Raw genomic sequence first — 57671 nt, forward strand, 5'->3', positions numbered from 1 at the left:
CAATTAAATCAAGCGCTTGGCGGGCCTGACGGCCCCGGGGCTCAGGCCTTATTAACCCGTATTGAAGAACGGTTAGCCGCGTTATCTTTGTATCGTGCTGATACTAAGCCGGTTGCACAGCTCACAAACAGCGACATTGAAAGGTTACCGCCGCCAAAGCTGACACTGATCGCTGATTTGCATTTACACAGCCGTTTCTCAGACGGTTCGCGCGATATAGATTGGCTGGCACAGCAAGGTCGGCAGTTTGGTTGTGATGTGATCGCCCTTACCGACCATACCGATTTAAGTAACAAGCGATTTAATGAGCAGGCATATCTGGATGCCATTCGCAGTGCGCGGCAAAAATACGCCCCGCTTAGGGTATTAAGTGGCCTGGAATGGAATATTCCGCCGTTGGGGGGACGGGAACACGTATCGGTATTGTTGCCACAGCTGACGGAAAACGCTGAATTGCTGAAGATCTTCCGCCAGCGCTTTGATAATGAGCGTAATCTCAGTGGTGAAGATGCATTGCAGGCTATGGCTTGGTTAGAACAGAATTTCCCCGGTGTGTTGTTGTTCTATAATCATCCGAGCCGTAAGGACTTCTCAGCCAAAGAAAATCTATGGGATGTCAAACTCTGGCGGCAACAGCAACAACTGTTGGTCGGTTTTGAGGGTGGGCCAGGGCACCAAAGAGCCGGCGCCTCCTATAACTGGTTGTATCGCACGGTACACGGCTGGGATCCCGCAGTTGCAGTTGTCGGAGGACAATGGGATCGTCTGCTGCAACAGGGCGAACGGTTTTGGGGCGCCAGTTCGAATTCAGATTACCACACCGAGAAGCTCGACTACCGGCCATGTCAGTTCTCTCGCACCCACTTACTTGTTAGCGATAATTCAGAGCAAAGCATTTTTCAAGCACTGCGGCATGGTCGCTTCTATGGCTCTCAGGGTAATTTTGTCCGTGAACTGGATTTCAGACTGCAACTCCCTGATGCGCAGATGCTATATAGCGGCGATGAGGCCAGCGTCGCAGCACGGCAAGCTTATCAGGTGAGCATTGACCTGAATTTGCACGAACGCGATTTTTCCGGTCACCCGGCCTGGTTGGATAAGTTAGAGCTGATTCTGATCACGCCGGATGCGATCAAAGCCGTACCGCTCTATCCAGAGCGCAGTGGTCAGCGGTATCAGGTAAGCTGGCAGGGGCAGTTGGACGGTGACTTCGTTGTTGTGCGCGTCCGCGGAGCCATGCAAACTGCCGAAGGTCAGTGGCATTATTTTTATACTAATCCGATCAGGCTGCTGCGCAGCCGTTAGCCGGATGACTTTGGGATCTCAGAACATGGATATTATGATCGTTGCACACCGGGTACCTTATCCGGCAGATAAGGGGGAAAAAATCCGAACCTTTCATCAGCTTAAGTATCTGGTGGAGCAAGGCTTTCAGCTAACTGTTTTTGCCCCTGTCGAGCGGCCGCAAGAGTTGGAATACGCCAGCCAACTGGCGAAAGTGCTGTCCATTAAGGTTATCACCGCCCCGTTACCCGCTGCCTGGTGGCGCAAGCTGAAGGCGCTGTGTTGCAACAGAGCGATGTCAGAAATGCATTTTTATAGTCAGGCGTTGCAACAGCAACTCAGCACCGCCGTACAGGCGTCGGCACCACGGGCGATCCTGGCTACCAGCTCGGCAATGGCACCTTATATCAGCAAAGCAGTCAGCCAGTTGGGATCAGCCAAGCGTCCACTGTTGTTGATGGATTTTATGGACCTGGATTCTGATAAATGGCGACAATACAGTGTGACGGCAGGTTGGCCGATGCGTTGGGTATACCGGCGCGAAGCTAAATTGGTGGCACAGCTGGAGCAACAGGTTTACCGCAGTTTTGATCACAGCTTCTTCATCTCAGCCAATGAGGTTGAACTTTTTGGCCAGCAACTGAGCGATACTACTAAGGTCAGTGTGCTGGCAAATGGCCTGGATACGCAGGCATTTTATCCGGCAGAGCCAAAAGCCGCTGATCAGGTCGCAGCAGCGCCGGTGTTTCTGTTTACCGGCGTGATGGACTATCTGCCGAATGAAGATGCCGTGCTTTGGTTTGTAGAGGCTATGTGGCCTTTGATTCGGCAGCGTTATCCGCAGGCAAAGTTTTATATTGCCGGTATGCAGCCAAGTAAGCGCATTCAGCAACTGGAAAAGCAGCCCGGGGTTATTGTTACCGGCTATGTCGATGACATCCTGCCGTATTATCAACAAGCTGATATTTTTGTCGGGCCTTTTCGGCTGGCGCGCGGGGTACAGAACAAGATCCTGCAGGCGATGGCGTGTGGTCTGCCTATCGTGACGACACCACTGGGTGCTGAGGGCATTGCTTGCGAGGATGGTCAGCAGTTATTAGTGGCATCGGATCCGGCACAGTTTGTTGCTGCTATTATGCATTTATTGGCTGCACCTGCTTTAAGGCAACAATTGTCTGATGCAGCTTTACAACTTATTCAGCAACACTACAGCTGGCAGGGAGTGTTAGCTCCACTATCCGCCAGTTTAACTGCGCAGCAAGGTCAGCCATGAAAGCCTTAATCAAATCTCTGTTACTTGGGTTCATGACGTTATTGGCTTTACCGGTACTCATCGGGTTTCTATTGTTACGACCGCTCAGTCAGAAAGACAGTTTATTTGCTGGTTGCGCGCAGTTGTTGTCTTTGGTGCCGGGCAAACTCGGTAGTTATTTGCGGGTAGCGGTATACCGGTTGCTGATGCAGCATTGTGGTCCGAATTGTTATATTGGCTTTGGTGCATTGTTCTCGCAACAAAGTACGGAGCTGGCAGATGGTATTTATATTGGGCCACAGTGCAACATTGGTTTGTGTAGCATTGGTGCGAATACTTTGCTGGGTAGTGGTGTACATATTCTGAGTGGAAAAAACCAACACTATATTACTGATCCTACCAAGCCCTATAAAGATCAGGGCGGACGTTTTGAAAAAATCAGCATTGGCCAAAATTGCTGGCTCGGCAATGGTGCCATTGTGATGGCTTCGATTGGCGATGGCAGTATAGTTGGGGCTGGTGCAGTAGTTACCGAGGATGTACCGCCGGGTGTGGTAGTAGTAGGTAATCCTGCAAGAATTGTAAAGAAAGTTATTGAGTTACAGAAATAAATTAAAAATAGAGTGAAGTTTTTATTTGTGTAATACGGTATTTAATAATTGTGGTCGTCTTTTCTTGTATGTTGAAATCAACCATCAATACTGAAAATGGATGTGTTCTGTGAAAAAAAAATTATTATTTATTACTCAGCAGGTTCCCTATCCACTAAATGATGGCGGAAATATTAGAACATATAACATGCTTAAAGGATTGTCATTAAATTATAGTGTGACTCTAGTCGCAAGTGTCCCAAAGTTATTAGCTAAAGATTCGTTTTTTTATGAGGCAAAAGTTTTTCTTAGTGATTTTTGTGATGAGATTTTTTTTGTCGATGATGTTAAATCTACTGATTTGTTTTTTTTGTTGAAAACAACTTTTAGATCTATTTTAAAATTTTGCCCTATTTCAATTTCATATAATTATAATAAAAACATAATGCGTGAAGTTGAAAGGTTGTTGGGTGAAATTGATTTTGATGTCATACACCTAAATCACTTAGACACCTGGCAATACTTAAAGGATGTTAATCCTGATGTTTATGTGGCTATTGACACTCACAATATAATGTTTGAGTTGTATGATAAATACTCAAAATTTCAAAATTCATTAATCAGGAGATTATTGAATCGTTTTGAATCCTTTATGTTCTCAATTTATGAAAAAAGGGCATTTAATAAAGTTGATGCGGTTATTTTTTGTTCTGGAAGAGAGGCGAATATTATTAGTACCTGGGGTTTGAATAGTAAAATTCATGTTGTCCCTAATGGTGTAGATACAGATTACTTTAAGTCTGATTTTGATAGCTATGGTGATAATCCAAACATAGTGGTTTTTACTGGAGCTATGAATTACTCTCCAAATGATGATGCAGCGATATTTTTCATTAAAGAAGTGTTGCCGATTCTTAGAGAGAGAGTTGATAAAATTATTTTTTTGGTCGTAGGTAAAGAGCCGAGTAAGAAGTTGCTTGAATACGCAATGCTATGTAAAGATGTACAGGTGACAGGGCGAGTTGATGATGTGCGAGAGTATATTAAAAACTCAAAGGTTTATGTCGTTCCCATTAGAAGTGGAGCAGGTACTAGACTAAAAGTTTTAGAAGCATTTTCTATGGGTATACCAACTGTTTCAACAAGTATTGGGGCCGAGGGGATAGACTATGTAGATGGTCATAACATTTTAATAGGTGATAACCCTGTTGATATTTCCAATAATATTTTAGATATTATAAATAATAAAGAACTTTCCTTAAATCTTTCTAAGAATAGTCGTGATTTTGTTGAGAATAATTATGATTGGGAAATTATTATGAAAGTTCTTCTTGATTTTTATGGTCGTAAAATCTAAAAAATTTTATTAATTTAATCACAATGTAGGGAAATATCATGTCAGTCAAGGTGTTGCATTTAATCTGTCCAACAGGCTATTACGGTGCAGAGCGGTGGATAAGTGCGCTACTGTCGGTGCCACCCAGTGCCAATATCGAACAACACTTAGCCATTACAGAGGAACCCGGTGTTTGTGATGAAGTATTGCAGCGTTGTGCTTTACCTGTAGAACGGCAACACCGTATTGCCATGTCTTCTAAATTTGATTTACGTGCTATCAAAGGTTTGGTTGAGCTTATTCGCCAGCAACACGTTGATATTATTCATACTCATGGTTATAAATCAGACATTCTGGGCGCGATTGCTGCCAGATGGGCTGGTATAGCCTCAGTATGTACGCCACATGGTTTCGAAAACTCAACCGATAAAAGACTGCGTGCATATATGTGGCTGGGGGGCAAAGCTTTTCATTGGTTTGATTGGGTTTGCCCGTTATCGCCGGATATTCTACAAACATTGTTAACTCAATACCGGGTTAATCCTGCTAAAGTTCGCTTGATTAGTAACGGAGTGGATCTAGCCGAGGTTGAACGTGGCAGGCAGCAGCCTGCCGCCAAAAGTAGCCATGATTTTACCATTGGTTATATTGGTCAGCTGATTAGCCGTAAAAATATTAGCGCAACGCTGGAAGCTTTTGCCTTATTACAAAAGCAGGTGCCGCAAAGTCGCTTACTACTGATTGGTGATGGTGAGGAGCGACAGCGATTAACTGAGCTGGCACACCAGCTTGGGGTGGCGCAAAAAGTAGAGTTTCTTGGTTTTCGTGATGACCGCTTGCAGCTGCTGCCAACCTTTGACTGTTTTGTGATGACATCCAGCTTGGAAGGGATCCCTCGTTGTTTAATGGAAGCGATGGCAGCCAGGGTCTGCGTGACAGCCTTTAATATTCCTGGCGTTGATCAGTTGATTACGCACGGTGAAACCGGCTTGCTGGCAGAGTATGGCGATACGGCAGCCTTGTGTCAGCATTGGTTGGATCTGCTGGCCGCACCTGAGCGCAAGCTACAGCTGGCGCAAGCTGGCCAACACTACGTGTATCAACACTTCTCAGCGCAGGCAATGGAGCAGGCTTATAGCAAGCTTTATCAGGAGTTAGTGTGCCAGCCTCTGTCTTAACCAACGGAACCCCTGCTGTAGCGGCTGGGCTAACTGCTGGCATTCCAGAATACGATGCCGCAGTGCCAGCGTAAGCAAGATCAGAGTAATAGCATAAGCACTAAAATAGCAGCTGATGCGCAGCGCTAGCTCCAGCAACGGCTGCGTCGGTCTCTCTGCTATCAATAGCTCGGTAAGCTGCCAACAACCCAGCGCCAGTAAGAGATAGGGTAGGGTGAGCAATGCCAGACGTAACAAGCCAAACTGACAGTGGCGCTGTAACAGCAGCAGCAGTGCCAGCGTGGTCAGGATGGCGATCAGGGCTCTGAGCCGGGCCATTTCAAGCAGTGCCGCAGTTGGGATCAGCACTAACAGTGCGACCACCAGCAGCGTTGACCAGAGATCAAACCAGAACAGTAATTTGCTGCGTCCGGTAGCTAGCGTTGCATTACTGAGCAAATCGAACAGACAAAATGTCAGAAAAAAGCAAGCAAAGGGCACCAGCAAGCCGCTATAGCTTAGCCACTGCGATCCCAGCAAAGTGCTGACTATTAAGGCCGGATAGGCCATGGCGAAGAGGGTGATCGGCAGCAGTAATAACAACAGCAGTAGCAAACTGAGTCGCAAACGGTAGCCTTCCGCGGTTTTATCACGTGCTATTGCCGCCTGTAACGGTTGGCTACAGGGAATGATCAGCGCAATTGCCGGCAGGATACTCAGTTCACGCAACAGATTGTAACCGCCGAGGGCTGCTGTATCGAAACGGCGGGAAACCAGGATATTGTCGGCCTGGAAGCGACAAAAACCGATAAAACCCCGTAACATGATCCATTTTGAAAAATGCCATTGTGCACTCAGCTGCTGTAGCTGCCAGCGCGGCTTAAAGTGACATACCAGATAACTGCCGCCGGAATAAACCAAGGCCGAAACCAGCGCCCCGATGATCACCGGCCAGGCGCTGGGATATAACCAGGCCAGGGTAACGGTAACCAAAAACGCCAGTAGCTTTTGGAGCAGACTAAGCAGCAATACCGGCCGGTAGTTTAACTCCCGCGCGAATTGCAGCAGTTGTGGGTTTTGCAGGGCTTTTATCGGGAGTACCAGGCTGGCGACCTGCAACGTTTGCTGCAGTTCTGGCATGCGAAAATAGTCAGCCAGTAGTGGTGATAACAATATCAATAGCAGACAAGCGCCGCTCTTTAGCAGCAAATCGAAGCTCCAGGCAGTATGCAAATCCTCTGCGGTAAGCTCACGTTTTTGCAGGGTGTAATGTTCGTTACCAGCGTCGGCGATATTTTCAAACAACATGAGGCAAATCATCACCATGGCAACCACGCCAAAGTGCTCTGGCAATAGCAGCCGCGCCAGGATCAAGGTGGAAACAAAGCCTAAGCTCTTTTGAAACAGCTGGATCAACGCCAGGATGGCGGAACTTTGTAAGACACCACGGCTAACGCTCATTGGCGATGGTCTGCTGCAAAGTATGGCGCGCCTGTTCGAGTTGCTGCTGCCGGCTTAGCGGTTCCGGTTGCATGCTGGAAACCGCAAAGACTTCAGCTGCCTCATGCCGTTGCAACCATAAGAATTTCAGTTGTAACAGTTTGAACATGACTCTGCTATTAGTTTGATAGCTACCCAACTGATACCAGAACTGGACTTCCCTAACCTGGCCTTGCGGATTAACCAACTCCAGTACACCGTAACTTTGCAGTAAGGTGCCTTCCCGGCGGGCATGCCGGATGGACCAGTGCTCCAGATTGAATAGGGTATTGTGCCAGGTGATCAGGTCGCCTTGCTGCTGACGATTGGCATAGGTCGCGTAGAAAAACTCTATACCCTCAGCGCTCTGCCAATGATCCCGGCTTAAACCATCGTAGAATTGGATGCCCCAGGGTGCTCTGGTCTCTGGCGGGGGCACGCTGCTAAACAAGCGTGCTGCCGTCTCCGGTGTGGCTACCGCAGGCAGGGTTTTACTGAGCAGTCCTGCCAGGCTAAGTGGCAGTACTAGCGCGATAGCCGCAAGCTTAAAAGAGTGGCTGGTTGCTACTGGTACCTCAGCAACCTGCGCTGGATTATCGTCACTGAATTTAGCGCCTAACCAGAACGAGCAGAACATAACAATAAAGAATACCAGCCAGCCATAGTAGTAATGATCAGCGCCAAAGCCATAGGCCATTTGAGATTTCTCGCCAATCACCACCAATAAGAAAGCACGGATACCGTTCGCCAGAATTGAAAGTAGCAGTACCAGCGCAATAAAAAGCACTGCCTTATACAGCCGGTGATAATGCAGATAGGCGAATAAACAGGACAGCACTAAACTGCTGAGTAGAAAGTTCAGGCCAGAGCAGGCCACTGCGACTTCAAATACGGCAGAAGCAGTGTGTAAGTACAGACCGTCGCGATAGACTGGCATATTGATCAGCTGCAACATGGCGACCACCAGGTCAGCAGTGATTTGTTGCAGAACAGGATTGGCCGCTTCGCCAAACGGGACCAGAAAGATGAGAAAGCCGATCGGAAACCAGCAATAGCGCATAAAGCGATGTCCGAGCAGGCTCCAGATCAGCAGTTGCAGGTAGAACACCGCGGCAAACTGGCTGACAAAATTAATGTTGATACTGTAGGCGAGTAACCAGATCAGCAATAAGGGTAGTGCCAGGATTGCAGGTAATACAGTCGGTTCAGGTTGTAGCCTGCTTAATTGCTGACGCTGACGATACAACAACCATAAACTGATTGGTGCTATCAGATAGCCATGCATATAGGTTTCGGAATGACGCCAGATCAACTCCATACTTTGCAGGGTAGGCCAGAACACCAGTAAATATAGCGCGGTAAGGCTTGTTAACAGCAACGTAAATGGCAGGATTGGCCTTTGCTGGGTCAGGGGCGTGCTTAGCGGCATTCCATGCTGGGTCATCGCGCAATCCGAACGTTATTAAGGTTGTTGGTGATAGCGGTCAAAAACCTGCTTTACCGTATTCCATTGATAATCCTGCAACAGGGCGGTCAGCTTGGCTTCCATTTTCCCCAGATTGACATAGTGGCGGAATTTGGACTTTGCGCTGGCATCCCGGATCCGGGGTTGTCCCGGATCAATTTCCCAAGGGTGGAAATAAAACATGTAAGGCGAGCTGCTGCTGTTAAGATAGCGATTAATCAAACGTTTACTCAGCCAATAGGGCAGCAACCTGAAATACCCACCACCGGCGACCGGTAACTGTTTGCCTGCCAGATTCAGGATTGGCATCGGACATTCCCAAATCCCTTCTGGCCGCATATAGGGTTGTTGCGGCCAATCCGGAGTTCCATATAAATCATGTTTTACCGGGTAAGTACTGGAGCTGTAGAGGTAACCTGCAGCTTTGAGTTCTGCAAAAGCCCACTCATTGGTCTTATCGATAGAAAAACTAGGCGCCCGGTAACCGAACACAGCGGCACCGGTGATATCTTCCAGTAACTTTTTTGTGTCGGTAACATCAGCTGCGAATTCACTGCGGCTTTGCTGCGTTGCTTTGGTATGGTTGTAACCGTGACTGGCCACTTCATGGCCCGCCTCGTGGATAGCTCTGACCAACTGTGGGTAGCGCTCGGCTACCCAACCCAGCAAAAAGAATGTCGCCTGCGCTTGCTGCTCAGCAAACATTTCCAATAGGCGATAAGTATTTTGTTCAACCCGTACTGGCATCTTAGGCCAGTCACTACTTTTAATATTGTTCTCAAAGGCGGCAACGTGGAAATAGTCCTCAACGTCTACCGTAAGAGCACTCATAGTCTGTGACAACGATTTAGTCACGATTAGCGCCCTTTTCCAAAAATTACGATTTCGACAGTTCGGATTAAAATAGTCAGATCGAGCAACAAACTGCGGTGCTTGATGTAATACAAATCAAACTTTAGCTTCTCCAGTGCATCCTCGGCAGTAGAGCCATAGGGATACTTAAGCTGTGCCCAGCCGGTTAAACCCGGACGGACATTATGGCGCTGTGCATAGTAGGGGATATCTTTAGCCAGTTGGCTGACAAATTCCGGACGTTCCGGCCTCGGGCCAACAAATCCCATTTCGCCTTTAAGCACATTAAACAGCTGTGGTAACTCGTCAATGCGGTACTTGCGGATCACCCGTCCTACCCTCGTTACCCGGTCATCATTAGTACTGGCCCATTGGGCGCCATTTTTCTCGGCATCAACCCGCATACTGCGGAATTTAATAATTTGAAACGGCTGGCCGTCAAAGCCAACCCGGGTTTGCCGGTATAGGATCGGTGCACCGGTTCGCCGACCGTCTTCCAGGTAGATGAGCAGGGCGGTAATCAGCATGATAGGCCAAGCCAGTACCAGTGTGATTAATGCCAGTAGTGCATTAAGCCGGTAATCCAGATTCGTTTTGAAGCGCTGGCTTCGGGCCAAGCCATTTGAATAAATGACCCAGCTGGGATAGATAAGATTTACTGCGATTTGACCCGTTTCACTCTCGATGAAATCCAGGATGTCAGTGACGTCAATGCCGCGAGTTTTACATTTGAATAACAGATCAACCGGCAACATATTGCGTCGCTCATCACAAGCAATCACCAGTTGATGAATGTCATTGCGCTCTGCGTAATCAAATAAATTTTGTAAGTAGTCAATTTCCAGTAGTTTATCTTCTGGTATAAAGCCGGGTTTATCGCCTTCAATTTTGACAAAACCAACCAGGTTAAAATAACGACGATCAACAGTGCGGCGCATCCGGCGCTCGATAATGGCAGCTCGTTCACCTGCGCCCAACACTAACACATTGCGGCGGCTTAATTGCGATAAATCATGATATTGAAACAGAGCTCTGAATGCAGCAACAAATACCACAGCTAACAGACAGCTGAATAATAAAGTGAACACGCCGGGGCTGAGCGAACTGAATAGGTTAAAGACTATGACTTCAAGTAACAAAAAGTTAAAACACTGCGTCAGCAGTACCCGCTTTAACACTCCTGAATGTGACTCGCGTAGTTTTTGGTCGTACAATCCAAGCGACAATGAGCACAGCATGGTGCCACAGATGAAAATAACGGTAAATACCAGTTGCCATTCAAGCGTGAGTGGGTCTACCAACGCTGATAGCTCGGCAAGGTTGTAACCTAGGTGGCAGGCGAGAATAATGAGACTAAGCTCACCGAAGATCAAAATCTTATCTGAGACTTTGGAACGGTGACTCCTTGCGTTGAGCATAAAACTTCCTTGAACCTTAACAACCTACAGCCTGTTATATTACATCCGGCCAGCTTTTTCTGATCTAAACATACTTGACAGTTAGCTTAAGCTGCCTGATGCTTAATTTAGCTGAATTACAGCTTAATTTCTAGTCGGGAATTTAAATAAAATATATAAAAAGTGCAGCCAAACGACTATCTTTTGGTTATATTGTCTGCGCATCAGACAAAAGGATTCGTTAATGACCAATTTCACTCCGCTAAAAACCACTTTATGCCTGGCGGTAGGCGTAGCGCTTACCCTTTCCGGATGTGCTAACAATAACACGCTGCCGCGGGCAACGGTACAGAGTTCACTCACTACAACCGTTGACAATTACCAGTATTTGATTGGCCCGGCAGATACCCTAAGTATCTTTGTCTGGCGTAACCCGGAACTGTCTGGCACCTTTATTGTGCGCCCGGATGGCATGATTTCTACATCGCTGGTTGAAGATGTACCAGTCAGTGGTAAGACACCGACTCAACTGGCGCGGGATATGGAACAAATACTGGCGAAGTATATCCGAGACCCGGTGGTAACGGTTTCTGTTAACAACTTTGTCGGCCCATACAGCGAACAAGTGCGGGTGATTGGCCAAGCCACTAATCCACAGGCGGTGAATTACCGGCAATACATGACCCTGTTGGATCTGATGATTGCAGTAGGAGGCTTAACAGAATTTGCCGCTGGTAACAAAGCGAAGCTGGTTCGCACTACCAATGGTTCGCAGCGCACTTACGATATCAGACTGGATGAGTTAATCCGCGACGGTAATATTTCCGCTAATGTCGATATCTTACCTGGCGATATCATCATTATTCCTGAAGCCTGGTTCTAACGCGATCTTGTATTACGCAATTTTCGGATCTTTCAGGGAGGAGTAATGAGAGAGATTCAACAGGCGCTGGAGTTGGTCAGTACCTATTTACAGGGTATATGGCTACGGCGCCGTTATTTTATTATTACAGCCTGGTTGGTATGCCCAGCAGGCTGGCTATATGTTTACAAAATGCCACCCACCTATCAAGCAAACGCGCGCTTGTATGTTGAAAGCAGTACTTTCCTTGAACCGATACTGCGGGGCCTGACAATTAATACCAGTCAGCGCGACGAAATTAATCTGATGGCACGAACTTTACTCAGCCGCACAAATTTGCAAAAAATTGCCCGTCAGGCCGATTTGGATCTGCAGACCCGAACCGATAAAGAATTTGAGCTAATCATTGATAAGTTACAAAAAGAGATAAAGGTGTCGGGTACCAGTCGTGAGAATATTTACTCGATTACCTACAGCAACCCTCAGCCGCAAGTGGCATTAAAGGTAGTGCAGGAAACGCTGAATACCTTTATGGAAAACCGTATTGGTTCCAGTCGCGCAGATTCACAAGCGGCGCAGGAGTTTTTGGATCGCGAAATTGCTGATTATGAGCGACGTTTAGCTGAAGCTGAACATAAGCTTTCGGAATTCAAAAAGCAGCGGATGAATATCCTGCCTGGTTCAGAATCAAATTATTACAGTCAGTTAGCGGCAGAGCAGCAACGCCTGGAAAGTGCCCGGCTTGAGTTGGCAGAATTGGAAACCCGTCTGGCGGCTGCCAGAGGCCAGTTGTCTGGTATTAACCCTGCTGAGGGCGGTTCTACCAGTATCACCACTCAGTTTGATGAAAGGATTAGACAACTCCAATCTCAGCTGGATACCGCATTAATCCGCTTTACTGATAATCATCCTGATGTACTAGAGATCCGTCGTCTGTTGGATAGTCTGGTTAAACAAAGGGAAGATGAATTAGCAGCCTTGGCAAATGCAGCATCTGGTAGCAACAACTCAGGCTTTGTGGCTACTCAGAACTCCCTTTACCATGAGTTGCAACTTAATGTCGCAAGGCTTGAAACTGAAGTGGCTTCTAACCGGGTTCGTGTGCAAGCTTTTGCTAATCGTGTGCGGGAGCTGCAAGGCCGGATGAATCTGATTCCGGAAATCGAAGCCGAGTTTAGTGGTTTGAACCGTGATTACAATGTAACGCGTTCTAAATATGAAGCTTTACTATCACGTCGTGAAGCATCCGAATTAGCCCGTCGTGCGGACGCCTCAGAGCAAGATGTGCAGTTTAGAATTATCGAACCGCCGCGCGTTCCTTTTGAGCCGTCCGGGCCAAACCGGCGTTTGCTATATTCAATGGTACTGTTGATTGGCTTGGGCGCGGGTGTGGCTATCGCTTTCTTGCGTAGTCTGATATCGCCTGTGTTGAGTAGGGCGTCACAGCTTACGGCTATCAGCGATTATCCAGTGTTTGGTGTGATTTCTCATACCAACAAGGCAAAGATTTTACGCCAAGTCAGGCTGCATTTTGTATATTTCACTGCGCTAACGGCGTCCCTGCTAATGTTCTATCTGATACTGATGAGTAACGATTTAATTTTCGGCCGCTCAGCCGAGCTGTTGATGAGGATGGTGCGGTGAGTATTATCGAGAAAGCGCTGGCACGCCGTGCCGACCAGCAAGGCAATCAACCTAGATCAAAAACTGATCCTATTGTTGATGAGATAAACCATGCCGATGATCCTTTGTTGACAACGGTCAGTGGCCGGCATCAGGTTGAGTTAGATCTGAAACAGCTTGAACAACAAGGTTTTGTTTCGCTTAGTACTCAGCGTCGCTTAATCAACGAGGAGTATCGGGTAATTAAGCGTAAGTTGATTAATAATGCCTTTGGTCCGCTGGCTGAAACCTTGCATCACCCTAATTTGATCCTGGTATCTAGTTCACGGCCAGGGGAAGGTAAGACGTTTTCGTCGATTAACCTGGCGCTAAGCATTGCCTTAGAACAGGATAAAACGGTCTTGTTAGTCGATGCTGACGTGCTGCGACCGAAGATCGCTAAAACTCTCAATGTACAGCATGAAGTGGGCTTAACAGACTATTTGCTTTCGAGTGAGATTAGCGTATCGGACATTTTACTGAATACCAATGTGCCCCGATTGAAATTAGTCACCGCTGGCACACCGCATCATCTTTCTACCGAGTTACTGGCAAGTGATCGCATGCTAAAGCTGGCTGCTGAGTTCGCCAACCGCTATGCCGATCGTATCGTGATTTTTGATGCGCCGCCTTTGCTAGGGGTTAACGAAACTTCTGTTATGGCTAGTATGTGCGGCCAGGGGGTGTTAGTGGTGGAAGAAAATAGGACCCGATTAAATGAGATTGAGCAATCAGTCGCGTTGCTACCTAGTGAGATGGCAGTAGGTTTTCTGATCAATAAAGCGCATCGTAATCAGGGAAAAGGATACGGCTATGGATATTACTATGGCGCCGAATAACGGCCGCAAATTGCGCACCAAGCTTGCTTACTGCGCCAGTTTGGTTACCCTGGCTTGTACTGCTGCAACCCTACCAGCGAGCGCTGCCCAATCAAAATTGAGCCCTGAGATCCGCACTGCTTTTTATGGCTATCAGCTGAATTTACCAGAACAAGCGGATAAAGATAAAGGCGCCGCCTGGGAGTTAGAACCCTCTATTAGCTGGACTCGGCAGTCAGCGGGTATGCAAACCCGGTTTAGCTGGCAGCACAATACCGTGCTTTATAAAGACGAGCAACGTGACGATCGTCACTTTAATGACCTCTCACTTGCCAATCGCATGACGTTCCTGCGTGACCGTATTAGTTGGGATCTCAATGCCAGTCAAAGTTATCAGCTGCGCAATAGCCGGCTCGGTATTTTCTCTGACAAAATTACTGGCGGCGAAAATTTAAGTCGGGTACAGCGTTATGGTAGTGGTCTAAGTTATCGCAGTTTAACCAGTTCACCTTATCGGATTGAAGCAGCGTTAAATTATGGTACTACTGATAGCCAGAGCCCATTAATTGATGATGGTTTATTTGAATATAAAACGGATGCTTACAGCGGTAGCTGGTTATTAGGTACCAGTCAGCGCGCGTTAAATTTCTTTTGGCAATATAATGGCCAATTGCAGGAAATCGAGCGCAGCAGCGGGCCTGATGTGTCGATACGTAATCATGGGTTGGTTGTTGGTGTACCTTTTGCGCCCAATTTTTCTGTGATTGGTCGTGCAGGAGCTGAACGTGTAGATAACGGCAGTGCCGTTGACAATAAATTTGATTACTTTGGGGCGGGTGTTGAATATCGCTTTGGTGCGCGCTCACGTGTCAACGTCACGATGAACCGCAGTGATTCCAGCGTTTTTGGCGTGGAAAAAGATACCGATACCTATATTGCATCGGAGTTTGTAATAGCGCCAACCCGCCGCACCAGTTTAGAAGGTAATTTTGACCGGCGCTATTTCGGGCGTACTACAAGTTTACAAGGGCGCTATGATTTAAGGTTCTTATCCATGCGTTTACGGATGAGTGATAATATCCGTACTCAAAACCAGTTTGACCGCGAACAGGAAGAGTTGGGAATTTTTGTCTGTCCTGATACTGCGGCAAATTTTAATGATTGTTACCGGCCACCCACCAATCAGTATGTGCCGGTATTTGGTGAGTCATTACAAGAGTTGTCAATCATTAATGCGGAATTGCGCGAAGAGTTGGTACAAACCCGTAATATTGGTTTCAGTCTCGGTTACAGCAAAAATCGCCTGAACCTGAATTTGACACTCAGTTCCCGTAAAACTGACTATCTGGAAACAAACGAATTTAACCGCAGCAATAATATCAGTTTGGACAGCAGTTGGCGTTTAGATCAACTCAACCGGCTGACCGCAGCCATAAATTATTACGATATCGATTATCGTAACGAAGTCCGGCAAGATAAAAACCTCTCATTGTCGATTGGTTATATCCGTACGCTCGGTGAGCGCTCTGACTTGCGCTTAACAGCGCGGCGTCTGAACCGAAATTCCACGTTGGAACAGTTCGATAACAGCGAAAACCGTGTTTGGTTAGAATATAAATACCGTTTCTAGTAAGAGTCTAGACGGTTTTGAAGCAGAGAACGCCGGAGGCATTAAAACCTCCGGCGTTTTTCTATTCAGATTTAGTACTTTGCTGGCGTTGTAGGATCAACTCGTCCAGTTCTTTTAACAGCCTGATCTTTTGTTCCAGCGTTTCGGTTAAAAGTTGTTGTACCGGTTGAGACTGAGCCACGGTTTGCTCAGAGATCGTGGGTTGGGGGGGGGCTGCTACCGGTGCTACAGGTGTTGGTGCTGTCGCTACCTGATGTGCGACCTCGCCACTGATTTCTTCAATGACTTTCGCTGCGTGCTCTGCGGTCAGTTCGGTTAGCTGCTCCAAAAAACCCAGCAGCAGCATACGGTCCATCAATAGGTTGATTTTGCGCGGAACGCCCCTGCTAAAGCGCTGCACCAGTGGATAGACATCGGGTGATACCAAGGTGCGTTGCATACCCGCAGCTTGAAGCCTGAACTCGATATATTCGCGGGTTTCCTCTTCTAACAAAGGTGTCAGATTAGATGAGGCAATGATCCTTTGTCTGAACTGTTCCATGTTCGGCGCCTGAATTATCGCATTCAGTTCATTTTGACCCAGTAAAAAGCTTTGTAGTAGCGGAGCCCCGTTTACCTGAAAATTAGACAGCATTCTCAGCTCTTCAATGGACTCCAGTGGCAGGTTTTGCGCTTCGTCTACTAACAGCAAGGCGCGTCTTTGTTGGGTGTGTAAACGCTTTAAATACAGGTAAATCGCATCCAGGTAACTGGCTTTACTATGTTCAGTCACCACCAGATTAAAGGTGCTGGCGATCATTCGGATCAGATCATCCGGTGCCAGTTTCGAAGTCACGATCTGCCGGGCGACTATTTCATCAGGACTTAACTGAGCTAACAGTTGATTGGCGATGGTGGTCTTGCCGGTACCGACATCGCCGGTAATCACAATAAAACCTTCGCCCTGGGATAAACCATATTGCAAATAGGCGAGGGCTTTTTTATGTAACTTGCCGGCATAAAAGCAACTGGCACTGGGGGTTAGCTGGAAAGGGCGCTCAGAGAACCCATAATACGACTCGTACATATCACTCCTTTAGTCAACACCAAAGCGTCCTGTTTCGGGATCAAATGAATACCTAATGCTACGCCAAGCCGCGCTATTTAACCACTTTTTTGCTGCAGAGTCTAAATTTTACCCGAACAATCCAGCCCTTATAAAAAATTGTTGACAGGGATCTGCGGTCAACCTAGAATGCGCCCCGTGTTCAGCGATAACGCTTGCGTGTCGATGAGTGCAGAAAAGTGTGGGGCTATAGCTCAGCTGGGAGAGCGCTTGCATGGCATGCAAGAGGTCAGCGGTTCGATCCCGCTTAGCTCCACCAAGATTTTATTGCGTCCCCTTCGTCTAGAGGCCTAGGACACCGCCCTTTCACGGCGGTAACAGGGGTTCGAATCCCCTAGGGGACGCCACTAAATCTACACACTTTTCATGACTGTTACAGCGTCCCCTTCGTCTAGAGGCCTAGGACACCGCCCTTTCACGGCGGTAACAGGGGTTCGAATCCCCTAGGGGACGCCACTTCAGTCACACCAGCACACTGTTATGTCCCCTTCGTCTAGAGGCCTAGGACACCGCCCTTTCACGGCGGTAACAGGGGTTCGAATCCCCTAGGGGACGCCACTTCTTCACAAGTGGTATTTTCCTGGACTAACAGTTCCAACCCAATTTGGGGCTATAGCTCAGCTGGGAGAGCGCTTGCATGGCATGCAAGAGGTCAGCGGTTCGATCCCGCTTAGCTCCACCAATTTCCAGTGCGTCCCCTTCGTCTAGAGGCCTAGGACACCGCCCTTTCACGGCGGTAACAGGGGTTCGAATCCCCTAGGGGACGCCATCTATCATCTTTTCTATTATCTTTCAAGTTTATGGTATCGCCGTGAGGGCGGTGTGACACCGCGCCATCATTTTGCACGGCGGTAACAGGGGTTCGAATCCCCTAGAGCACCATATAGTTTAAAAACTAAGCAGCCATGGCCATGCTAATATGTAAATTGGTGATGGCTGCTGTGCGGTTGAGATCATATTCGTTTAATCTTAATCCAATGTATCTTGCCCTGTGTTTTTTCCGGTTACAAATAGATGCAAGTGCATGTTCTACTTTGGTTCTTTCCCTTGCTTGAGCACGACCTTCTGGTGTCTCAACGAACCTTCTTAGACCTTGTAACATCTCTTCATTGACATGTAATGTTAGTGTTTTGCCTGTTTTTGAATCTGTGCATTGTGGTTTCAACGCACATTTATCACAGCGCTCTTTACCAAATCGAATCTGAGTCGGCGTTGCACGACTAAATCCGGCACTATGCCCTGCGGGACAGACCGCACGGCGGTTAAGTAAATCTATTTCAAACTCCTTTTTACTGAACTTCCCTTTATTGGTCGACGTCCAGGGTTTAGCTATTACCTTATGACCAAGATGAAACAATTCCACTGTCCACGACGCGGCTAGATAACCACGGTCAATGCTGAGCTCCTTAACTTCTCCCACCTTTAGTACCTTAGGTTTGAGCCATTCTGCCGCTTTATGTTCCGGTTCATTAGCTGGCCGCACACAAGTGGCAAGTATCAGCTTCGTGTCTATATCAACGGCTATATGCTGTTTAAAACCATTGATTGTTCGGGAGCTGGACTTTTTACCATGTCGCATTGCTCCATCATGAAGCGATATAAGTCTGTCTTCTGCAACACCTTGCTTTATCCTGCTTCCACCATCAGGATCGGGCTCAATATTTTGAGATAGCACCGTGTCCAGCAAGGTCAAACAGGCTTGGAGCTCCTTATGCTCGGACACCAAGGGAGCCTGTGTACTAAGCCACTGCTGAAGCTGTAACACATCCTTGAGTAAGGTATTGATAGCGTTCTGTTTCTCCGCTGCAACTGACCAGTCAATGTCCAGCGCCGCTTTTATACTACTTTTCCCGACCAATTGTGTGCCGGCTTCAAGCTGGATTTGCTCTTCTGTCGTCATGCGGATCTTTGCTGCGCAACTGACCAAGAGTTCTAATGCGTGGCCCACCAGATTGAAGGTATCTTCAACACGCCCTGCGCCTTGTAATGGCGCGGAATCAAGGGCAATCCGAAGTTGTGTGTGACCAAAGCCCCCAAATTCTCTGGCGATATTCACCGTATGCTCTAATAGCACTTCATCCATATTGTGCCTGACCAGACGATGCCGGAAATCACACAATGTTCCTTGAGAAAAAGGGGCGATTTCATCATCAAGTGAGAGACAATTAAGAACCATGCGCCATCGCACATCAAACATGGCTTCAAGCGTGGCTGCCGCATCGGATTTTTGTTCATAACACTGCAGCAATGAGGCCATCGCAAGTAATGCCGCAGGCACAGGAGGTTTACCGATCGGATGGTCAGCATACAAGGTTAGCAATTGTTGCTCCATTTGAGCGTCAAAAATTCGATGGCGCTGCTCACGAAGAAACACAAATAATTTGCCGGAGTTCTTAAGTTTAGAGCAGATAAACTTCTCTTTTTTTGACAGTTCTACCGGGCAATCCCACTGACGTGATGAGGACATAATCAAATACTCTGAATGAAACAATTTGCGCATTTGATCATAGAGACGTTACAAAGTCGATCCCTGTATAATTTTTAAACTGATCGGTGTTCTAGGGGGCGCCATATTAATTTCTCGCATTAGGACACCGCGCTGTCCAATTTCCACGGCATTAACAGATGTTGGAATCCCCTAGGGGACGCCATTTTACTTTTCGCTATTTTATTTTTGCCTTCTTATCTTCTTACCATCTTGCATCACGACACCGCGCCTGCGCTGTTAAAGTGCGCCTGGATATCGGCGCACTGTTCAATTTACTCTGCTAACTGCTGCACTAAGGGCAACATCAGGTCCCGGATCAAAGGCTGTGCCTGAGCGTTCGGGTGGATGCCATCCGGCATCATCAATTCCGGTCGGATCGCGATTTCATCCATAAAAAATGGCCACAGCGGTATCTGATGTGCTGCGGCAAGTTGTGGATAAATATCGGTAAAGCGCGCAACATAGCGTGGTCCGTAGTTTGGTGGGATCCGTATTTGCATTAACAGGGGCTGGGCATTATGCTGTTTTACCAGTTCAATCATTTGTTGCAGATTATTTGCGATTAATTGTGGGTCAAATCCACGCAGGCCATCATTGCCGCCAAGCTCAATTAATACCCAGCGAGGCTGATGTTGTTGCAGTAATGCCGGTAAGCGGGCCAGACCACCACCGGTGGTTTCGCCACTGATGCTGGCGTTAACCAGTTGTACCGGACTTTTGGCGGCCAGCAGGGCAGGCCAGCCTTCATGCTCTTGCAAGCCATAGGCAGCACTTAGGCTATCTCCCATAATCAGCAGTTTATCGGCGGCAGCAGACCAACTTATTAAACAAAACAAGATAACGAAGATAATGCGCATGACGACAACACCTGAAATTCATATTAAAGCCAGTCACCTGGCTAAACGGGTCAACCTGAATGAAGGATCACTGACTATCCTGCATGATATCAGCCTGACAATCAATCGTGGGGAGTCGGTGGCCATAGTAGGGGCGTCCGGCTCCGGTAAATCGACGTTATTAAGCTTACTCGCCGGTTTAGATCTACCCACTAGCGGTGAAGTTCAATTGGCGGGGCATCCACTGCATCAACTATCAGAAGATCAACGCGCCGGGGTACGCGCCAGTCAGGTCGGTTTTGTATTTCAGTCGTTTTTACTGTTACCGGCACTAACGGCGTTGGAGAACGTCACCTTGCCTGCGGAATTAGCCGGCGATCGCCGTGCCCGCTCCCGCGGTCTGGAGTTGTTACAGTTAGTCGGGCTGAGTGAGCGGGCTGATTTTTATCCATCACAACTCTCGGGTGGCGAACAACAGCGGGTGGCTATTGCCCGGGCTTTTATTACCCGCCCGGCAATTTTATTTGCTGATGAACCGTCCGCCAATCTGGATGCAGTGACCGGCCAAAGGATCGAAGACTTGTTGTTCGAGTTAAATGAGCAGCAGGGTACCACCCTGGTATTGGTCACACATAGCGAAGCGCTGGCAAAACGCTGTCAGCGACAACTAAAAATGCAGGCCGGCCGCTTTGTCCAAGAGGAGCAATAAGATGGCGACTGCTATTGCCTGGCGTCTGTTCTGGCGCGAACTGAAACGCGGCGAACTCTGGGTTATCGCCTTTGCACTCTTTCTGGCGGTCTTCTCCGTGGTGAGTTTAAGCGGCATTACGCAAAGCGTTAAATCAGCGCTGGAGCAGCGCAGTGCCCACTTTATCGCCGCCGATCGGGTGTTAGCTTCCAGCCAGCCTTTTGACCCACGCATTATCGCTCTGGCAAAAGATACGGGCTTGGGCGTGGCGCAACAAATGCAATTTGATTCCATGCTGTTTAGTAGCAGTCAGATGCAGCTGGCAACTATCAAGGCGGTAAGTGGTGACTATCCACTGCGCGGGGAGTTGATCCTGCATCGCTCGCAAAGTGTTACGACCGGCCCTGTGGCTGAGCTAAACCCGGGCGAGCTCTATCTGGAAGCCCGCTTATTTGATTTATTGCAGGTAGCGCTGGGCGAGCAGCTGGAGCTTGGGAATAGCCGTTTAACGGTGGCGGGTGTCATTGTTAATGAGCCGGATGCGCCGCTCAGTGTGTTCGGTGGTAATCCGCGGGTGCTGATGCATTTGGCTGATGTGGCAGCCACTGAGATAGTGCAGCCCGGCAGCCGTATTGGCTATCGCTATCTGTTTGCAGGTACGAATAGTCAGCTCGAGCGGTTTCAGCAAGAGGTTAGCCCATTGCTGACGGTGCATCAACGCTGGCGGGATCGCGATGAGCAATCGGCGCTTGGCAGCGCCCTGGATCGGGCCGAGCGTTTTTTATTACTTGCCGGTTTACTGGGCATAGTGCTGGCGGCCTGTGCGGCGGCGGTTGCCGCCGGTCGTTATAGCCAGCGCCATGCTCAGGCGGTGGCCATTATTAAGGCGCTGGGAGCGACAACAGCCCAGGTACGACTGATTTACTTTAGTCATCTAATCCTGGTGGTGCTCTTTAGCCTGCTGTTAGGTTTGGGCGCTGGTCAACTGGTTTTACTGGCTGTTGAGCAGGGGATCCGTTTTTATATCGGTGATTTTAGACCAGAATTCAGTTTCCGGCCGCTATGGCTGGGGGCTCTGACCTGTATCGCTTGTGCGCTACTGTTTGCGGCCCGGCCACTGTGGCGCTTAACGGTGACACCGGCGATCCAGGTGCTAAAACAACCGCTGGCGCCGCTGACTATCGATAAGTTACAGCTGGTTACCGGTGCTGTCGCGGTTTATGGCCTGATGTGGCTGTTCGCTGCCGACTGGTTTATCAGTCTGGGCTTGTTTCTGATCTGCGCGGTCTTTGTGGCGGTACTGCTCGGTATTGCTGTGTTGATGGTGAAAGCGGCCAAACCAGTCGCCGCTGGCCAAAGTAGCGCCGGTAAGTTGGCGCTGGCCAATTTGCGGCGCCGACTGTGGGCCAATAGCTTCCAACTGATTACCTTTACGCTGGCATTATTCTTAGCTTTGTTATTGTATTTTGTACGCGCAGAGTTAATTGGCCAGTGGCAACAGCAGATCCCGCCCGGTGCACCAAACCATTTTCTGGTTAATCTGAGCGAGACGCAGCGTACTGAGCTGTCTGAATTCGCGGCCGAGCATCAGTTGCAAACTGAAACCTTTTACCCCGTAGTGCGGGGCCGGCTGGTGCAGCTGAATGAACAAGTGTTTCGCGAGGAAGCCACCAAGGATGATCGCAGCCAGCAGCGCACCGGTATCGGCCGCGAACTGAATCTGACCTGGCTGGAGCAGTTACCTCCGGCCAATAAAGTGATCGCCGGCCAGTGGTTTAGCCAGCAGGCTAAGGCAGAGGTGTCGGTAGAGTCGGAGCTGTCGGAGCGCTTGGGACTGAAACTGGGTGATACCCTGCATTTTTCCATTGGCGGCCAGCCAATCCGTGCTGAAGTGACCAGTATCCGTCAGGTCGACTGGAATAGCTTACAACCGAATTTCTATATGATTCTAAGCCCTGATCTGCTGGCCGGTTTTCCAGCTAGCTATATCACGGCGTTCTATCTGGAGCCGGAGCGCTATACCGTAATCAATCAGTTATCACGGCTGATGCCAACGGTTACCGTGATCAGTGTTGAAGCCATTATCCGTCAAGTGCAGGATATTATTGCCCAGGTCACCCTGGCGTTAAGCTTTATCCTGATTATTATTGGTTTATCGGCAATATTGGTATTGGTCGCTCAGGTGCAGGCTACGCTGGAACAACGCGAGCAGGAGCTGGCTATTTTGCGCACGCTGGGTGCCCGTTATACCTTTTTGCGCAATGCGTTGCTGCTGGAGTTCACCTTTCTCGGCGCCTTGGCGGGTATCCTGGCGACGGTGCTGGCAGAAATCTTATTATTGACCTTACAACAGCGATTGTTTGATCTGCCGTTTAGTCCGCACTATGCGCTGTGGTGGCTGGGGCCGGTGAGCGGCGCTATTCTGGTGTCATTACTGGGTTGGTGGCAATTGCGTAAATTGTTAAATATTCCCGGCGCCGTCTTGATCCGACGGGTGATTCAAAGTTGATAACAGCACGCCCGGCACAGAGCCGGGCGCTGCATATCGTTTTGGCTGTAAAGCGGTATTAACTCAAAGCGCCAGGGCGTTAAGTGCCTGCGACAACTGTGGATAGCGAAACTGAAAGCCGGCCTCGAGCAAGCGTTTTGGCACGACCCGTTGGCCGTACAGCAAGATATCCGACATTTCCCCAAACAACAGTTTTAGCACAGCTGCTGGCATCGGCAGCAGCGCCGGGCGGTGCAGACGTTTTGCCAGCTCGGCACTAAATACCGCATTGGTCACTGGCTTGGGAGCAACGGCGTTAACTGGGCCGCTCAGATTGTCGTTATGCAGAATAAAATCAATTAACGCCACCATATCATCCAGATGGATCCACGACATATATTGCTCACCAGGGCCAATTTTGCCACCTAACCCCAGCTTAAAGGGCGGTAACATTTTCTGCAGCGCGCCACCTTTTGCCGCTAATACTACACCTGTTCTGAGCAGGCATACCCGGGTCTGCGGGCTACTGGCTTGCATCGCCAAATTTTCCCAGCGGGCACAGATGTCATGGCTAAACTCCGGGAAAAACGCCTGATAGTCTTCGTCGATTTCCTGCTCACCCTGACGGCCGTAAAAGCCAACAGCGGAGCCGCTGATCAATAATTTCGGGGCATGGCTTACCGAGTTGAGCGCCTGCACCAGTTGTTCAGTCAGTTGCCAGCGGCTATCACAGATCCGGCTTTTCTGCGCGGCAGACCATCTTTTATCGGCAATGGGTTCGCCGGCCAGATTAACAATGGCATCAATCTGGTTCAGATCAATATCGGAGAGCTGTTGGCGATAGCGTACCTGCTCGGTGTCAGTGCGCGCGGTACGGCTTAGTATTGTCAGCTGATGCTGAGCTTGCCAGTGCTTAACTAAGGCACTGCCGATCAGACCGGTGCCGCCGGTAATTAGGATCCGCATCGTCAAGCCTCCTGTCGGTTCAAGTGGTGCAGCATCTGAATAGTGTAGCCGCTGTGGGCTGGATATGACAGCTGCCGGCCACACGCCGTCAAACGAGGCGTTGTGACGCGGCGCTCCTAGCTTATGCCTTGTTGACGGAAAGCGTCAGCGATACCGAGTCAGCAAAACGTAGCGCATGAGGTTTATCAACCTCGACTTCGGCAAAGATCACGCTGCTATGGGCACTGGCCAGCGCCAGCACTTCGGCAGTGAGTTTTTCCAGCAGATAAAAGCGGTTGGATTCAACCAGATTGATAATTTGTTTGGTAATAGTCCGATAATTCAGAGCATTATCCATTTGATCGCTACTGGCTGCGGCATCAGCATGATACTGGATCCGCACATTGACGACGACGTCCTGTTTATTCTTAATCTCATCATCGTTAATGCCAATATAGGTGCGTAGCCGCAGATTTTTAATACGAATGGTGGCTGGATTAAGCGCCATAACAACTTCCTTTAGTTAATTTACAGAGCTTTACGTACGGCTCGCGCTTTTCGATCAGCTAGCTGTCTGCTGGAAAGCTCAGGGTAAAGGCGGCCCCACCAAGCGGACTTTCGCCGACATTAATCATGCCGGAATAGGAATTTACCAGCTCGGCAACAATCGACAGCCCTACACCATGCCCCTCTTTATAAGTATCCAGCCGGATCCCGCGCTGAAACAGCTCTTTTCGACGCTCTGGCGCAATACCCGGGCCATCGTCTTCAATGGTCAGGCTAAAAGGCTGTTGCTGCACCGTCAGTTTAACCTGGCGCCGACAAGCTTTACAGGCGTTATCAAGCAGGTTGCCCAACATTTCCATTAAATCTGTTTCATCACCCCGAAAAAAAGAGCTTGGCTCACATTGGATATCGATCTGACAGTCTTTGTCACGATAGATTTTACGCAGTGCATTACTGACTTTATCTGCCAGCGGTAACACCGGTGTTTGTTTTTTCCAGATATCCTGTCCCGAGCTGCTGGCTTTTTTTAGTTGGTGCTCGATCATGGCGGTGATGCGATCGATTTGCTCTTTTAATTCCGGCTGTTGCGCCAACGGCGAGGTGCGCAGCACAGCAACCGGCGTTTTTAGCGCATGCGCCAGATCACTTAAATGGTTACGGTAACGCTGTTTTTGCCGGTTCTGGTTGGCTAGCAGCAGGTTAAGATCTTCCTTTATACCGCGAAGTTCTGAGGGGTAGTTGCCGGTTAGATGATCCTGACACCCTTTTTCCAGTTGCCGGATCTCGAAATCCAGCCGGGTTAGCGGTCGTGTCGTCCAATAGTAGGCCAGAATACTGAGCAGCGATAAACCTGCGCCAATACCGATAAACCATTTTAGCAAGGTGTTACGAAAACTGATGTGAGGTGCCAGCAGCAGCTGTTCATCCTGCACAATATGAATAGCCAGCGGCTTGGCGCTGTCTCCGGTGTCAAACAAAAAGGCAATGCTCAGGATCTGATATTTCTGTTGCTGTTGCTCTGAGGTATAAAAAATATGCTGGCCCGGAACCAGTTCGATGACCGGTAATTCAAAATCCTGATTCAGCGAAGAATCTGACTGCCATAATAGCATCTGCTCTTCGCTGACATAAGCGGTCAAGCCCGAGTCTGGCCGGTAAAAATCCGGTGCCAGGGTGTTGTTATTGAGCTCAATTTTACCGTTAATCAGGTTAAGTTCTGACAAAATGGAGTACATATGCACTTCCATTTTTTGCTCAGCGTTGGTCAACAGTTGCCGATAGAAGGCTTGCTCAATGGCCAGAAAAGAACTCGGCAGTAACAACAGCAACAAGACAGCACTGACCAGGCCCTGGCGTAACTTTAGCGGTAATACCAGCATGTTATTCAACAGCGAGATTAAAGCGATAACCACGCCCACGCAGCGTCTCAATGGGTTTCAGCTCGCCCTCAGGATCGAGTTTCTTCCGCAGCCTGAGGACGAAAACCTCAATTACGTTACTGTCGAGATCGAAATCCTGATCGTAGATATGTTCCGTCAGTTCTGTTTTAGAAATGACTTTGGCTGGGTTCAGCATAAAATATTCCAGCACTTTATATTCATATGCGGTCAGACTGACTTCCTGGTCTACCAGCCAAACTTGCTGGGTACGGCTATTCAGGGAGATAGGACCTGAACGCAGCAGTGGGTCTGGCTGTCCTGCTGCACGACGGATCAAGGCGTTACAGCGCGCCAGTAGTTCTTCATTATGAAAAGGTTTGGTCAGATAGTCATCGGCACCGGCATCCAGGCCTTCTACCTTTTCCTGCCAGCTGCCGCGGGCGGTTAAAATGATAATAGGAGTCTTTATTTCCTGCTTACGCGCTTTACGGATTAACGATAAGCCGTCCAGTTTTGGCAAACCGAGATCGATGATGGCGAGATCATAGGGATACTCTGACAACTTGAACCAGCCATCGGCACCATCTCCAGCCAGGTCAACGCTAAACTGTTGTTGTAACAACTGACTTTTAATCTGATCGGCCAGGAGGCTTTCGTCTTCTACTACTAATACCCGCATGCTTATTCTTCCCTTTGCACCCGGCCATTCTGACCGTCTACCAACACATTAACCACCCGACCATCCGATTGCATTACCCTGACCCGGTAATGACGGTTGTCAGCCTGTACTTTTAACACCCGGCCGGGATAGCGCTGTTGCGCCAGTCGCGTAGCCTGCTCTTTCGATACTTCACGGCTTGCCGGTTGCGCCGGCTGCCGGTGCTGCTCTTTTCGGAGTTCAGCCTGCCGGATCTGTTCTCTACGTGGCTCAGTCTGCCGGTTTTGTTCGTTTCTCGGTTCCGTCTGGCCATAACAGGACAAACTGAACAGACCAAGCAAGAATAGGGTTATATAAAATTTCATTTCACTCTCCAACAACAAGCCGACACTAGGCGCTTAGCAACAACATTAATAGCGATAGGCCGGCCTGGCACTGACTACCAGAGGAATGGTTCTGCCGGGGTGTTGCTCGGTAAAGGTTTGATAATACCGCCCCCGATATTTATAGGTGACCTGATAGCCATCCAGTACCTGTCTGTAATGTACTGAATTATGACGCGTACGGCAATCTTCGTAATAGTGATCACGTTTTGACATATCATGGCCGACACTACCACCAAGCGCGGCACCGGCAACCAGACCAATTCTTTTATTGGTTTTGTTATTGCCAACAGCATGACCGAGCGCACCGCCGACAATGGCGCCAACAATTGCCGGCGTTGTCGAATCGCGTTGCTCGCGATAGACCGGGGTGCAATGCGAACTGGCTTGTCGTACCGGGACCTGACTATATACCGGCACCACATCGGTGACCCGTCCATACTCGTGCCTGCCGTGTGCTTGCGTAGCTGCAGACCACAACAAGGTGCTGGTCAGTGCAAAATAACAGAGTTTATTCATCGGTCACCTCCGATTTCAGCTTTACCGATAGCTTAGTGGGGGGTGTCTTAATTGTTGCTGAATGTTTCAAAACTTATTTTGTTTATTTTTTATTAAAAATTTGCCAATTTTATTTTGCGTGCTAGTTTTATTTTTGGTTGGTATCTTTGTGTCAGGTAAGCAGGTGTGTCGCCCGGGTGACAGTGCGGTGTCTGCCAACCCCGCAGGTTTACTCAATAGTTGTAGCGAGCAAGTCAGCCGCATGCCTGACTGTTTCGGGAGGAAACATCAGATGAAAAAGCTTGTGCTCTCTGCCATGCTGGCAGCATTAGTACTGGGTGCCAATTATACGCTGGCCAATACAACGGGTCAGACGTTGACCAGAGCGACGGCTGAAGCTTCAACTAAGTTAAAGCTGAATCAGGCCAGTGTTGAACAACTCACTGCTATCCCCGGTTTGGGTAAAGTCAAGGCTCAGGCCATTTTGGACCATATCAGTGAGCATGGCGAGATTAAAAGCCAAGCCGAGCTGACCAAAGTTAAAGGGATTGGCGACAAACTGGCGGCTAAAGTGGCTGAATACGTCAGTTTTGAGTAAGCAGACCAGGGCGTGTTTAACTCACGCCCTAACTTTAGGCGATTTCGCCTAAAGCTTTCATCTGTTCATTCGCCCATTGCACAGCCTGATGGTAGACGTCCGGGATCTTATCCGTCGGCAGTTTGAGCTTTTCGATTAGTGCGGTGGCTTGTGGCCAACTGGCATTTTCATAACATTCAATCAGCTGGATAAAGCCGGCCAGTTCACCGGTTTTTTCAATCAGTGCCGCTTTGATCTCATTAGCCAGTGGCAGCTTTTCCATTACACTGCTGATCGGTTCATCGAGTATCGCATCCATCAGTGACATCATGCCGGTTAAATAGGCTTTGTCCTGTGATACCCGTCCGGACAGACCGGCTAATCCTTCGGCAAAATTTGCTCTTGTCATAGAGAGTCGCATTAACTCGGCGGGTTTATCGCTACTAATTTGAGCGGTAAATAACAGTGACAGGAATTTCTTTAACTCGGCTTGGCCAAGCACAATAAGCGCTTGTTTGATGGTTTCGACTTCTGCCCGGCGCCGGAAAATCGCCGAGTTGCTATAGCGCAGTAGTTTGTAGGACAGGGTCACATCCCGTTTGAAAATTTCGGTGATCCTGGCTAGGTCCATATCGGCCTGAGAGGTTTCGTACAACAGTTCTGCCAACGCCAGTTGTGACGGGGAAAGTGCCCGGGTTTGTAGCATTTCAGGCTTAGAAAAAAAGTAGCCCTGAAAATAGCTAAAGCCCAGCGCCAACGTCTGCTGAAATTCGGCGTTGGTTTCGACTTTTTCTGCCAGTAGCTTAATATGCGGGAAATCCGCAATCGCTTGCTTAATCTCTTCGATTTGCTCGGCATTGGTACTGCGAATATCGATTTTAATAATATCAATGTAAGGGTAAAAATGCCGCCAGACGTTTTTGTGCTCGTAATCATCCAGCGCCAGGGTATAGCCTTGTTCTTTCAGATGCTGGCACTCGGCCAGTAAGCGTTTACCGGGTTGAATGGTTTCCAACACTTCGATGACTACCTGCTCTTTGGGTAGCATGCTGGGGTATTTTTTTAGCAGAGTGTCCAGGGTGAAGTTGATAAAGCCGGGTTTGTCGCCAAGAAAGTCGTCCAAACCAAAACTGAGTTGGCTACCTTCTACCATCTTGGAGGTGGCTTCGTCGCCGTCAATATTCGGAAACGCATTTTCTACACCATCCCGGAATAACAGTTCGTATCCAAACAGTACTTTATTGCGATCTAAGATAGGTTGGCGCGCGGCGTAAAAATACATAGGCAACACTTCTCCGGCTAACATCAGCAAGGGCCTGACATATTTCAGGCCCATCAAGTCTATTACCGGTATTCTAGCAGCTGTTAATATACCCTGTTAGCGCTTTTTGACTTCCTGCTGCATTTTGGCAAAGAGTTGCAGAATTGACGGTGCCGGAGTCTTTGTCAGCAAACTTACCAGCACAATCGCCAGGGTACTGAAGATCACGCCAGGTACAATTTCATACAGCCATTGACTCAGTGGCAAACCATTGATGGTGAGTGGTGCATAGATCCAAAACAATACCGTCAGGGCGCCAACCACGATACCGCTAAGAGCACCTGCGAATGTCATCCGTTGCCAGTACAGGCTAAGGATAATCAGCGGTCCAAAGGCGGCACCAAACCCTGCCCAGGCATTACTGACCAGTTGCAGTACTGAGCTGTTACGGTCAAATGCCAGCATGATGGCGACGATAGCGACCGCCAGCACAGATAACCGGCCAATCACCACCAGTTCCGCCTGTGAAGCATCACGTTTGACAAAGGTTTTATAGAAATCTTCGGTCAGTGAGCTGGAGGTAACCAGCAGTTGGGAAGAGATGGTACTCATAATCGCCGCCAGGATCGCCGCTAGTAAGAAGCCGCTGATTAGCGGATGGAACAAAAACTGCGAAAAGATAATAAAGATTGTTTCCGGGTCCTGTAGTGTCATCTCGGTTTTTGCCACATAGGCAATACCAACAAAACCGGTCATCACAGCACCAACGATGGTTACCAGCATCCAGCTCATACCGATGCGCCGTGCTGCTTTAATATCTTTTACTGAGCGAATGGCCATAAAACGGACAATAATATGTGGCTGGCCGAAATAACCCAGACCCCAGGACAGCGCCGAGATAATCGCCAGTGCTGAGCTGGCACCAACCCAACTTAACAGATCCGGATTGATGGTTCTAACAATCTGATTGACTTCGCCAAGACCTCCCAGATGATCAATCGCCACCACCGGTACTAACACCAGCGCGATAAACATCAGACAGCCTTGCACAAAATCGGTCAAACTTACCGCCAGAAAGCCGCCAATCAGGGTATAGATCACGACCACACCGGCGGTAACAAAAAGTCCCAGCTCATAATCAAAGCCAAAAGAGCTTTCAAACAGCTTACCGCCGCCAACTACGCCGGATGAGGTGTAGAGCGTAAAGAACACAATAATCACCAGCGATGAGACTAAGCGCAGCAAACGGGTGCGATCTTCAAAGCGTTTTTCAAAATAATCCGGAATGGTAATGGCATCCTGCGCCAGCTCGGTGTAAACCCGCAGCCGCGGTGCCACTATTAAATAGTTAAGATAGGCGCCAATCAATAACCCGACGGCGATCCAGGTACTGCTTAAACCGGACAGGTACATAGCACCAGGCAGGCCCATCAGCATCCAGCCGCTCATATCAGAGGCGCCGGCCGAAAGGGCGGTGACACTGGGGCTTAACTTACGTCCACCCAGCATATAGCCTGAGACATCATTATCGGTGGTACGGTAGGCATAAAGCCCGATTGCGATCATCGCCAGAAAATAGAGGGCGAGCGAAAAGAGAGTGGCAGTTTCCAAACTAAGCTCCTGTTATTGTTATAGTAAAACGAGCTGACCTTTACTGACGTCTGTGACTATGGCTGACTTCGGCCAGAACGCGTCAGCAAAGGTCAAATCATAATAAATTTAGCTAGACTAAGACTTTGAGCGGTAACTGCAGCCTTTAGTCTTAGTTCAGCTTAGGGTAAATGCTAACAAGATGACGGCGGGCTGGCTAGTGCTTTGCTACCAGCCCGCCTTGTTGATTGTGGGATCTGCCGAATCCGTGCTGTTATTCCGGCCTTTTAACCAGGCCTTTTAAGCAGAATGTTTAATCAGGCCTTTTAATCAGGGTATAGCGGCTGTAGCTGAACCTCCCGCTGCGAAGTATGGTTAGCTTTGCGCTTTAACCAGGCCTGATACAGCGCCTCACCTTGCCAACTCTCGGTTTGCGGGCTGTACAACACCTGCTCCAGCTTTCGAATCTCTGCTTTTAATGCCGGATCACTCACTTTAGCGGCAAGCTCACCCAGCGAGCGGCATGCCGGCGGATAGGCGCCGGCGGCCAGACGCAGTAATGTCTGCTCTGCCTTTTTCGGGGAATTATTGTTACAGGCCTGTTTAAAGGCATGCTTACCGGCATCGACCGCGACGGTATTGGGGTTGTCCGTTTGATTGCCAGCTTGATTGTTAGCGCGCAGCATACGGCGTCCAAGCCACAGCCAGCATAATGCCACAGTGCTCAGCAGCCAGGCGGCTAACAATACCGTGCTCAGATAATTCCATTGCCAGGGGCTGTTGGCAGCTGTTACTGGCAGCAATTCTGGGCTGCTTAGCGTTGGCAGCGACATCGTCGGTTGGGCATTCCCGGTTACCTGCAGCGCACGGGCTGGCAACACCGCATATTCCAGCCGGTTGGTCTGGCTATTCCACCATGGCAGACGCACTTCAGGTAAGACTAACTCGCCTTCATTACTGGCAATCAGGGCACTGGTAAAGACTTTTTGCGCCACCTGCCGGCCGCTACGCTCAGCACCGCGGCTTTGTGGCTGTTCCTGATAGGCCCGCAATGAGGTGGGCAGTTGCTGGTCCAGATCCGGCAGCTGATTCGCGGCGACATCGACGGCCGAAAGGGTAATAATCCGGGTCACAGGCTCACCGGCTTTTAGCTGTTGACTATCCGGTTGCCATTCTTCGGTTAGCGTTACCAGGCCGGCTATCAGCCAGCGACCCGGGAAGTTTTCCGGTTGTGGTTTCACTTCCAGCTGCACTGGCTCCGCTTCGGCCATTACGGTTTTACTGCGCGAGAAGTAGTTAAAACGCTCTGGATTACGCTCTATCATTTCACCGGTAAAAAGTGGCGGGGCTATGACAAAGTCACCGCTGCGCTGTGGGATCAACAAATAGCGACGTGTAATGGTGCGGTAACGTACGCCGTCAATCAGGGCGGTGCCTTCGGTATCTGGGCCCAGGCGCTGAATTTCGGCGCCTTCCAGTGCCGGCTCTGTCAGATTGCCGCGTTGCAAGTCACCACTAAAGTAAATCACCACGTCGTAGTACAGCATTTGTTGCACATAGGCAGAGGGGTAACCGACTAATTTCGCCTCCAGAAAGAGGTCGCGCCGGTTTTGCGCCTGACTACTTTCAATAATGGTCAGTTCAATTGGTTCGGAGCGCACGCCGTTTAACTCAAAGGCCGGGATCCGGTAACTACCGGTGTTACTGGCAAATAATGACACACTCCAGCTGGTGTTATGCTGTGTTACGCCGTTTATCACCTGGGTACTTTGACTTACCGACGGCAGCATAACCCTGAAGTCTTGCTCCAGTACCCGAAAATCTATGGCATCGGCGGCAAAACGCCCATCAGCGCTTACTGTCAGGGTAATGGCTTCCCCCAGCATGGCCGGGTTTTTGTCGACACTGCTGCTCAGGCTGCTAAAGGCCTGTGCGGCCGACAGCGGCAAAAATAACAGCAGCAAACTAAGAAAACGGCTTACCATTCTTGTTGAGCTCCTTGCGGGGGTAGGCTGTGACGACGTTTTTGATATTCGAGTAACATGCGGTTTCTAAGCAGGACACCGGGATCGTCCTGTACTTTGCGCAGCAGATTTTCCAACTCTTGTTGTTGTTCCGGTGTCGCATTAGGCCAGGGCTCATTAATAACAGCTTGTGCCGCAGTATCCTGTGTTTCATCTTGCGCAGGCTCTAACTGAGCCTCAGCCTGTTGCGCGCTGTTAGCATCCGTTTGCTGTGGCTCGGACTCGTCCGGGGGGCTTTGCTCAGCTTGTTGAGCCGATTGCTGTGCATTATCTGTTTGTTCTTCAGCATTCTCTTTAGCATTTTGCGAGGCATTTTCTGTTGATGATTCGCTGCTATCCGATGATTGTTGCTCTTGCTGCTCTTGCTGCTCTTGCTGCTCTTGCTGCTGCTGAGCCTGTTGCTCAGCTTGCTGCTGTAACAATTGCTGCATCAGTTCGGCGTTTTGCCGTGCAGCGCTATGCTCCGGATCCAGCTCAGAGGCGCGCTGAAAAGCCGACAGTGCCTGCTCCAGCTCTTGCTGCAGTGCCAGCGTATTGCCAAGGTTGTGCCACAGACTGGCGTTTTCACCCTGCGCAATCGCCTGGCGGTAGGCTTGCTCTGCCTGCTGATAATCACCGGCGCGGTAGGCCGCATTACCTTGCCACAGTGGGTCCTGAAACTGCTCTCTGGCTCTGACATAGTTACCCTGTTGATAAGCCTGCTGTGCGCGTTGCTGTTGGGTTTGCCACAGCTGCTGCCAACTGTTGGCATCGGCCGGCGGGATATAGATTAGCAAACACAGCATTAATACCGCGGCGCGCCGGCCAAGCCAAAGCGCCAGCGGTAACAATAACCAGACCAGATAAACTGCGCCATCCTGCCAGACATCGCCGCTTAATATCGGCGTCTCGCCTTTACTGGCCTGTGGGTTGCGTAGTGCCTGCACCAGCGCCTCCAGATCGCTGTTATCAGCGACGGCTTGCCGGAATTGACCGCCACCCTGACGGGCCAGCACCGCCAGTTGTTGTAGCGGTACTCGTGGTACTACTACGCCACCCTGACGATCTTTTAACAGCTCACCGTTTTCCAGCCTTACCACTGCGCCCTCAGCAGAGCCAAATGCCAACACGGACAACCGGTGTGGATAACGGTTAAGCAGTTGCTGCAGCGCATGAAAACTTTGCGCCTCAAAACCGTCAGTAAATAAAATCACTTCGCCACTGGCGAAGCCAGCCTGGGTTAACAGTTGATCGGCCAGCTCCAACGCAGCCAGCACATTAGAACCCTGACCCGGCATCAGCTCCGGGCGCAAATTGGGCACTTGCAGGCGGATGTTGTTGTGATCCGGTGTCAGCGGCGAAATCACAAAGGCATCGGCAGCATAGCTAATCAATGCCAGTTCGCCTTCGCGTAATTTATCAATAAAATCCAGCGCTTTAAATCTTTGCTGCGTCAGGCGATCCGGCACCAGATCGGTGGCGCGCATCGACAGTGACATATCCATAATCAGCACTGTCGCTTGTTTGACGGTTAGTGCCGGTTGCGGCAGTTTCTGCCAGCTTGGGCCACTTAATGCCAGCACGGCCAACAGCCAGCAAAGTGCCAGCAAGGGCAGGGCCAACGGCTGGCGTTTGTGTAGTTGTTCCCCCAGCAATACCACGGGTTGTAAATGCCGGGCAATCAGATTATGCCAAAGCCCTGGTTGCTGGCGGTGCCGGTACAGCAGCAGCCAGAGTAACAGCGCTGGTAGCAGGGCCAGTAGCCAGAATGGACGTAGTAGATGTAACTCAGACCACACGGTTTTTTACTCCTGCCCAATCAACTCGCCGCAGCGCCAGATAAAAGCTACAGAGCAAAGCCAGCGCCAGCGGATAATGCAGCAAGCTAAGCTGGGGCCGGTAGGTGAGCTGCTCACGTTCTATCGGTTCCAGCTGATCCAGTAACTGATAAATTTGCCGCAGCTCTGCCGGACTACGGGCGCGGAAATAGCGGCCACCGGTCTGCTCGGCTACCTCACGTAATAACACTTCGTCTAAATCATGTGAAGGGTTGATAATACGCTGTCCGAAAATACTCTGTTGTACCAGCTGTTCAGCACCCAGGCCGACAGTATGGATGCGGATCCCGGCAGCTTTCGCCAGTTGTAAGGCTTCGCGGGGCTGGATCTCGCCGGAGTTGTTGGCGCCGTCACTGAGTAGAATTAACACTTTGTTGCTGGATGGGTAGGCATTCAGCCGTTTTACGGTAAGGCCGATCGCCTCGCCAATGGCAGTCCTCTGGCCAACCAGGCCCATGACGGCATCGTCGAGAAACTGCTGTACCGTCGCCAGATCAAAGGTGAGCGGTGTTTGTTGATAGGCGGCATCTGCAAACAGGATCAGGCCAATCCGATCGCCCTGGCGCTGGGCAATAAAATCGCGCAGCACCATTTTCATCGCATCCAGCCGGGTCATGCGCTGGCCATTTAACTCCATATCCTGAATATCCATCGAGCCGGACAGATCCAACGCCAGCATCAGTTCGCGCCCCTGCTGTGGCAGGGTTACCGGCTCACCCAGCCAGCGTGGCTGGCTGGCGCTTAGCACCAGCAGGACCCAGGTTAATAGCAGCAACAGACGCACACTGATTGGCGCTGTGGCGCCAGTGCTGTGCGCCTGCCCTAATTTCGCCAGGGCCGGCAGCTTTAGCGCACTGCCGCTTAGCTGGCGGGCTTTGGGCACCAGCCAGGGGAGGGGCAGTGCCAGTAATAGCCAGGGATAACTAAGCTCCAGCATGGTCAACTCCTGTACCCGGGCCGGTCGCTGGGCTGGTGGTGTGCTGATACAAGCGGCCGTTAAAACGCTGGATAAAGACCCCACCACACTGATACAACTGCTGGCGCTCCAGCGCGGTATGCTGCGTTGGCGCCTGATATAACAGTGGCTGTAACGACGGTAACTGCAGCGGGGCGGGTAGCTGACTCTGCCAGTGCTGTTGCCAGCTCTTGGTATCGGCGGTTAACAACGGATGTTGTGGTGCATAGGCTTTTAGTAAGCGTTTGAGCAGTTGATTCAGCTGGGCCGGCATTGTCGGATCAGTGGCATCCAGTTGCTGCCAAAGGCGTCGGGCCAGCCGTTTCGGGCGCTGAAACCGCCAGTAACGCAGCGCAATAGTGAGCGCAAATAAGCAGGCGGCTACTAGCAGGAGTAACAGCAGCCAGTGACCGGGCGCCAGTGCGAAGCTCTCGCTTAACGCCGGCTCGTCAATATCGGCCAGTAACGCCAATAATTGTGCTGGCTCAGTCATGATAGACCCCAGCCAGTTGGCTTAATAGCGGGCTGGCACTGCTTAGCGTCAGCCATTTGCAGCCCAGTTGTAACACGCTGTGCTTAGCTGTCGCCAGCGCCTGCTGTTGTTGCTGTTGATAGCGCTGTTTTAGCTGTGAATTAAACTGCACCACTTTTAATGCCTGAGCGGCACTGACCAGCGCCTCGCCCTGTAGCTCTGATGGCAGCTGTAACTCCAGCGGATCTGTTAGCTGACAACAGTGAATTTCATTATGTTGTGATAATACCTGCAGATGACGTAACGCCTCAGCATCCAGGGTGGCAAAATCGGACAAAATATAAAGCAGGCTGCCCGGGCGCAGCAGTCGTCTCAGCTCTGCCAGTGCTGTGCTCAGGACCATGCCCTGATTGCTGCGGTTTTGCTGATGCACATCCAACAGAGCCTGCAAATAGCGCAACACGCCACGGCTTCTGCCCAGGGGTTTTAACAGTACATGCTGCTGTTCACTAAACACCAGGCCACCCAGTTTGTCGCCATTGGCTTTGCAATGCCAGGCCAACAGGGCCGCCAGATGCGCTGCCTGCACGGATTTTAACAGCAGACTGGAGCCAAAGCGCATGGACTCGGTCAGCTCTGTCAGCAAAAACACCGGGCGCTCGCGCTCTTCACGGAACAACTTGGTATGGACCCGTCCGGTGCGGGCCGTTACCCGCCAGTCAATAGCGCGCACATCGTCACCCACCTGATAGTGTCGCACTTCATCAAACTCCATGCCGCGGCCTTTGCTGCGCGCCAGATAACTGCCGGCCAGCTTGCTATGTACCTGCTGGCCGGGGCTTAGATCCAGTAACCGGGTATGGTGCTGATACCACAGCAGCTCCGGCAGGCCCAGCTGATAACCGTTGGCGTGCAAGCTGCTAAGCCAGCGCTGTGCATCAAAAGCCAGTTCGCTCATCTTAGGGCACTGCCACCCGCTGCAGAACCTCGGTCAGCACCTGATCAGTGCTGATCCCTTCGGCTTCTGCCGCATAGGTTAGGATCAGACGATGGCGCAGCACATTATGAAATACCGCCTGAATGTCTTCCGGCGTAACAAAATCACGACCCGCCAGCCAGGCGCGGGCACGGGCGCATCGATCCAGCGCTATGGTCGCCCGCGGGCTGGCGCCATAGCTGATATAGCTGGCCAGTTTGTCACTGTACGCCGCCGGTTGGCGGGTGGCCATCACCAGTTGCACCATATAGTGCTCCAGGCTCTCCGCCAGATGCAGCTTTAATACCTGCTGGCGGGCAGCGAAAATATCCGCCTGACTGATGGGTGCCGCTTTAACCGGTGTTTCATGGCGGGCTTCGGCTCGGGTTAAGCGCAGGATCTCCAGCTCGGTCGCGCTATCCGGGTAATCAACCTTTAAATGCAATAAAAAGCGGTCAAGTTGGGCTTCCGGCAGCGGGTAGGTACCTTCCTGTTCCAGCGGGTTTTGCGTCGCCATCACCAGAAACAGCTCCGGCAGTTTGTATGTATTGCGACCCACTGTGACCTGTTTCTCGGCCATCGCTTCCAGTAGTGCAGACTGTACCTTGGCGGGTGCCCGGTTAATTTCATCCGCCAGAATTAAATTATGAAACAACGGGCCGGACTGAAAGGCAAAGGCGCCGGTTTCCGGCCGGTAGATATCGGTACCGGTCAGATCGGCAGGCAGTAAATCAGGGGTAAACTGTATGCGGTGAAACTCCGCTTCTACACCCTGTGCCAGTGCATTCACTGCGCGGGTTTTCGCCAGACCGGGCGGCCCCTCTACCAGCAGATGGCCATTGGCCAGCAAAGCCAGCAAGATGCCTTCGGTCAGTGCCGGTTGACCCAGCACCTGGCTATCCAGATAAGATTTTAATGACGCAAAAGCCTGTACCATGATGATTTCTGTCTTATTATTAAGAAGTGGTTGATTTTTGACCGCTTTCTGCGGGCAAACGCCAAATTAGGACCTGCCGTTATTTATAAGGTTCCCGCATGGCTAATACAAGCGCTAAAACAAGAGTTTTAAAACAACTGTTTTAATTTCGCCGGACTGTGGTTACAATCAAAAGTCAGAGGTCAGACCTGTAATCAGGCCAGCATAAAACAAGAGGATAACTATGGCAGCCCCTATCAACCTGAGAACCCGTGACGGTGAGCGTATTGCAATCGTGTCCGGGCTTCGTACCCCCTTTGCCAAACAAGCGACCGAGTTTCATGGTGTCTCGGCTCTGGATCTGGGAAAACTGGTGGTGAATGAATTACTGATCCGTGCCGAACTGGATCCGGCGCTGGTAGAGCAGGTGGTGTATGGCCAGGTGGTGCAGATGCCAGAGGCGCCAAATATCGCCCGTGAAATCGTGCTCGGCACCGGCATGCAGGTGCATACCGATGCTTTTAGTGTTACCCGGGCCTGTGCCACCAGTTTTCAGTCGGTAGTCAGTGTTGCCGAATCCATGCTGGCCGGTGTCACTCAGATCGCTATTGCCGGTGGCGCTGACTCCAGCTCAGTCTTACCTATTGGCGTGAGCAAGAAACTGGCGCGCGCCCTGGTCGATGTTAATAAAGCAAAAACCCTGGGCCAGAAACTGGCAATTTTCCGCCGTCTGGGCCTGAAAGACTTACTGCCGGTTCCACCAGCGGTAGCAGAATACAGCACCGGCCTGTCAATGGGCGATACGGCTGAACAAATGGCGAAAAGCCATGGTATCAGCCGGGCGGCGCAGGATGAAATGGCACACCGCTCGCACACCCTGGCGGCGGCCGCCTGGCAAGCCGGCAAGTTGGCCGATGAGGTGATGACCGCCTATGTTGAGCCGTACAGCCGCTATTTAAAGATCGATAATAATATCCGGATGGAGTCGAAGCTCGACTCTTACGCCAAATTAAAGCCGGTATTTGACCGGGTGCATGGCTCTGTAACGGCGGCAAACAGTACGCCGCTGACCGATGGTGCTTCTGCTGTGCTGATGATGACCGAAGGCCGCGCCAAGGCGCTGGGTTATACCCCTTTGGGTTATCTGCGCAGCTACGCCTTTTCGGCCATCGGCGTACATGAAGATATGCTGATGGGCCCGTCTTATGCCACGCCGATCGCGCTGGATCGCGCCGGGATGAAACTGTCGGATCTGACGCTGATTGAAATGCATGAAGCCTTCGCTGCGCAGGCGCTGGCCAATATGAAGATGTTTGGTAGCCGTAAATTTGCTGAAGAAAAGCTGGGCCGCAGCGAAGCCATTGGCGAAATTGATATGGACAAATTTAACGTCAACGGTGGTTCACTGGCTTATGGCCACCCCTTTGCCGCGACCGGCACCCGCTTAATAGTGCAAACCCTGAATGAATTAAAACGTCGTGGTGGTGGCATCGGCCTGACCACTGCCTGCGCCGCCGGCGGTTTAGGCGCAGCGATGATTGTGGAGACCGAATAATGACTGACACAGTAAGCAGCTTTAGCTTAAGCATCCGCGATGACAAGGTGGCCGTGATCACCATGGATATTCCGGGTGAAAGCATGAATGTCCTGAAAGCCTCGTTTGCCGATGAAATTGATGCCATGCTGAAACAGCTGGCTAACGACAGTACCTTAAAAGGCGTGGTCTTTATTAGTGGCAAAAAAGATTCCTTTATTGCCGGTGCCGATATCAGCATGCTCGATGCCTGTCAGACGGCAGAGCAGGCGGAAACCATTGCCGCGATGGGACAACAAATGTTCGACCGGCTGGAGCAACTGCGCCTGCCGGTCGTTGCTGCGATCCATGGCCCTTGCTTGGGTGGTGGTCTGGAGCTGGCGCTGGCGTGTCATGCCCGGGTTGCCAGCAGCAGCCCGAAAACCGTGCTGGGTTTGCCGGAAGTGCAGCTGGGCTTACTACCCGGCAGTGGTGGTACCCAGCGTTTACCAAAGTTAGTTGGCGTGCAAAAAGCGCTGGATATGATCCTGACGGGTAAGCAAGTGCGTGCGGCCCAGGCGAAGAAGCTCGGTCTGGTGGATGAAGTGGTGCCAGAGAGCATTCTGCTTGATGCCGCAGTGAAAAAGGCGCTGGCCGGCAAACCCCGTCGCGAAGCGAAAAAGCAGAGCCTGCTGGATAAGCTGCTGGAAAATACCGGACCAGGTCGCAAACTGGTGTTTTCTCAGGCGCTAAAACAAACGCTGAAGAAAACCCAGGGCAACTATCCTGCCGCCCTGCGGATTATTGAAGTGATTCAAACCGGTGTCGAGCAGGGCTATCAAAAAGGACTGGCGGCAGAGGCCAAAGCCTTTGGCCAGCTTTGTATGACGCCAGAGTCGGCGGCACTGCGCAGTATTTTCTTTGCTACCACCCAGATGAAGAAAGAAAGCGGTGCCGGTGATGCCAAACCGCGTAAGGTACGCAAAGCCGCGGTGCTGGGCGGCGGCCTGATGGGCGGCGGTATTGCTAATGTCAGCGCCACTAAGGCCGGCGTAGCGGTACGGATCAAAGATATCGCTGAGCAGGGCATCAATAATGCGCTGAAATACAGCTTTGATATTCTGAATAAAAAGTACAAAAAGCGCTTTATCAGCAAGGCCGAGATGCAAAAGCAGCTGCTGTTGATCACCGGCACCACCGATTACAGTGGTTTCCATGATGTCGATATCGTGGTTGAGGCGGTATTTGAAGATCTGAGCTTAAAGCAGCAAATGGTGGCCGATATTGAACAGCACTGTGCGGAGCATACCATCTTTGCCAGCAATACCAGTTCGTTACCGATCCACAAGATTGCCGAAAAGGCAGCGCGCCCGGAAAATGTGATCGGTCTGCATTACTTCTCACCGGTTGATAAGATGCCGCTGGTAGAAGTGATTGCGCATGAAAAAACCTCTGCGGAGACCATCGCTACTACGGTTGCCTTTGCCCGTAAGCAAGGTAAAACGCCGATCGTGGTGAAAGACGGTGCCGGTTTCTACGTTAACCGCATTCTGGCGCTGTATATGAATGAAGCGGCCAATATTCTGCTCGCCGGTGAACCGGTAGAAAAAATTGACCGTGCGCTGGTCAAATTCGGCTTCCCCGTCGGCCCGGTGACGCTGCTGGATGAAGTGGGTATTGATGTTGGCGCCAAAATTTCGCCGATTTTAACGGCTGAGCTCGGTGAGCGCTTTGCCGCGCCTGCCGCCTTTGACAAACTGCTGGCTGATGGCCGAAAGGGCAAGAAAACCGAAAAAGGGTTTTACCTTTATGGTAAGGCTGCGAAAAAAGGTAAAAAGCTGGTTGATGAGTCGGTATATGCCGTGCTTGGCGTAACACCGGCGCCGGCGCTAAATGGCGAAGAGATTGCCAGCCGCTGTACCGCGCAAATGCTGAATGAGGCAGTACGTTGTCTGGAAGAGGGTATTATTGCCTCGGCACGGGGCGGTGATATCGGTGCCATCTTTGGTATCGGTTTCCCACCCTTCCTCGGTGGCCCGTTCCGCTATATTGATAAGCTGGGTGTCAATAATCTGGTTGCGACTTTACGCCAGCTGGAAAGCCGCTTTGGTAGCCGCTTTACGCCGTGCGATACCTTGTTGAAAATGGCAACAGCAGGCGAGCGTTTCTATCCACAGTAACAGCCGCCTTGCAGGGGGTAAGTTATCTAAGGGCCTGCGGGCCCTTTTTGCATTTTGGCTAAAAATGCAACTAAAGCATAACAGCAAGACGTCCGGATAGCTGGTATAATCGCCAGCAGCAGTAAAGTGATGTAGGAGAGAGCGGGTGTTATTAGTTCCGGTGCTTTGGTTAATGGTAGCAGTAGGCGTATACATAGCGGCACTGCGTAGTGGTATGCAGGCGATGCGCTGGGCACTGGCGGCAATCTTTACCGGTCCTTTGCTGTTACCGCTGTTTAACAGCCACAAACGCCTGACGCTGCGTCGCGCCCGTGGCCGTAGCTACGGCTTATTCCGGCCCTAGTTGTCGCTTTAAAAGCGCCATAGCGGCTTTTAACAGGCTGTCCTGCTGTCGGTCCTGATGACAGACGGCATAGAGTGTCAGTGTATAGCGCTGCGCCGCTGCCGCCACCAGTTGCCCGGCATTAAGATAGGGTTTAACCCAGCTCTCGGGTAAGAAGGCGGCGACCTCACCCGCTAACACCTGAGTTAGCGCCAGTTGCGCTGAGTTAGTGCTAAAGCGCGCCGCCTGTAGCTGTGGCCAATCGCGGCTATGCTGCAGTGCAAAAGCCTGCCCCCATTCGACATAACAATACTCTGCAGCGCTGAGCTGCTTACAAGCCGCATGCCCCGGCACGCATACCGCCAGCAGCGGTAACTGTGCTATGGCTTCGCGATAAAGGTCCTCGGTCTTTACCGGCTCCGGTAAAATCGCCAGATCCAATTGTTGGCTCAGCAATAAGTCACTGATTAGCTCCTTGGGTAAAGATTCGGCCCGGATTGTCAGCGGTGTTGGCAATAACGCCAGCTGCTGCAGCGTGGGCGCTAATAACTGCTCAGCCAATACCATCGGCATTGCCAGCTGTAAAGCCGGGCTTTGGCTGGCGCTGTCCGCGACGTCTTGTCTGGCGCGCTGTAAGGCGGCCAGCATAGTTTGAGCATGTGGCAACAGCCGCTCGCCCGCCGCTGTTAACTGAATGTTATTTCGGTGTCGGATAAATAAATTTACGCCTAATTGTTGTTCCAGCTGGCGGATGCGGAAACTTACCGCCGACTGCGTAAGGTATAAATTTTCGGCAGCCTTACCAAAATGGCGGGTGCGCTGTACTTCCAGGAAGGTTTTCAGTAAGTCAGTATCCAAACTAGCCTCAAATGTTTTTTATCGTAACAATTAAAAATATTTGTTTTACGACAGGAATTTTGTTAACCATACTCCGCACAGTTTAAACAGGCTGGCTTGATATTCAACGACATGAGAGGAAAAAAGTGATGCAGCAAAGTTTTGTCGCTAATCGTCGCTTTTTCGATGACCGGAATTTCCCACGTGGTTTTACCCGGTCTGGGCGTTTTACCCTGGCAGAGGGCAATCTGCTGGAAAAACATGGTTTAGCAATGCAAGAGTTGGAGCAGGGCGTACGCCAACCGGCAAATGACGAAGAGCAGCGCTTTTTGTTGGTTTGCCGCGGTGAAGCCGAAGCCAACACTGTGTATGAAAAAACCTGGTTAAAGTATAAACAACGTCTGGCAGAAAAACGCAAATTTCATACCGTATTCGGTAAGAAGCGGATTGCAGATGGCTCGGATGATTTCTCGTACGTTGAATCAGATGCCGATTAAAAAAGCCCGTTAGGGCTTTTTTAATGTCTGTAATTTGGCTTTCGCCTTTATAACGCCGCAATCTTCGGCCGTTGTTGCTTTTGTTCTTGCAGAAAAGCGGCAAAATCTTCGGCAGACAACGGCTTGCTATAATAGTAACCCTGAATAATTTCACAGCGCAGCTTGCGTAGCTGCTCCAGTTGTTCGTGCGTTTCCACCCCTTCTGCCACCACACTCAGGCTCAGGTTGTGTGCGATAGTGACAATGGTATCGACCATATTGCGGCCGCGGGCACTGCTCATATCGTCGATAAAGGCTTTATCAATTTTCAGCGTATTAAGTGGAAATTGTTTCAGATAGGCCAGCGAGGAGTAGCCGGTACCAAAATCATCCATCGCCAGATGAATGCCGCGGGCACGCAGTTTTTTCATGGTATCAATCGCCAGCTTCGGCGATTGCATCACCGTGCCCTCGGTGATCTCTAACTCCAGGTGGTAGGAGGGTAAATCGGTTTGCTGCAGAATATCGTCAATCTGGTCACACAAAAATGGCAGCATAAATTGCTTAGCCGACAGGTTTACCGCGACGCGGCCATGGAATAACCCCTGAGCAATCCAGCGTTTTACATCGATACAGGCTTTGCGTAAAACCACGGTACCGATATCGACAATCTGGCCGGTTTCTTCGGCAACCGGAATAAAGCTGCCGGGGCTAACCAGGCCGCCCTTTGGCGTGATAAAGCGCACCAACGCTTCCATCCCGACCACCTTGCCGCTGAGCAGATCCATCTTCGGTTGATAAAACACCGTAAAATAATCTTCTTTCAGGCCATGACGGATCAGGTTTTCAATTTGCAGTCGTTTTACCGCCTGTTTGTTCATGGTGTCATTAAAAAACAAATAGCGGTTGGCGCCGGCACTCTTGGCATGATACATCGCCGTATCAGCATTTCGCAGCAGCGCCTGTGGATCCTTACCATCTTCCGGAAACAACACTATGCCGACGCTGCTGGTGACCGCCAACTCATGCTGATCCACAGCAAAGGGCTTATTAATTTGTTCCAGTAAGTTTTTCGCCAGGCTGGTAATGGCATGAATATCGTTGGTATTGTCGAGCAAAATAGCGAATTCATCACCGCCCAGCCGGTAAAGTTTTTGCCGGAATAATTTATTGTTATGCAGGCGATCAGCCAGTTTACAAAGCAGGGCATCGCCGAGCTCGTGACCCAGTGAGTCGTTAATTTTTTTAAAGTTATCCAGGTCAAATACCAGCAGCGCATGTTCGGTTTTCTCGGTAACCAGACTGGCCAACTTATTCATAAAAACCGCGCGGTTGGGTAAACCGGTCAGGGTATCGCTATTAGCCAGCCGGCTAAGCTCGGCTTCACGTCTTTTGCGATCGGAGATATCGGAAAACACCGCTACGTATTGGGTGATAAAACCCTGCTCGTCTTTAATTACGTCAAAGGTTAATTCTGCCTGGTAGTAATCACCATTGGTTTTCAGTTCACGGATCTCGCCGCTCCAACGGCCATCTCTAACCAGTTTTTTCTCAATATCCTGAATAAAACGCGGCGGATAGAGTGACAGCTGGAAACGACTTTGTAGCACCTGCTCCCGACTTTTGCCGGTAATCACACTAAAGGCTGGGTTAACTTCGATAATGTTGAATTTAGTATCACAAATCACCACAGCATCAGAGATATTCTCCAGACAGCGGGCGAACAGCTGCATCCGTGCTTCAGCTTGTTTGAGCTGGCTGATATTTTTCAGGGTGCCTGTCATGCGCTGGGCTCTGCCATCTTCGTGATAGGCGACAACCTTGCCGCGGTCCAGTACCCAGATATAGGTTTCATCCAGTGTTTTTAAGCGATAGCTGGCTTCAAAAAATGGGCTTTTGCCGGCCAGGTGCTGCGATAGCGCGTGGCTAACCCGGTCTAAGTCCTGCGGATGGATCAGCGCTTTGTTGGGCGGGAAATCTTCAGTCTTGGGGGCAATCGCCAGTGGCTCCAGCCAGGCGCTGGAGCGGTAGAGCTCGCCACTATCAATATTCCAGTCCCAGAGTTCATCGCCGCTGCCCCAAATCGATAGTCGCAGCCTCTCTTCACTTTTCGCCAGTGCCTGATGGTAACGCCGCATCCGTCTTAAACTTAACTGACCAAGCAACAGGCCGGTAAGAGCCAGGGTGAGTAATGCAGGAAATAAATAAGGCTGTACGGTATCCCAGCTAAGGGCCGTTGCGGCAAGGGGCAAGAAAAATAACACGCCAAGTGTTAGCCCCAAAAAAGAGAGGGTGAGAAAAGTTATTGTTTTATCGCGCACTTTTTTATTTATTCAGTACTGCTTTTGGACTACGGTAACGGAGAAAATCGGTACTGTCAAAAGCATTTTTGCTGCTGCTGTAATAATTCTGTCAACTGCGACTTATGCAGGCATTTTACATAAGTATCCGCTGGCGGTGGATCGGTGGCGAATAACAACACATCATACTCGGCGGCAAGCAGCTGCTTTAAAAAATCCTGAAACCGCAGTCGGTCAATATCTTGTAATGCATTAAGAATTTGTTGTGTCAAATCAAAGCTATAATCGCCCTGACTCAATGCCAGCCAATACCGCTTAGCTCTGGCACTTAAACTAATATCCCGTTCCGCCAGTTGGGCAGCTAGGCCTTGCTTTAATGACTGAAAATCGCTGTCATGCAGTTGATTCAACTCGCTGATAAATTGCCGGAAAAAGGCTACTGTTGCCTGATAGAGAGTACCGGCTGGCTGATTAGGCGACTGGATATAGAACGCCATGCCCGGCAGGGTATTGACCGGGACATAGCCGGTGCCGACCAGATAGCCCAGTTGTTGTTCGGTTCTCAGCTGGTGAAAGTAACGCGGCGATAAGATGTGATTGGCGAGCATAAACAGCGCCATCATCACGGGGGATTTTTCCCGCGCGGGCAGATAAATAACCAACGCATGGTCGGAAGGCGAGTCGGGTGGGTTTTCCAACCAGACGGGGCCCAGATCGCGGATCAGGCATTGTTGCGGTTTGAGCGCCTGACCGATAGCGCCTTGCTGCCGTTGCCAGTGCTGTAACAGTTGCTGTAAGGCCAGCGCATCAGTCCGATTCCAATTGCCCAATAACAGCGCTTCCAGATGCAAGGCTTGCCAGACCTGCTGCCGGAACTGTTGAAAATCGGCATAGCTTAACGCGGCCAGCGCCGTTGCCAGTTGTACCGGCTCCGGATTCTGTGGTTGCAGCACAGCCGAAAGCTTTGAAAATAAGGTGGCAACAGGTTTATTCTTACTGCTGTTTAGCCAGTGCCGGCACAGTTGCTGTTTTAACTCTGCAAAACGTTGCGGACAAAACTGTGGATCTGGCAGCTGTGCTAACAGATCAGCAACCAGACGTAGCTGATTAGCGCTCAGGCCGTTGGTCTGTAAACTGAGCCCCTGGCGGTGAACATGCAGAAAATAATTCAGCCCGGCAGTTGTTGCGGCGTAAAGCTGCTGATTAAAGCGATCTAACAGTAATTCGACCCATAAGCGACTGGCGGCTTGCTGTTGCAGCGTCTGACAGCTATTGGGCAGGCTCAACTGAATAAAAATATGGCCTTTGGGGCTATTAAAGTCCGTATCCGCTTTGTACCAAAGGCTTAACCCAGGGTCAGTAAAGAACAATTCTGGCTTATCTAAATGATCCGCTGCGGTGAGTAAGGTTAAATCGGCATGCAGATAGGGATTGGCCTCTGGCAGCTGGATGCCGTCAAGCAGCGCGGTTTGGGCAAGCGCAGCGAGTAAGGATTGATCAATTGCTTGCAGCTGATAGGGCGTATGATACCAGCGGGCCTGACGGTCAGTAGTGACATCATCGGCAATCAGCATCAGCCGTAGGTTAGCGGCGTTAAAATAGCTCAATAGCTGCTGATACAGCGCAAGCGGCGGCGGCTCCATCCGGTAATCGCCAAAGATCACATCCTGTAGCGGATAGTGCTGCAGGTTGAGCGACAGATCCATCGCCGTTTGCAATGCCGTAGCGGGCTCATAAAATTGATAAGCCCATTGCAGCAGTTTCTGCCGCTCTTTAAACAACTGTTCGGGAAAGGCGCTTTGTTGCAGTAACTGCAATTTAGCGAATACCGCCTGCACGACCTGCTGGTATTGCTGGCGGCCAAGCTGGGTTAATTCGAACGCTAGCGTAAAATCTTTATAGTTACTGCCATCAATGCCGCCACCGGCACTTAGCTGATTCACCAGTCCCTGCGCTTTCAGCACGGCTAACAATGAACCAGGCCCTTCATCACCTAACAGATGGGCGAGAAAACTGACGATTTTATAGCGATACCAGGGCTGGATATCGGGAAGCGCAAAACTCACCACTAACCGCTGGCTGCTCTTATGTGGCCGGATATTTAACTGTAATCCCTGATGCTCGGCCAGATAGAGTGGTACCTGCAGCGGGCTCTTTGCCGCAACATCACCTTTAATTGCACTGAAATAGCGTGTTGCCAGTTGCTGCAGCTCAGCCAGGCTCTGTGGGCCAACCAGGCACAATGACATCCTCTGAGCGCTGTATTGGCTATCGAAAAAGCGTTTAACCGCTTGCTGCAGACTTTCGTGCGGTTGGTCTGCCAGCGTCTGGGCATTACCAACCGAAAACTTGGCAAAGGGGTGTGCCGGATTAATGCTTTCTTTATGCACCTGATAGATGCGCCGGCTATCGTCTTTTAGCTTTAGCGAGAATTCTGCTTCAATGGCCTGGCGCTCTTTTTCGACATAGTCACTGCTAAATAAGGGCGCCGTAAACATCGCAGCGAAGCGGCTTAAGCCGTCAGCAAAATGTTGCTGTTCAAGATCGAAATAAAACTGGCTATGCTCTGTGCCGGTCCAGGCATTGTGGCTGCCGCCGTGTTCGCTGATATATTGCTGCAGCTCGCCGGCCTGTGGGTAAGCGGCACTACCCAAAAACAGCATATGCTCTAAAAAGTGGGCCAAACCTTCGCGTTCTATCGGATCGTCGAAGTGCCCGACATTGACGGTCAACGCCGCCGCACTTTTTTCGCTGTCGGCTTGCTGAACCAGCAGCACGGCTAAACCGTTAGCTAAGACAAGGTGCCGGTACTGTCTGGGATCGTTCGGGCTTTGCAATATCGGTGAACTGGCCAAGATGCATCCTTTAAAGGCACCTGCTGTGGGCACCTCTCATAGCGATAAGTAATAACCAGCATAGGTCTTATGCTTTAATAGCAGTTACGCTGGCGGCTGACTTTCATTATCATAGCGCACTATTTTCACCTGACGCATGCTTATTTGTTAAACGGCCGGCCAGATGGGACAGATCAAGTAGTATGGCAATAACACCATGGTAAATATTGTAATCATGCGCCACGGCGAAGCTCAGCCGCTGCAGGCCGATGATCAGCAACGCGCGCTGACTGACCAGGGGCGGCAGGAAGTGCAACAGATGGCGTCCTGGTTGGCCGGTGCCTATCCGGCATTTGACTATCTGTGGGTCAGCCCATACCTGCGCACACGGCAAACTGCTGCCATCATGCTAGAAGCTCAGGCTGCCTGTCGGTTGGAGGTGATACCGCAATTGGTGCCTGATGGCCAGGCGTTACAGATCAAAGATAAACTGGATTTACTGCTCGCTGAGCAACCTGATGCGCGGGTATTACTGGTATCCCATATGCCGCTGGTCAGTTTTCTGGTAGAAGCCTTTACTGACGCGGGCCGCACACCCATTTTCACCACTGCAGCTCTATGTTGTATCGACTACCGGACAGCACGCGGCGGCAAGTTGTTAGAGCAGATGTCACCGCTGGATTTGTCGTTGGTACGTAGCTAACGCTGATTGATCTTGCTGTGACAGCTGGTGCTGTTATCGGTGCTGCAGTTCACGAAACTGCTGCTCGGTACTTTGATTAATTTTCAGTAATAACAACAGGGCACCATGCTTGCCCCAGCTTTTTGGGGCGGTGTGAAAGGCGCGTACATTTGGATGTTGCACCAGCCAGTTTGGTACCTTACGTGCCAGTATGCCCAGCCCCTTGCCATGTACGACGCAGGCGCAATTAAATTGCTGCTGCTGGCAATAATCCAGTAAGCCAGCCAGCTGTGTTTTCGCTTCATTGGCTGTCATGCCGTGTAAATCCAGTACCACCTGCGGTTCTAATTCACCGCGGCGTAAGCGGCCGGCCAGCATCGGATCGTCACCCTGCTGCACATAAGACAAGCTGCCGCTGGTGTCGGTAATGGCTTCATATTCATCGGAGAAAAAGAACAGTTTTTGCGCAGATAGCTCAGCGGCAGCTGTCGGCAGGCGTTTTTGCTTGCTGCGTCTGACAACTGGCGGTATCTTGTCCTGCTCAAGCGGGCGGGCACCGGCGACACTGTCGCGAAACAGGGCTCGCTCTTCGACGCTGAGTGCATCGGGCTTCGGCTTTTTTTGCTGCATCGGCCTTAATCTATACTATCTTATTAGCTGCTACCGGAGCCAAGGATACCATGTCTGACACCTTACCCGCACCTTTTAGTCCTGAATTACTGGACCGCGCCTATAGCGAACTGCAGACCCTGCATGACTGGTTACGTTGGGCCGTTAGCCGGATGCATCAGGGTGGAGTCTATTTTGGCCATGGTACCGATAATGCCTGGGATGAAGCCGCAGTGATGCTGTCGCATGTGTTGTACTTGCCGCCCCTGCGCGATGAAAAGTTATTTAGCGTGCGCCTGACATTGGATGAGAAACAACACTTTGTCGCACTGTTACAGCAGCGAATTACCCAGCGTATTCCGGCCGCCTATCTGACCCAGCAAGCCTATTTTTGTGATCTACCGTTCTATGTCGATGAGCGGGTCTTGATCCCGCGCTCACCGATTGGCGAGCTGATTAAGCAGCAGTTTCAGGGCCTGCTACCGGCTGGCAGTAGCCCGGCCCATATTCTGGATCTCTGTACCGGCTCGGGCTGTATTGCTATTGCCTGTGCGGTGGCTTTCCCGGAAGCGCAGGTTGATGCCGTCGATATCAGCGAGGATGCTCTGGCAGTATGTGAGCTAAACATTGCCGAGCATCAGCTGCAGGAGCGGGTCTACCCCATTCTGTCTGATGGCTTTAGTGCCCTGGCTGGCCAGCAATATGATTTGATTGTCACTAACCCGCCTTATGTCGATGCTGAAGATATGGCCGATCTGCCGGATGAATACCGGCACGAACCAGAACTGGGGCTAGCCTCTGGGATCGACGGCCTGGCATTAACCCGGCAGATCCTGCGCGATGCGGCTGCACATTTAACCGAGCAGGGTATTTTAGTTTGTGAAGTGGGCAATAGTATGGTTGAATTGCAGTATAGATATCCAGACGTCCCATTTCGCTGGCTGGAGTTTAGTGCCGGAGGCCTTGGCGTCTTTGCACTGAGCAAAGCACAACTTGTCGCTTGCCAGCATTTATTCGAGGAAAGTTAAATGGCAGGTAACAGCATCGGCCAGTTATTTAAAGTTACGACTTTTGGTGAAAGCCACGGCCCGGCGATTGGCGGCATTGTCGACGGTTGCCCGCCCGGGATGGCGTTAACTGCCGAAGATTTACAGTGTGATCTCGATCGGCGCAAGCCCGGCACGTCGCGCTACACTACACAGCGCCGCGAAGAGGACAGTGTCAAAATCCTCTCTGGTGTGTTCGAAGGTCAGACAACCGGTGCCAGTATTGGTTTATTGATTGAAAACACCGATCAACGCTCACAAGACTATGCCAATATCGCCAGCCAGTTCCGGCCTGGCCATGCCGACTATACCTACTGGCATAAATTCGGCATTCGTGATTACCGTGGTGGCGGCCGCTCTTCGGCGCGCGAAACGGCAGTTCGGGTCGCGGCCGGTGCCATTGCCAAAAAGTATCTCGCTGAGCACTGCGGTATTGAAATCCGTGGTTATTTACAGCAACTGGGGCCGATTAAAGCCGAGCAGCTGGATTGGTCGCAGGTGGAACAAAACGCCTTTTTCTTCCCGGATGCCAGCAAGCTAGAAGCGCTGGATGACTATATGCGGCAGCTGAAAAAAGACGGTGATTCGGTTGGCGCGCGGGTTAATGTGGTGGCAACCGGGATGCCGGTCGGTCTGGGTGAGCCGGTGTTTGATCGTCTGGATGCGGATATCGCCCATGCGATGATGAGTATCAATGCCGTTAAGGCGGTGGAAATCGGCGATGGTTTTGCGGTAGTTGAGCAGCGTGGCTCCACCGGCCGTGACGAGCTGACACCGCAGGGCTTTACGGCGAATCATGCCGGCGGCACCTTAGGTGGGATTTCCAGTGGCCAGGATATTCTGGTCAGTATGGCGTTAAAACCGACTTCCAGTATCAGTATACCGGGCAAAACCATTAATACCGCCGGAGAAGTGGTGGATGTGGTGACCAAGGGCCGACACGATCCCTGCGTGGGTATCCGTGCGGTACCGGTAGCCGAAGCCATGCTGGCAATAGTGCTGCTCGATCATCTGCTGCGCCATCGCGCCCAAAATGCCGGGGTACAGGTCGGTACGCCGGATATCGCAGCACTGGCACGGCAACAGTAAAGTAATTAATACCGCTTTTTAATCACACTAGTTTAACGGAACAGTCGTGTTAACACTTGCCACCAAGCCAGCCCTTGCGCTGGCTTATTTTGCTTATTTCGGCGTCTTAGGCCTGTTTGTGCCTTATTTCGGGCTGTTTTTGGATGGCCGCGGCTTAAGCTCTGCGCAAATTGGCTTATTGCTGGCGCTGGTCACGGCGACGCGGATCGTTGGCCCGGCGCTGTGGGGCACGCTGGCTGATAAAACCGCAAGGCCGCTGAGTATTATGCGTTTTGGCGCCATTATCGCGATCCTGGCCTGGTGCAGCAGCTTTGTTGATGCCGGCTTTTGGCCCTTGCTGGCCGGCTTTGCGCTGTTTAGTTTTTTCTGGACCGCCATCTTACCGCAGCTCGAAGTCTGTACCTTTCATGCGTTGAATGATGATGCCGGTGCTTACAGCCGCATCCGCACTTCCGGCAGTGTTGGTTATATCATTTTGGTGCTGCTCGGCGGTTATTTATTTCAGCGTTTTGGCAGTGAGTTTATGCCGGCAACGGCGCTGCTGTTTTTAGGCTTACTGCTACTCAGCTTATTTAAACTGCCGCCGCTGCCTAAGTTGTCGGCCAGTCAGCAGGTGCACCTATCCTGGCGTCAGTTATTCAAAAGTAAGGTACTGTGGCTCTTTATGGGCGCGGCCTTAATGCTGCAAATGAGCTTTGCGCCTTACTATGGCTTTTTTACGTTGTATTGCCGCGATCTGGGTTATAGCGGCACTGTTACCGGCTTGTTGATTGGCGTGGCGGTGGCGGCGGAGATCGTCGCCTTTTATTTTGCCGGCCGCATTTTGGGCCGTTTCAGACTGGGGCATTTACTGGCCGCCTGTTATGGCTTAACCGCACTGCGCTGGTTAATCGTCGCTTATCTTGGTGATCAGCCGCTGGTGCTGGCAGCCAGTATGCTGTTACATGCCGGTAGCTTTGCTATTGCCCACAGCGGCGCTATGCAGTTTATTCAGCAGTTTTTCCCGAAGGCGCAGCGCGGCCGCGGTCAGGCGTTTTATGCCGGTATTATTTATGGCGGTGGCGGGGCTATCGGCGCCTATATTGCCGGTATCAGCTGGCGCGATGGGGCTGGCGCCAGTGCCACCTTTACGTTGGCGGCACTGGCAGCAGCAATAGCGATGCTATTGGCGCTAAGTTTACCGCGCACTATGCCGCGAGCGGATGATAAAGCCGCAAACATCAACACGCCCTAGCGCATTAACCACTTAAGCAGCGCTTTAAACAGCGGCCGGTTAAAGGGCGGGTAAATCAGGATACTGCTACTAAAGCGGCCTTTCTGGTGCACCGCCTTGGCGTGGGAAAAACGCCAAAAGCCTTCCGGGCCATGGTAGTTACCCAAACCTGATGGCCCGATGCCACCAAAGGGTAAGTCCTCCTGTGCCACATGCAGCAGCGTATCGTTAATGCAAACGCCACCGGCATGGGTTTGGGTTAATACTCGCTGTTGCAACCGCTTATCTTCACTAAATAAGTACAGCGCCAGCGGCCTGGGTCTGGATTTAATATAGTCAAGCGCCTGCTGCAGGTCGTCATAGCCAATAATCGGCAGCAGTGGGCCAAAAATTTCCTGCTGTAAAATCTGACACTCCTCGGGCACATCAACCAGCAAGGTTAGTGGTAGCCGGCGCTGTTGTTGTTGCAGCTCGCTGCCTATGACTGCACAGGGATAAGCGGTTGCGCCTTTAGAGAGCGCCTCGCTTAGCAGCTGCTGTAAGCGCTGATAATGCTGCGTATTGATCACTGTGCTGTAATCGGGGTTAGCCGCAAAATCAGGATGGAGTTTAGCAAAATCGGCTTGCAGCTGGCTAATCAGCGCTGGGATCCGGGCTTTTGGCACTAACACATAATCCGGTGCGACACAGGTTTGGCCGGCATTGGCGGTTTTGCCAAACAGCAAGCGTCGGCTAAAATGCACTAAGTCGGTATCTGCTGTCAGCAGTGCCGGGCTTTTACCGCCCAGCTCAAGCGTCACTGGCGTTAGATTGGCCGCCGCAGCCTGCATTACTTTGCGCCCGACGCTGGTAGAGCCGGTAAACAGCAGATGATCAAAGGGTAGGGCGGCAAAAGCGGCGGCAACCCCTGCGTCGCCCTGAACCACACTAACACAATCAGTTAAGCCCTCTGCCAGCATTTCAGCCAGCACCGCATTGGTTGCCGGAGTAAACTCCGACAGCTTTAACATCACCTGATTACCGGCTGAGAGTGCCGCCATAAGCGGGCTAAGTGCCAGAAAAATCGGATAATTCCACGGCACAATAATACCAACCACACCTAACGGCTGCGCCAGTACAAAGTTTTTTGCCGGCGCAAAGGTATAGTGCACGGCACGGCGCTGCGGTTTTAGCCAGCCTTTAAGCTGTGATAGCTGATATTTGATACCCTGCAAACTGGGCGCAATTTCCAGCAGCTGCGTTTCAACCCTGCTGCGCTGGCCAAAATCGCTGGCCACGGCTTGTTGCAACGCGGGGTTGTATTGTTGCAGCAATTCGGCCAAACGCTGCAAGCGTTGCTTGCGTGTAGCAAGTGACGGATAGGGTTCGGCGTTAAACTGCTGTTGATGCTGTCGAAACAGGCTTTCTATGCTCATCAGAACTCACTACTGCTTAGAACACGCTGGGTTATGCTGTTACTCTAAAGTAGTCCAACCAGTGGAGCAAGCGTTGTCGAGCAGCGCAGCGCTGGGCAAGCTGCGGTCAAGTCGCTACAATGCGCAGCAATTTCTACAGCTGTCACACAGGTGAGGTCGATGACAACGCAGTTTCGCTTGGGTTTGATTGTTAATCCGTTGGCTGGTTTAGGCGGCAGTGTCGGTTTAAAGGGCAGTGATGGCATGGCTGAACAGGCGCTGGCACTCGGTGCGGTGCCGATGGCGCAACAGCGTGCCAGACAAAGCCTGGAGCAACTGCTGCCGCTGCGTGACAAGTTACAAATCTTTACGGTCGCTGGCGATATGGGGCAGCAGCTTTGTGAAGAGTTGGGTTTTGATTACCAGCTTTGCTATACCCCAGCGGATTCACTTACTACCGCGGCCGATACCGAGCAAGCCGCTGCCGTGATTGCCGAATCCGGAGTTGATTTACTGCTGTTTGCCGGTGGTGATGGTACAGCGCGCAATGTCTGTAGCGTCGTCGGCGCTAAAACCACCGTCTTGGGTATCCCTGCCGGTTGTAAGATCCATTCCGGCGTTTATGCGATTTCGCCACTGGCCGCCGGTAAGCTGCTGGCAAAACTGGTCGCCGGTGAGCTGGTCAGTCAGCAGGAAGCCGCAGTGATGGATATCGATGAAGGTGCTTTCCGTGAAGGGGTCGTCAAAGCCCGCCGCTATGGCGAGATGCGCATTCCGGCCGAGCTGCGTTATGTACAAAGCGTAAAAATGGCCGGCAAGGAATCAGAAGAGCTGGTACTGGATGATTTAGCGGCCTATGTCGCTGGTTTAATGGAACCGGATGTGCGTTATGTGATGGGCTCTGGCTCGACTGTTGCCGCGGTGATGGCGGAACTGGGGCTGGACAATACCCTGCTTGGTGTGGATGTGGTCGAAAATGGTCAGTTGCTGGCCAAAGACGTCACCGCAGCGCAGTTGCTTGAATTGGTTCAGAATACCCCCAGCAAATTGATTATTACCTTGATTGGCGGTCAGGGCCATGTGTTTGGCCGCGGTAATCAACAACTCTCCCCGGCCGTGATCCGCGCCATTGGCCGCGACAACATTCTGCTGCTGGCGACCAAGAGCAAGTTGCAGCAACTGAATGGCCGGCCATTACTGGCCGATACCGGTGATATAGTCTTAGACCGCGAGTTACAGGGTTTAATACCGGTGCTGACCGGTTACAACGATTATGTGATTTACCGCTTAGGTTATGAGGACGAAGCATAATGCAAGATAGCAATACCGAACACTGCAATACCGAACACTTTATTGCCCGGGCGGCGGAATTTTTTGACCAGTTAGTGCCGGTTGCCACGGACGATGAGCTATTTGCCGCCGGCTATTTACGTGGTCATGTTGATTTAGCCGTCGGAACCCTGCAACTGACCGAACAACCTTTTAGCCTGGCCAGCTTGCTGCAACAGGTTAACGATAGCCTGGAGCAGGCGATTGCCCAGGGCGAGCTAAATGCAACAGACGAATTGCTGGTGCAGGATATCTGGCAACGTTTACAACAGGCTGCCTGAGTCAAGGCAGCCTGAACAAGACTTTTGGCGGTAATTGACGTAAGATACTGCCATCTTTTAACAGTGGTGCAGCCCGGCTGCACCCGTCAATACAAGTGAAATCCATGTCAAAATTTACTACGTTAGAGCAGCACGCCAGCTACGGTATCGGTTTACAAATGGGTCAGCAACTGGCTGATCGTCCGTTCGACGGTTTAGATATTACTGCTGTCGCCGCCGGCTTAGCTGCTGCTTACAACGAGCAGGCGCCGGAAGTCAGCGATGAGCAGATCCGTGCGGCTTTTACCGTTATTAGCCAGCGCATGCAGGCCGAAGAACAGGAAAAAGCCCAGGCCTTAGCAGAAGCCGGTGAAATGTTCCTGGCGGAAAATGCCAAGCGTCCGGAAGTAACCGTTACTGCTTCTGGCTTACAGTATGAAGTTCTGGTAGCCGCCGAAGGCGATAAGCCCACCGCAGCCTCGACCGTGCGTACCCACTATCACGGTACTCTGATTGATGGCACTGTATTTGATAGCTCTTATCAGCGCGGTGAACCGGCAGAATTCCCGGTATCTGGCGTTATCGCTGGCTGGACTGAAGCGCTGCAACTGATGGCGGTCGGTTCAAAGCTACGCTTATATATCCCGCATAACCTGGCCTATGGTGAGCGCGGCGCCGGTAATGCTATTGCACCGTTCAGCACTTTAGTGTTCGATGTGGAATTGCTGGCGATCCTGTAAAGGCTGTTGTTCGAGCTCATTACAATAAAGCCGGCGTTGCCGGCTTTATTGCTTAAGAAGGTGAGCGCCGGTTAAAATTTATGCAATTAAGCGTCTAAGCTACCAATTCTTCTGCAGTTTTCTGTACAGGCGTTATACTTTCAGCTGAATTGTGTTGTCCTCCCCCGAACTGAGAGTAGCTTATGGCAAATTTGACCATCCAAACCCGTATCCTCCTGCTGGCGTTATTACCCAGCACCTTACTGGCAGTAGTGCTGGTAACCTTTAGCTTAATGCAGGCACGCAGCCTCGGCCAGCAGGGTGTGGATGGCTTTGCTGAGGTGTATAGCCAAAGCCAGCAGGCAGTAATTAAAAACTATATGGAGCTGGGTAAGACTGCCATCGCTCATCTTTATAATGCGCCGGATGCAGCGACCAATCCGGCCATTCGGGAACAAGCCATTAATATTTTGCGCCAACTGCGTTTTGATGACAGTGGCAGCATGGGCTACTTCTTTATC

At 50.8% G+C, this 57671-nt stretch carries 50 protein-coding genes and 6 tRNA genes (2 of these 56 running past the window's edge); 30 read left to right on the forward strand and 26 right to left on the reverse strand.

Annotation, left to right across the window (positions count from 1 at the left end; genetic code table 11):
* The 5 genes from AEST_RS15095 to AEST_RS15115 form a co-directional block, all read left to right on the forward strand.
* Nucleotides 1-1305: the 3' portion of a CehA/McbA family metallohydrolase gene (locus AEST_RS15095; protein ID WP_008610083.1), read on the forward strand. 1170 nt of this gene lie to the left of the window's left edge; 1305 of the gene's 2475 nt are visible here — the last part of the coding sequence; the start codon falls outside the window, past its left edge; the stop codon is at nt 1303-1305.
* A 25-nt stretch (nt 1306-1330) separates the two neighbouring features.
* Entirely contained in the window at nt 1331-2557 is a 1227-nt protein-coding gene (locus AEST_RS15100; RefSeq protein ID WP_008610084.1) for a TIGR03087 family PEP-CTERM/XrtA system glycosyltransferase, read from the forward strand.
* Complete coding sequence (locus AEST_RS15105; protein WP_008610085.1) at nt 2554-3147, forward strand: acyltransferase; 594 nt, start codon at nt 2554-2556, stop codon at nt 3145-3147. Before AEST_RS15100 ends, AEST_RS15105 begins: the two co-directional genes overlap by 4 nt.
* Nucleotides 3148-3256: 109 nt before the next feature.
* A complete protein-coding gene (locus AEST_RS16875; protein ID WP_008610086.1) occupies nt 3257-4483 on the forward strand; it encodes a glycosyltransferase in 1227 nt (408 codons plus the stop codon).
* Between the two features lie 38 nt (nt 4484-4521).
* Nucleotides 4522-5640, forward strand: a complete 1119-nt coding sequence (locus AEST_RS15115; protein ID WP_008610087.1) for a glycosyltransferase — start codon at nt 4522-4524, stop codon at nt 5638-5640.
* Here the strand turns inward: AEST_RS15115 and AEST_RS15120 are convergent.
* The 4 genes from AEST_RS15120 to AEST_RS15135 are packed head-to-tail and all read right to left on the reverse strand — an operon-like array spanning nt 5617 to nt 10833.
* On the reverse strand, nt 5617-7080 hold the full coding sequence (locus AEST_RS15120) for an oligosaccharide flippase family protein (protein ID WP_008610088.1): 1464 nt from the start codon (nt 7078-7080) through the stop codon (nt 5617-5619). The genes AEST_RS15115 and AEST_RS15120 overlap by 24 nt on opposite strands.
* On the reverse strand, nt 7070-8542 hold the full coding sequence (xrtA, locus tag AEST_RS16880; RefSeq protein WP_083840464.1) for an exosortase A: 1473 nt from the start codon (nt 8540-8542) through the stop codon (nt 7070-7072). Before xrtA ends, AEST_RS15120 begins: the two co-directional genes overlap by 11 nt.
* An 18-nt stretch (nt 8543-8560) precedes the next feature.
* Nucleotides 8561-9394, reverse strand: a complete 834-nt coding sequence (locus AEST_RS15130; protein WP_008610090.1) for an XrtA system polysaccharide deacetylase — start codon at nt 9392-9394, stop codon at nt 8561-8563.
* Nucleotides 9395-9420: 26 nt separating this feature from the next.
* On the reverse strand, nt 9421-10833 hold the full coding sequence (locus AEST_RS15135) for a TIGR03013 family XrtA/PEP-CTERM system glycosyltransferase (protein ID WP_039925595.1): 1413 nt from the start codon (nt 10831-10833) through the stop codon (nt 9421-9423).
* A gap of 223 nt (nt 10834-11056) precedes the next feature.
* Here AEST_RS15135 and AEST_RS15140 point away from each other — a divergent pair, with 223 nt between their 5' ends.
* The 4 genes from AEST_RS15140 to AEST_RS15155 are packed head-to-tail and all read left to right on the forward strand — an operon-like array spanning nt 11057 to nt 15784.
* Nucleotides 11057-11695, forward strand: a complete 639-nt coding sequence (locus AEST_RS15140; protein ID WP_008610092.1) for an XrtA/PEP-CTERM system exopolysaccharide export protein — start codon at nt 11057-11059, stop codon at nt 11693-11695.
* A gap of 45 nt (nt 11696-11740) precedes the next feature.
* Complete coding sequence (locus AEST_RS15145) at nt 11741-13318, forward strand: XrtA system polysaccharide chain length determinant (protein WP_008610093.1); 1578 nt, start codon at nt 11741-11743, stop codon at nt 13316-13318.
* On the forward strand, nt 13315-14175 hold the full coding sequence (locus tag AEST_RS15150) for an XrtA-associated tyrosine autokinase (RefSeq protein ID WP_008610094.1): 861 nt from the start codon (nt 13315-13317) through the stop codon (nt 14173-14175). The genes AEST_RS15145 and AEST_RS15150 overlap by 4 nt, the downstream gene beginning before the upstream one ends.
* Nucleotides 14150-15784 (forward strand): TIGR03016 family PEP-CTERM system-associated outer membrane protein, encoded by a 1635-nt coding sequence (locus AEST_RS15155; RefSeq protein ID WP_008610095.1) that lies wholly within the window; start codon nt 14150-14152, stop codon nt 15782-15784. The genes AEST_RS15150 and AEST_RS15155 overlap by 26 nt, the downstream gene beginning before the upstream one ends.
* Nucleotides 15785-15845: 61 nt before the next feature.
* Here the strand turns inward: AEST_RS15155 and AEST_RS15160 are convergent, their stop codons facing one another.
* Entirely contained in the window at nt 15846-16850 is a 1005-nt protein-coding gene (locus AEST_RS15160; RefSeq protein WP_008610096.1) for an ExeA family protein, read from the reverse strand.
* A gap of 222 nt (nt 16851-17072) precedes the next feature.
* On the opposite strand from AEST_RS15160, the gene AEST_RS15165 reads away from it, so the two are divergent.
* The 6 genes from AEST_RS15165 (at nt 17073) to AEST_RS15190 (ending at nt 17658) form a co-directional block, all read left to right on the forward strand.
* A tRNA-Ala gene (locus tag AEST_RS15165) sits at nt 17073-17148 on the forward strand.
* 12 nt (nt 17149-17160) lie between these two features.
* Nucleotides 17161-17236 (forward strand) — tRNA-Glu (locus AEST_RS15170).
* A gap of 33 nt (nt 17237-17269) precedes the next feature.
* Nucleotides 17270-17345: transfer RNA gene (locus AEST_RS15175), tRNA-Glu, on the forward strand.
* A 26-nt stretch (nt 17346-17371) separates the two neighbouring features.
* A tRNA-Glu gene (locus AEST_RS15180) sits at nt 17372-17447 on the forward strand.
* A gap of 48 nt (nt 17448-17495) precedes the next feature.
* Nucleotides 17496-17571 (forward strand) — tRNA-Ala (locus AEST_RS15185).
* Nucleotides 17572-17582: 11 nt separating this feature from the next.
* Nucleotides 17583-17658 (forward strand) — tRNA-Glu (locus AEST_RS15190).
* 126 nt (nt 17659-17784) lie between these two features.
* Here AEST_RS15190 and AEST_RS15195 read toward each other — a convergent pair.
* Together AEST_RS15195 and AEST_RS15200 are read right to left on the reverse strand one after the other, a co-directional pair.
* Entirely contained in the window at nt 17785-19356 is a 1572-nt protein-coding gene (locus tag AEST_RS15195; RefSeq protein ID WP_039925223.1) for a transposase, read from the reverse strand.
* A gap of 293 nt (nt 19357-19649) precedes the next feature.
* Nucleotides 19650-20234: an arylesterase gene (locus AEST_RS15200; RefSeq protein ID WP_008610098.1), complete on the reverse strand. Its 585-nt coding sequence runs from the start codon at nt 20232-20234 to the stop codon at nt 19650-19652.
* Here AEST_RS15200 and AEST_RS15205 point away from each other — a divergent pair.
* Together AEST_RS15205 and AEST_RS15210 are read left to right on the forward strand one after the other, a co-directional pair.
* The gene (locus AEST_RS15205; protein WP_039925596.1) at nt 20233-20922 is read left to right on the forward strand and encodes an ABC transporter ATP-binding protein; all 690 of its coding nucleotides are present in this window, start codon (nt 20233-20235) and stop codon (nt 20920-20922) included. The two genes, AEST_RS15200 and AEST_RS15205, sit on opposite strands and share 2 nt — an antisense overlap.
* Before the next feature lies 1 nt (nt 20923).
* Nucleotides 20924-23410, forward strand: coding sequence for an ABC transporter permease (locus tag AEST_RS15210; protein WP_008610099.1), 2487 nt, complete (start codon nt 20924-20926; stop codon nt 23408-23410).
* A 63-nt stretch (nt 23411-23473) separates the two neighbouring features.
* Here AEST_RS15210 and AEST_RS15215 read toward each other — a convergent pair whose 3' ends face one another.
* The 6 genes from AEST_RS15215 to AEST_RS15240 form a co-directional block, all read right to left on the reverse strand.
* Entirely contained in the window at nt 23474-24355 is an 882-nt protein-coding gene (locus tag AEST_RS15215) for a TIGR01777 family oxidoreductase (RefSeq protein WP_008610100.1), read from the reverse strand.
* A 121-nt stretch (nt 24356-24476) separates the two neighbouring features.
* Complete coding sequence (folX, locus tag AEST_RS15220) at nt 24477-24842, reverse strand: dihydroneopterin triphosphate 2'-epimerase (RefSeq protein ID WP_008610101.1); 366 nt, start codon at nt 24840-24842, stop codon at nt 24477-24479.
* 58 nt (nt 24843-24900) lie between these two features.
* A complete protein-coding gene (locus AEST_RS15225) occupies nt 24901-26253 on the reverse strand; it encodes an ATP-binding protein (RefSeq protein ID WP_238534620.1) in 1353 nt (450 codons plus the stop codon).
* The gene (locus tag AEST_RS15230; protein WP_008610103.1) at nt 26222-26899 is read right to left on the reverse strand and encodes a response regulator transcription factor; all 678 of its coding nucleotides are present in this window, start codon (nt 26897-26899) and stop codon (nt 26222-26224) included. The genes AEST_RS15225 and AEST_RS15230 overlap by 32 nt, the downstream gene beginning before the upstream one ends.
* A gap of 2 nt (nt 26900-26901) precedes the next feature.
* A complete protein-coding gene (locus AEST_RS15235; RefSeq protein WP_008610105.1) occupies nt 26902-27243 on the reverse strand; it encodes a PepSY domain-containing protein in 342 nt (113 codons plus the stop codon).
* Between the two features lie 45 nt (nt 27244-27288).
* On the reverse strand, nt 27289-27780 hold the full coding sequence (locus AEST_RS15240; protein ID WP_008610106.1) for a glycine zipper 2TM domain-containing protein: 492 nt from the start codon (nt 27778-27780) through the stop codon (nt 27289-27291).
* 271 nt (nt 27781-28051) lie between these two features.
* Between AEST_RS15240 and AEST_RS15245 the strand changes: the two genes are divergently transcribed.
* On the forward strand, nt 28052-28357 hold the full coding sequence (locus AEST_RS15245; RefSeq protein ID WP_039925647.1) for a ComEA family DNA-binding protein: 306 nt from the start codon (nt 28052-28054) through the stop codon (nt 28355-28357).
* 34 nt (nt 28358-28391) lie between these two features.
* Here the strand turns inward: AEST_RS15245 and AEST_RS15250 are convergent, their stop codons facing one another.
* From AEST_RS15250 to AEST_RS15285, 8 genes are all read right to left on the reverse strand, one after another.
* A complete protein-coding gene (locus AEST_RS15250) occupies nt 28392-29618 on the reverse strand; it encodes an EAL and HDOD domain-containing protein (protein ID WP_039925649.1) in 1227 nt (408 codons plus the stop codon).
* A gap of 96 nt (nt 29619-29714) precedes the next feature.
* Nucleotides 29715-31208 carry a sodium/proline symporter PutP gene (gene putP / locus AEST_RS15255; protein ID WP_008610109.1) on the reverse strand — a complete coding sequence of 498 codons (1494 nt, stop codon included), beginning with the start codon at nt 31206-31208 and terminating at the stop codon, nt 29715-29717.
* A 305-nt stretch (nt 31209-31513) separates the two neighbouring features.
* Complete coding sequence (locus tag AEST_RS15260) at nt 31514-33172, reverse strand: BatD family protein (RefSeq protein ID WP_008610110.1); 1659 nt, start codon at nt 33170-33172, stop codon at nt 31514-31516.
* Entirely contained in the window at nt 33166-34989 is a 1824-nt protein-coding gene (locus AEST_RS15265) for a VWA domain-containing protein (RefSeq protein ID WP_008610111.1), read from the reverse strand. Before AEST_RS15265 ends, AEST_RS15260 begins: the two co-directional genes overlap by 7 nt.
* Complete coding sequence (locus tag AEST_RS15270) at nt 34979-35965, reverse strand: vWA domain-containing protein (RefSeq protein ID WP_008610112.1); 987 nt, start codon at nt 35963-35965, stop codon at nt 34979-34981. The genes AEST_RS15265 and AEST_RS15270 overlap by 11 nt, the downstream gene beginning before the upstream one ends.
* Entirely contained in the window at nt 35952-36476 is a 525-nt protein-coding gene (locus AEST_RS15275; protein WP_008610113.1) for a DUF4381 family protein, read from the reverse strand. The genes AEST_RS15270 and AEST_RS15275 overlap by 14 nt, the downstream gene beginning before the upstream one ends.
* Nucleotides 36469-37413, reverse strand: a complete 945-nt coding sequence (locus tag AEST_RS15280; RefSeq protein ID WP_008610114.1) for a DUF58 domain-containing protein — start codon at nt 37411-37413, stop codon at nt 36469-36471. The genes AEST_RS15275 and AEST_RS15280 overlap by 8 nt, the downstream gene beginning before the upstream one ends.
* A 1-nt stretch (nt 37414) precedes the next feature.
* Nucleotides 37415-38368, reverse strand: coding sequence for an AAA family ATPase (locus AEST_RS15285; protein ID WP_008610115.1), 954 nt, complete (start codon nt 38366-38368; stop codon nt 37415-37417).
* A 223-nt stretch (nt 38369-38591) separates the two neighbouring features.
* Between AEST_RS15285 and fadI the strand changes: the two genes are divergently transcribed.
* The 3 genes from fadI (at nt 38592) to AEST_RS15300 (ending at nt 42383) form a co-directional block, all read left to right on the forward strand.
* A complete protein-coding gene (gene fadI, locus AEST_RS15290) occupies nt 38592-39902 on the forward strand; it encodes an acetyl-CoA C-acyltransferase FadI (protein ID WP_008610116.1) in 1311 nt (436 codons plus the stop codon).
* The gene (gene fadJ, locus AEST_RS15295; protein ID WP_008610117.1) at nt 39902-42040 is read left to right on the forward strand and encodes a fatty acid oxidation complex subunit alpha FadJ; all 2139 of its coding nucleotides are present in this window, start codon (nt 39902-39904) and stop codon (nt 42038-42040) included. Before fadI ends, fadJ begins: the two co-directional genes overlap by 1 nt.
* 145 nt (nt 42041-42185) lie before the next feature.
* Nucleotides 42186-42383, forward strand: coding sequence for a hypothetical protein (locus tag AEST_RS15300; protein WP_039925598.1), 198 nt, complete (start codon nt 42186-42188; stop codon nt 42381-42383).
* On the opposite strand, the gene AEST_RS15305 is transcribed toward AEST_RS15300, so the two are convergent.
* A complete protein-coding gene (locus AEST_RS15305) occupies nt 42369-43220 on the reverse strand; it encodes a LysR family transcriptional regulator (protein WP_008610119.1) in 852 nt (283 codons plus the stop codon). The two genes, AEST_RS15300 and AEST_RS15305, sit on opposite strands and share 15 nt — an antisense overlap.
* 128 nt (nt 43221-43348) lie before the next feature.
* Between AEST_RS15305 and AEST_RS15310 the strand changes: the two genes are divergently transcribed.
* Nucleotides 43349-43696: a MaoP family protein gene (locus tag AEST_RS15310; RefSeq protein WP_008610120.1), complete on the forward strand. Its 348-nt coding sequence runs from the start codon at nt 43349-43351 to the stop codon at nt 43694-43696.
* Nucleotides 43697-43743: 47 nt separating this feature from the next.
* On the opposite strand, the gene AEST_RS15315 is transcribed toward AEST_RS15310, so the two are convergent.
* Nucleotides 43744-45813: a putative bifunctional diguanylate cyclase/phosphodiesterase gene (locus AEST_RS15315; RefSeq protein WP_039925651.1), complete on the reverse strand. Its 2070-nt coding sequence runs from the start codon at nt 45811-45813 to the stop codon at nt 43744-43746.
* Nucleotides 45814-46052: 239 nt separating this feature from the next.
* Nucleotides 46053-48830, reverse strand: a complete 2778-nt coding sequence (locus AEST_RS15320; protein WP_008610122.1) for an insulinase family protein — start codon at nt 48828-48830, stop codon at nt 46053-46055.
* Nucleotides 48831-49026: 196 nt separating this feature from the next.
* Between AEST_RS15320 and sixA the strand changes: the two genes are divergently transcribed.
* Nucleotides 49027-49512 carry a phosphohistidine phosphatase SixA gene (sixA, locus tag AEST_RS15325; RefSeq protein WP_039925599.1) on the forward strand — a complete coding sequence of 162 codons (486 nt, stop codon included), beginning with the start codon at nt 49027-49029 and terminating at the stop codon, nt 49510-49512.
* A 33-nt stretch (nt 49513-49545) separates the two neighbouring features.
* Here the strand turns inward: sixA and smrB are convergent, their stop codons facing one another.
* Nucleotides 49546-50121: an endonuclease SmrB gene (smrB, locus tag AEST_RS15330; RefSeq protein ID WP_008610125.1), complete on the reverse strand. Its 576-nt coding sequence runs from the start codon at nt 50119-50121 to the stop codon at nt 49546-49548.
* A gap of 50 nt (nt 50122-50171) precedes the next feature.
* On the opposite strand from smrB, the gene prmB reads away from it, so the two are divergent.
* The 3 genes from prmB to AEST_RS15345 are packed head-to-tail and all read left to right on the forward strand — an operon-like array spanning nt 50172 to nt 53469.
* A complete protein-coding gene (prmB, locus tag AEST_RS15335) occupies nt 50172-51128 on the forward strand; it encodes a 50S ribosomal protein L3 N(5)-glutamine methyltransferase (protein ID WP_008610126.1) in 957 nt (318 codons plus the stop codon).
* A complete protein-coding gene (gene aroC / locus AEST_RS15340) occupies nt 51129-52235 on the forward strand; it encodes a chorismate synthase (RefSeq protein ID WP_008610127.1) in 1107 nt (368 codons plus the stop codon).
* Nucleotides 52236-52281: 46 nt separating this feature from the next.
* Nucleotides 52282-53469, forward strand: a complete 1188-nt coding sequence (locus tag AEST_RS15345; RefSeq protein WP_008610128.1) for an MFS transporter — start codon at nt 52282-52284, stop codon at nt 53467-53469.
* Here AEST_RS15345 and AEST_RS15350 read toward each other — a convergent pair.
* The gene (locus AEST_RS15350) at nt 53466-54863 is read right to left on the reverse strand and encodes a coniferyl aldehyde dehydrogenase (protein WP_008610129.1); all 1398 of its coding nucleotides are present in this window, start codon (nt 54861-54863) and stop codon (nt 53466-53468) included. The two genes, AEST_RS15345 and AEST_RS15350, sit on opposite strands and share 4 nt — an antisense overlap.
* Before the next feature lie 159 nt (nt 54864-55022).
* Here AEST_RS15350 and AEST_RS15355 point away from each other — a divergent pair, with 159 nt between their 5' ends.
* The 4 genes from AEST_RS15355 to AEST_RS15370 all read left to right on the forward strand — a co-directional run.
* Entirely contained in the window at nt 55023-56153 is a 1131-nt protein-coding gene (locus tag AEST_RS15355; RefSeq protein WP_008610130.1) for an ATP-NAD kinase family protein, read from the forward strand.
* Complete coding sequence (locus AEST_RS15360) at nt 56153-56452, forward strand: YfcL family protein (protein WP_008610131.1); 300 nt, start codon at nt 56153-56155, stop codon at nt 56450-56452. The genes AEST_RS15355 and AEST_RS15360 overlap by 1 nt, the downstream gene beginning before the upstream one ends.
* Before the next feature lie 104 nt (nt 56453-56556).
* Nucleotides 56557-57171, forward strand: coding sequence for a BamJ family beta-barrel-assembly machinery protein (locus AEST_RS15365; RefSeq protein ID WP_008610132.1), 615 nt, complete (start codon nt 56557-56559; stop codon nt 57169-57171).
* Nucleotides 57172-57353: 182 nt separating this feature from the next.
* On the forward strand, nt 57354-57671 hold the start of the coding sequence (locus tag AEST_RS15370; protein ID WP_008610133.1) for a methyl-accepting chemotaxis protein. It continues 1377 nt past the right edge of the window; 318 of the gene's 1695 nt are visible here — the first part of the coding sequence; it begins with the start codon at nt 57354-57356; its stop codon lies beyond the right edge, outside the window.

It is taken from the genome of Alishewanella aestuarii B11 (genome assembly GCF_000280055.1).
Taxonomy (GTDB): Bacteria; Pseudomonadota; Gammaproteobacteria; order Enterobacterales; family Alteromonadaceae; genus Alishewanella; species Alishewanella aestuarii.

Coding starts and splice junctions, on each gene's coding strand:
- AEST_RS15135 (WP_039925595.1), bottom strand. CDS start 10,833: ATGCTCAACGCAAGGAGTCACCGTTCCAAAGTCTCAGATAAGATTTTG.
- AEST_RS15160 (WP_008610096.1), bottom strand. CDS start 16,850: ATGTACGAGTCGTATTATGGGTTCTCTGAGCGCCCTTTCCAGCTAACC.
- AEST_RS15235 (WP_008610105.1), bottom strand. CDS start 27,243: ATGAAATTTTATATAACCCTATTCTTGCTTGGTCTGTTCAGTTTGTCC.
- AEST_RS15205 (WP_039925596.1), top strand. CDS start 20,233: ATGACGACAACACCTGAAATTCATATTAAAGCCAGTCACCTGGCTAAA.
- AEST_RS15365 (WP_008610132.1), top strand. CDS start 56,557: ATGTCAAAATTTACTACGTTAGAGCAGCACGCCAGCTACGGTATCGGT.
- AEST_RS15120 (WP_008610088.1), bottom strand. CDS start 7,080: ATGAGCGTTAGCCGTGGTGTCTTACAAAGTTCCGCCATCCTGGCGTTG.
- smrB (WP_008610125.1), bottom strand. CDS start 50,121: ATGCAGCAAAAAAAGCCGAAGCCCGATGCACTCAGCGTCGAAGAGCGA.
- AEST_RS15100 (WP_008610084.1), top strand. CDS start 1,331: ATGGATATTATGATCGTTGCACACCGGGTACCTTATCCGGCAGATAAG.
- AEST_RS15155 (WP_008610095.1), top strand. CDS start 14,150: ATGGATATTACTATGGCGCCGAATAACGGCCGCAAATTGCGCACCAAG.
- AEST_RS15245 (WP_039925647.1), top strand. CDS start 28,052: ATGAAAAAGCTTGTGCTCTCTGCCATGCTGGCAGCATTAGTACTGGGT.
- AEST_RS15360 (WP_008610131.1), top strand. CDS start 56,153: ATGCAAGATAGCAATACCGAACACTGCAATACCGAACACTTTATTGCC.
- AEST_RS15275 (WP_008610113.1), bottom strand. CDS start 36,476: ATGACTGAGCCAGCACAATTATTGGCGTTACTGGCCGATATTGACGAG.
- xrtA (WP_083840464.1), bottom strand. CDS start 8,542: ATGACCCAGCATGGAATGCCGCTAAGCACGCCCCTGACCCAGCAAAGG.
- AEST_RS15215 (WP_008610100.1), bottom strand. CDS start 24,355: ATGCGGATCCTAATTACCGGCGGCACCGGTCTGATCGGCAGTGCCTTA.
- AEST_RS15140 (WP_008610092.1), top strand. CDS start 11,057: ATGACCAATTTCACTCCGCTAAAAACCACTTTATGCCTGGCGGTAGGC.
- AEST_RS15280 (WP_008610114.1), bottom strand. CDS start 37,413: ATGAGCGAACTGGCTTTTGATGCACAGCGCTGGCTTAGCAGCTTGCAC.
- AEST_RS15270 (WP_008610112.1), bottom strand. CDS start 35,965: ATGCTGGAGCTTAGTTATCCCTGGCTATTACTGGCACTGCCCCTCCCC.
- AEST_RS15130 (WP_008610090.1), bottom strand. CDS start 9,394: ATGAGTGCTCTTACGGTAGACGTTGAGGACTATTTCCACGTTGCCGCC.
- AEST_RS15195 (WP_039925223.1), bottom strand. CDS start 19,356: ATGTCCTCATCACGTCAGTGGGATTGCCCGGTAGAACTGTCAAAAAAA.
- AEST_RS15355 (WP_008610130.1), top strand. CDS start 55,023: ATGACAACGCAGTTTCGCTTGGGTTTGATTGTTAATCCGTTGGCTGGT.
- AEST_RS15250 (WP_039925649.1), bottom strand. CDS start 29,618: ATGTATTTTTACGCCGCGCGCCAACCTATCTTAGATCGCAATAAAGTA.
- fadI (WP_008610116.1), top strand. CDS start 38,592: ATGGCAGCCCCTATCAACCTGAGAACCCGTGACGGTGAGCGTATTGCA.
- sixA (WP_039925599.1), top strand. CDS start 49,027: ATGGTAAATATTGTAATCATGCGCCACGGCGAAGCTCAGCCGCTGCAG.
- AEST_RS15240 (WP_008610106.1), bottom strand. CDS start 27,780: ATGAATAAACTCTGTTATTTTGCACTGACCAGCACCTTGTTGTGGTCT.
- AEST_RS15105 (WP_008610085.1), top strand. CDS start 2,554: ATGAAAGCCTTAATCAAATCTCTGTTACTTGGGTTCATGACGTTATTG.
- AEST_RS15115 (WP_008610087.1), top strand. CDS start 4,522: ATGTCAGTCAAGGTGTTGCATTTAATCTGTCCAACAGGCTATTACGGT.
- AEST_RS15260 (WP_008610110.1), bottom strand. CDS start 33,172: ATGGTAAGCCGTTTTCTTAGTTTGCTGCTGTTATTTTTGCCGCTGTCG.
- AEST_RS15315 (WP_039925651.1), bottom strand. CDS start 45,813: ATGCGGCGTTACCATCAGGCACTGGCGAAAAGTGAAGAGAGGCTGCGA.
- fadJ (WP_008610117.1), top strand. CDS start 39,902: ATGACTGACACAGTAAGCAGCTTTAGCTTAAGCATCCGCGATGACAAG.
- folX (WP_008610101.1), bottom strand. CDS start 24,842: ATGGCGCTTAATCCAGCCACCATTCGTATTAAAAATCTGCGGCTACGC.
- aroC (WP_008610127.1), top strand. CDS start 51,129: ATGGCAGGTAACAGCATCGGCCAGTTATTTAAAGTTACGACTTTTGGT.
- AEST_RS15350 (WP_008610129.1), bottom strand. CDS start 54,863: ATGAGCATAGAAAGCCTGTTTCGACAGCATCAACAGCAGTTTAACGCC.
- AEST_RS15145 (WP_008610093.1), top strand. CDS start 11,741: ATGAGAGAGATTCAACAGGCGCTGGAGTTGGTCAGTACCTATTTACAG.
- AEST_RS15310 (WP_008610120.1), top strand. CDS start 43,349: ATGCAGCAAAGTTTTGTCGCTAATCGTCGCTTTTTCGATGACCGGAAT.
- prmB (WP_008610126.1), top strand. CDS start 50,172: ATGTCTGACACCTTACCCGCACCTTTTAGTCCTGAATTACTGGACCGC.
- AEST_RS15210 (WP_008610099.1), top strand. CDS start 20,924: ATGGCGACTGCTATTGCCTGGCGTCTGTTCTGGCGCGAACTGAAACGC.
- AEST_RS15200 (WP_008610098.1), bottom strand. CDS start 20,234: ATGCGCATTATCTTCGTTATCTTGTTTTGTTTAATAAGTTGGTCTGCT.
- AEST_RS15230 (WP_008610103.1), bottom strand. CDS start 26,899: ATGCGGGTATTAGTAGTAGAAGACGAAAGCCTCCTGGCCGATCAGATT.
- AEST_RS15285 (WP_008610115.1), bottom strand. CDS start 38,368: ATGGTACAGGCTTTTGCGTCATTAAAATCTTATCTGGATAGCCAGGTG.